Source organism: Quyinboa ferrireducens (assembly GCF_042436675.1).
Taxonomy (GTDB): domain Bacteria; phylum Bacteroidota; class Bacteroidia; order Bacteroidales; family UBA5342; genus JBHJHP01.
Window position 1 is genome coordinate 1 of record NZ_JBHMVA010000004.1, and the last position, 57,671, is coordinate 57,671.

Consider the following 57,671-nt stretch of genomic DNA (forward strand, 5'->3'; position numbering starts at 1 on the left):
CATTCCGAACAGAGAAGTTAAGCCCAATAGCGCCGATGATACTGCGTATTGTGGGAAAGTAGGTCGCCGCCATTTTAAAGAAAAGCCTTTCAGAGTAATCTGGGAGGCTTTTTTTATATGTTAAAGTCAGATCTAACGGGGGAACAGAACCCTGTCAAAGTAAATAGAAAACTAATAAATCCACCTCTTCCTATTCCGATGCGTCAGCTGACGGATAAGCCCAATAGCGCCGATGATACTGTCCCGACCCTGTTAGTGTCGGGATGGGAAAGTAGTTCCGATAGCTATCGGAAGCCGCCATTTTATAGAAAAGAGCAATTGAGAAATCAGTTTTTTTGTTGGTATAGGTTGGATATTTAGGATTACTGCAAACACAAACAAAGATTCTGATCAATTTACAGACTTTAAACAGGGGAAATTGGCCTGAAATAGCGACTATTTCAAATCGGAAAGTATTAAGAATAGCATGGTAAGTGGGCTTTTATGAATGAAAAAATTTCATCTGAAAAATTAGGACTTAGCGTAATCAAAAAATCCCTCCTGCAAAAAGTTGCAAGGAGGGATTGGGTTATTCATGAGAAGTAGTTACTGTTTTAAACAGTACTAATATTTAAATTTACAAGCAGCCAGCGATACTTCATTTGCCGTTATATGTTTTGCAACATGTTTAGCAAAAGGAAACAAATGAAAATAGGTGGAATCCTTTTTTACAGTTTTTAAATTAATACTAAATTACTGTTTTTTTAATGTAAGACAGTTGGGTTGAAAAAACTACTTACCTGGATGTGATGTAAATAAAAAAAACCGTACACATTTGCATACGGTTTTTACTGGTTATAGAACAAAAATTATTATCTGTAATCTTTAAGCTGATTCATTAGTCTTTTTCTTGCAAAAAATATTCTGCTTTTAACGGTTCCAATAGGTAACTCCATATCATCTGCGATTTCTTTATATTTGAAACCTGCCACATGCATAGAAAATGGTTTTTTGTATTCCTCAGGGAAACTGTTTAAAACTTTATTGATTTCATTTAATGAATACGCACCATCAGGAGTCTGAAATCCGGAGTCTTGGGGTAAATTTAAATGGTATAAATCTTCCGTCTTGTCAATAAGTGTTTGACTGTTGATGAATTTTCTGTAATTATTAATAAAGATGTTTCTCATAATGGTAAACATCCATCCTTTAAAATTTACATTATCAACGAATTTATCTTTATTGCGGAGTGCTTTAAGTGTCGTTTCCTGTAGAAGATCCTGAGCATCTTCAACATTTGCTGTTAAACTTAAAGCAAATGTGTATAACTTGCTTTGAAGACCTAAAACTTTATCCTGAAATTGAAGTGTTGTCATGTCTTTAGAATTTTTTGGTTTAACAATACGTTATTTTGGTTTTGCTGTAACAAATATAATGCATTATTTAGATAAAGTCCAAATAAAGATATGTGGAAAAATTTCTTTAATGTAGAATATGTCTAAATAGACATAGATGTAAGTATTTGAATAAGTGAAGTATGAAGTTCGTGAAAATATAGTTGTCTAAATAAAAAATTGTCATATTTTTAAAAATTTTTAATTATGTTAAGATATCGGATCAACAAATAATATTGAGAGAGTACAATGCAATTGCTTATATTTGTATTAAACTTAATGCGTTTTATCTAACCATTTAGAAATGAAAAGATTAGTATTTGTTTTATGTTGTGTTTATATCTTTGTACTAGCTGCTTTTGCTCAGACAGATAGCTTAAAGAATACCGTGTATGTTATTGATATTAAGCAGGAAATAAACAGTACATCCTGGATACATGTTGCCGAAGGTTTTAAAGATGCAACTGACTTAAAGGCAAAGGCTGTTTATATTCATATGAATACTTATGGAGGTATGGTGGTATATGCAGATTCAATACGTACTAAAATATTAAACTCTAAAATTCCTGTGTATGTCTTCATTGATAATAATGCTGCTTCCGCAGGTGCATTGATTTCTATTGCATGTGACAGTGTTTATATGCGCCCGGGTGCCAATATTGGTGCCGCAACCGTAGTGAACCAGACAGGCGAAAAAATGCCTGATAAATACCAGAGTTATATGAGGGCAACTATTCGATCTACTGCTGAAGCACATGGAAAGGATACGGTAATTGTCGGTAATGACACAATAATAAAGTGGTTCAGGGATCCAAGGATTGCTGAAGCCATGGTAGATGAATCTATATATATACCTGGTATTATTGATACCGGTAAAGTTTTGACTTTTACTGCTCAGGAAGCGATGGAGCATGGATATTGTGAAGGAATTTTTGAAAATATAAAGCAGGTTATTAAAAGAACCGGCAATGAAGATTCTGAGGTTGTGACATTTAAACCGAGTTTTTACGATGGTCTAAAGGGACTGCTTACAAGTCCTGTGTTACATGGAATACTGGTAATACTTATAATCGGAGGTATTTATTTTGAACTTCAGTCGCCGGGAATTGGATTTCCGCTGGCGGTTGCAGTGCTTGCAGCTATACTTTATTTTGCTCCATTATATATTGATGGACTAGCGGCAAACTGGGAAATCCTGATTTTTATAATCGGCTTAATTCTTGTAGCTCTCGAAATATTTGTTATTCCGGGATTTGGGATTGCCGGTATTTCGGGAATATTACTTATTATAGTAGGATTGACCTTGAGTATGGTAGCAAACAGAAATTTCAACTTCGAAGGAGTGGATATTTCAGGACTGGTTCGTGCCTTACTTATTGTTGTGATGGGAATGTTTATAGGTTTGATTGGTTCTGTTTGGTTGACTAAGAAATTCTGGGGTAGAGGAAGGCTGGCTAAACTGGCATTACATAGTTCTGAAAACGCTGACCTCGGTTACGTTAGTTTTGATCCTGAATTAAAAAAACTGGTGGGAAAAACAGGTGTGGCGACAACAGTACTAAGACCTTCAGGCAGAGTAATTATTAATGATGAATATTACGATGCAAAATCTGAAGATGGATTTATTGAAAAAGGTTCAGCAGTAAGAGTAATTGCCCAGGAAAGTGGCCAGGTATACGTTGTAAAGGCTGATTGATTAAATCCGGTTCAGGTAAAAGGCTTTATATAGGCTAAAACTAATGTGCCCAGGAGAAGTAAGACTCCTGGAATCCATAAAGCAGCGTTAAATGTTATCATAATCCCTACGAGAGAAAGTACATATCCTAAAAAGAACATGATAAAATATGGCGCTGGATTTTTAAAAATACTTTTTGTTCGTAGTTTTATTATAAATCCATTAATTATTAATATAATACCTGTTGTTAGCTTTGCGATTGTATGAAAGGAATGTGCTCCGTTATTCAGCTCAATGAAACCTGTTATTAAGTAAGCAAAAGCTGTAATTGCAATAACGATAATCCAGGTATCTCTCACGTATTTGTTAGAATCCATCAGACTTTTTTGCAATAATAACCTTTTATTTGATAATGAGGTTGTCTTTTTGTCTGTTGGTTAACATTTGTCGATACATGCAAGGTGTTTGTCGAAAAAAATGGTCCTGCAAAGATTCAATTCATACATTTGGATATAAATCAGAAATTATGAAAACAAAAAGAATTAAGTTTAGTATTATTATCGCCATTTTAATATTGGTGTTAGTACCTGGTTGCGTTGTAATCTCTTTTTATCCCTTGTATGAAAAAGATGATCTTTTCGCAAACGATATCATGCTGGGTAAGTGGTTGGATAAGGATTCAACACTCTGGACTTTTAATTTCCCGCATAAGAAACAGGATGGAAAAACGGTCGATGACAGTTTGGGTTATATTTTACATCTTACCTCGGAGGATGGAACAACTGAAAAATCAAGCCTTCTGGTTCATCTGATAAAATTGGGAGATAACTATTTTCTTGATTTTTATATAGATGATTATGACCCTACAAATAAGGATCGCGGTGACTTTGTATTGTTTGATATGCACCTTATGTCGGTTCATACTTTTGCGAAATTAACAGCATGGAATGATAGTTTATATATTGAATGGTTTGATCCGGATTGGCTTGACAAGCAGATTAGTGAAAATAAGGTACGAATAAGGCATGAAAAAAATGAAGAGAATACGCTGTTAACTGCAAGGCCGCATGAACTGAAGGAATTTGTGAAAAAATATGGGCATATTCAGGATGCATATGGTATGGATGTAAAACTTTTTAAACTGGATTAATTTGAAATTTGATAAAGTTTTTTCGTATTGTTTAAGATTCAGAGTGTTGCAACATGTCCTTTTTTGGATGTTGTCTGTTACTGTTTTAACGTTTCTTTTAAAAGTATCTGCAACACCGGATAAAATAGATATCATATTTGCCATTATCTTTCATATTCCCATTTGGATTGGAGTTTATGTGAATCTTTATATTTTAATTTCAAAGATTTTAAAACAAAACAAATATACTGGCTATTTTGCGTCTGTTTTAGCTCTTATTTCTTTGCTGTCATGGTTTTATGAATTTTTATTTGGTTCATTGATAGATGTAATTTTGCCCGGATATTTCTTTATATCATATTTTGAATTTTGGGATTACTTTCTATTTCTCTCGGCGTATATAATCCTCACAACACTTATAAAGCTTGCTAAAGGATGGTTCAGATTAGCAGAAATAGAAAATGAAAAAAAGGATATGGAACTGCAGCTTATCAGGTCACAGCTTAATCCACATTTTTTATTTAATACACTGAATACTTTATACGGTGAAGCACTGAATAAGGAGAAAACTCTGCCTGATTCAATTTTGAATCTTTCGGATATGTTAAGATACAGCTTGTATGAGTCAAATAAGACAATGGTCAATGCAGCTAACGAGATTGATTTTATTCGTTCCTATTTTACACTCCAGCAAAAACGGTTTGGTCGTGAAGGACAAAATATTGAACTAAAAGTTCATGGTAAATTCTCAGACGTTGGTATTCCACCATTGATATTTTTACCTCTGGTTGAGAACTGCTTTAAACATGCGGCAGAAAATGAAAAAGGCGGGTTTTGTATTAAAATAAAGATCGTCCGGCAAAAAAAGTCTATTGTTTTCACGTCTGAGAATACATATAAAACGCAAAGCAAGTCAGAGGGTGGTTTGGGATTAACGAACACGCTAAGACGACTGGATTTATTATACAGTAAAAATAATTATACCTTTGAAGAGAATAAGGATGATTCTGTTTATGTTGTGAAATTAACACTTGGCACGCAATGACCATACCTGAAATAAAGTGTATGATAATTGAGGATGAACCTATGGCAAGGAAAATCCTTTCGAAGTATATCAGGCAGCTAAAGGGTTTTGTAATTGTCTGTGAAGCCCAGACTGCGGAAATGGGAAAGGAGTATTTAAATAGTAATACCATTGATCTGTTGTTTTTAGATATAAACCTCCCTGGTACAGATGGAGTCAGTTTTTACAGGTCCTTGGTTAATCCACCAAAGGTAATATTAACAACTGCTTACCAGGAGTTTGCAGTTGAAGGTTTTGAAATTAGTGCTGTTGATTTTCTGTTAAAACCATTTTCTTATGATCGCTTTATAAAGGCGGTAAATAAATTCCTAATACAGGAAAAACAGGTTGGTATTCATGAAAATACGGATGTTGTTTTTTTGAAATCAAATAAACGGGTTTATAGAATAAAGTACGATTCAATTCAGTTTATTGAAGGACTGGGCGATTATGTATGTGTTCAAACTGATAGCAGGAAAATTATTATACACGAAAAAATGAAAGACTTGGAGGAACGCTTGCGTGATTTTGGCTTTGATCGGATTCACAAATCATTTATTGTTAATAATTTACATGTTGAATATGTAGAGGGGAATCAAATGAATGTGAATGGTAAACTTTTGCCAATTGGAAAAGTATACAGACAAAATATTCTATCCCTTAATGATGAACACTAAGCATTTTAGTGGTTTAACCTGAACTGGTTAAAACTTATTTACCCGGAAGTTGTTTCTAATGAGTATGTAAGACTTGCACGGATCAGAAAATGATTTGTATTTTTGCAGTCTAAATATATTCGATGACAAAATTAAGTGTAAATATCAATAAAATTGCCACGCTTAGAAACGCCAGGGGTGGGAATGTTCCTGATGTTGTTCAGGTAGCCAGGGATTGTCAACGCTTTGGTGCGCATGGTATAACTATACATCCGAGGCCTGACGAGAGGCATATCAAAAGAATAGATGTTGTTAATCTTCGTCCCGTTGTTACGACAGAATTTAATATTGAAGGTTATCCCTCACAGGAATTTATTGATCTCGTTAAAAAGGTTCGTCCTGAACAGGTAACCCTGGTTCCTGATCCTCCTGATGCAATCACATCAAACAGTGGCTGGGATACCTTTGAAAATTTTGGTTTTCTGACTGAAGTAATTGAAGAATTTCGAACAGCAGGTATCCGGACATCTATATTTATTGATACTGATGTAGACAATATAAAAAATGCAGCAGAAACGGGAACGGATAGAATAGAGTTGTATACAGAGCCTTATGCTTCAACATATATTAAAGATAAATACGAAGCCGTGTTGCCTTTTGTTGAAGCGGCAAAGATGGCCAGAAAAGTTGGATTGGGAATTAATGCCGGGCACGATCTGAGCCTTGAAAATCTGAGTTTTTTGCTGGAGAAAATACCATATATAGAAGAAGTTTCAATTGGGCATGCATTGATTTGTGAAGCCCTTTACTATGGGTTGGAACACACTATAACCCAATATTTAGAAATTCTCAAAAAATAATTTTTGCTTTGAAGTTATTTTACAGAACAAAAGGTGCCGGTTCTCCTTTCGTTATTTTGCATGGTTTATATGGCATGTCCGATAACTGGATGTCCATTGTGCGAAAGATGGAAGGGGAATACAAATTTATATTGCCTGATTTGCGCAATCACGGAAGAAGTGAGTTTAGCGATGATCATACGTATGAGGCAATGGTTGGCGATCTTCTTGACTTGCTGGATGAACTTAAACTTGAAAAAGTAGTTTTGCTGGGGCATTCAATGGGAGGGAAGGTGGCCATGCGGTTTGCCCTCAAATATCCTGAAAGGATCAGTAAATTAATTGTTGTTGATATTGCTCCGAAAAATTATTCCAACTCCACTAATTTTGGAACGGAAACGGCCAATCATGCCAATATTATCAAAATATTGATGAGTCATAGTCTTACAGATATTTCTAACAGAGACGATATTGATGCCCTATTTGCCAAAGATTTGCCTGATCCGGTTTTAAGGTCGTTTCTGCTGAAGAATATCGAACGTAATAAAGATGGAAGTTTTACATGGCAGATTAACCTGCCGGTTTTACATAAATCCTTAACCGGAATTCTGGATGGATTTACAGATGTTGAAGGTGAGAGTTTTGCAGATGTTTTATTTGTACGTGGAGATTTATCACCTTATATTCATCCCGATGATCTGTTTTACATCAAAAAATATTTTCCAAATGCTGAACTGGTGACCATAAAAAATGCCGGACACTGGGTTCATGTACAGCAACCTTCAATTCTGATTAATACAATTCGGTTTTTCTTATCCTGAGAACTGTATAAAAATAAAGGAAGCTTCGGTGGCCCGAAACTTCCTTCTTGGGAGAACAAAACTACATGGCAAAAACCACGTTGGGAAATTCGTTCTAGTTATATACGCTTTGACCGTGCTCGTGTATGTCGAGACCTTCACGTTCTTCATTAGATGGTACGCGAAGTCCCATAGTTTTCTTAAGAATTCCAAACAGGATGAAAGCAGTAACAATTGTCCATGCACCCACAGCTACAACACCAATTGCCTGTACACCTAACTGATGTAATCCACCACCGTAAAGTAAACCACCGTCTGTTGCGAATACACCTACAAGTAAGGTGCCTAAAGCACCAGAGGCTCCGTGAACGGAAATAGCTCCAACTGGGTCGTCAACTTTAAGTTTTTTATCGAATAATTCTACAAAGAACACTACACCAATACCTGTTATTATACCTATAGCAACAGCTCCTTCAGGTGATACGGCGGCACAACCTGCGGTGATACCAACCAGGCCGGCCAGAGCACCGTTGAGTGTCATTGAAACATCAGGTTTACCAAACTGAATCCAGGTAGTAACCATTGCAGCTAATGCACCTGCAGCAGCAGCAAGGTTAGTAGTGATTACGATCATAGCAACAGCATTTGCGTTATCGCCGCTGATTGCCAGCTGAGAACCAGGGTTAAATCCAAACCATCCTAACCAGAGGATGAATACACCCAAACCACCTAAGATTAGGTTGTGACCAGGAATAGCGTTAACTTTTCCGTTTTCATATTTACCTAAGCGAGGACCTACAAGGATTGCACCTACAAGACCAGCCCATCCACCTACAGAGTGTACTGCTGTTGATCCGGCAAAGTCAATAAATCCAAGCTGGCTTAACCATCCACCACCCCAAATCCAGTGACCTGAAATAGGATAGATGATAACAGTTATTATTGCACTTATAACTAAATAAGTTGTGAATTTTGTACGTTCAGCTACAGCTCCTGATACAATTGTTGCTGCTGTTGCTGCAAATACAGTCTGGAAAAACAAACTGTGCATATCTTCAGGATTGTTATAAAAGAAACTCAGTTTGCCGGCAAACCAACCTTCTCCGCCGTACATAATACTGTAACCTACAATCCAAAAAAGTAATGAACCAAAAACGTAGTCCATAAAGTTCTTCATCAAAATGTTACCGGCGTTCTTAGCACGTGTAAAACCAGTTTCAACCAGTGCGAATCCTGCCTGCATAAACATTACAAGTATTCCGGTTATTAGAACCCACATTAAATCTAAAGCATATGTATCCATGATAATAATTTTTATACCTTTACGTGTTTTTAATCTTGTTCAAAAAGGGTTGGACTGTTTGCGGCAGCCACCCCTTTTAAAATTTATTATTTCTCGTATAATGTTTCAGGACCACGTTCTCCGGTTCTGATTCTTACAGTATCTTCTACATCTGAAACAAAAATCCTTCCATCGCCTACTTCGCCTGAACGAGCTGCATTTGTAATTGCATTTAGTGTTTTGTCAAGATTGATGTCCCTAACGATGATTGAAATGTACCTGCGCTCAATAATACTGGTATCATATTTAGTCCCTCTGTAAAGATGACCTTCCTTTGCAATACCAACACCTCTCGCGTCCCAGTAAGAGAAGAATGTGATGTCTTCGGCTTCAAGTGCCTGTTTTACTTCTTCGAATTTTGTTAATCGAATGATTGCTTCAATCTTTTTCATGATAATAATGTTTTGTCGTTAAATTCCTCTTTATTTATTATAGGGAGATTCCAACTGTGATAAAGAAACCACCGGTAGCAGGGTTTAATATTACTGCTCCTGATATGGGTAGTGAAAAACTATCTGTAATTTTAACTTCCTTTGATGTGCCTACGGAAATATTACAGATGTTAAATTTCCCATCTTCATCTTCTTCTGTTCTGGTATATTGACCGTTACCTGCACCTAATGCAATGTCAAATGTTTCAAACGAATAACCTGCTTCAAAATACAGGTCCATAGTTTCACCAAATCCAGATGCAACAACAGCTGGAGATGCTTCCACTGCTGGAGTTATTACACCTGTTTCAAGATTGACCATTGCTGGTGCCTCAGCAACAGCATCTGCTGCATCAACTTTGGCTAATAGCATCGCAGCAGCAGTGAAGGAAAAGTCGCCTAGTGCTAATCCTAAACTTGGTTCTAATGAATGTGTTGCTGTATAATCAGTCCAGCTTCCACCAAAATAATAATCGGTTAATGCAATTGATACCGGTCCAAATGAATAACTTGCATACAAGTCCATTTCCAACGCTTCGTCTGTACTTGCGCTTACAGATCCCCATGCTCCCAGTGCAAAATCACCGGCGCTGAATTCAACATATGGTTGAAAAGCAGGTCCCGATCCGAATTTAGCGCCACGCCATATGTAACTTGAATAAATATCAAGTCCGGTGGAAAACTCCTGTGCTGTAAGGCCAGGCAATACAATAAGACTTAAAACCAATACACTCAAGATTCTTTTTACCTTTTTCATGATGTTAAAAATTAGTGTTATACAATCGTTTTGTTTGTTCTCTTAATTATGATTTCCAAATTTTATTCTCAATTCATTAAAATGACTAATTGTTAATCACGATGCAAATATAATGTCAAAAAGATATATTATCCAAATATTATTTGAGAAAAATGTAAAAAACATAAAAAAAATAGATATAACCCTATAGAATTAGGTGTTGTAAGTTAAAAAATGCGAAATATATATATTATAGGTATCAAAAAACAGGGGGTTGTATTCAATTTATTTGTTTTTCAATGTCTAAAATATTGCTTTACAACATAAAAAATGGTGTTTGATGAAGTTTTTATGATGTTTTTGTGTGTCAAAAAGAAGTTTTATTGTATCAATATATTTCAAAATGATATTTGTGTATTAAAAATACAGGACAATATTTTGTTGGTGTATAACGTTTTTATAATACATTAAATAATTACCGGTATATTTTATGGAGTTTGAATAAAAAATTACTCTTAATATAAAAAAGGATATATGGATTGATTTTACGCTTTTACTAACCGATTAATCTTTTAAGTTATGAAACGTATTAAAGATCAACGTTCTTCAGTGAACCTGTTAATAGGAGTAGTAATTTCCCTGGGATTTATTTTTATCTCATTTGAATGGTCCTCTTCTGAAATCCATGTCAGAATTATTGATGATCAGCCGGCACAAGTATTTGTTCCTGAACAACAAATACCGGTTTACAGAGAAAAGGATAAAAAGGTTGATCTACCAATACCGAATGCTTCTTATGAAAAACTGAAATTGGTACAGGATATTTTTCTAGTCATAGATGAGCCTATTGATTTTAGTGAAGCTCCTGCAAAAGAAGTTATGAACACTCCATCCGTAAATATTCCTAAAGAGGTGGAATATGTTGATGAAATTTTGCCTTCTGTGGAAATCATGCCAAAATTTCCCGGAGGAGAGAATGCCTTGTATGAATTTCTTAAAAAGAACCTAATATATCCTGAAATAGCTAAAGAAATTGGTATCTCGGGCAGGGTATATGTGCAATTTGTCATAGAAAAAGACGGTTCTGTAAGCCATGCTACAATAGCAAGAGGAAAAGATCGTTCTTTAGATGAAGAAGCATTGCGGATTGTAAATATGATGCCAAAATGGAAACCTGGTATTCAGAATGGACAAAAGGTAAGAGTACGAATGATATTACCAGTAAAATTTGTGCTACGGTAAAATAAATTTTTTAAGATTTAGAAAATATATATATTTACCGGGCAATAAAAACAAATTGATTTTGTAATTTTGTGATATAATAAATAAGTTAAGATGGATATTAAGAAATCACCGAAAGCAAATCTTGAAAAATCAAAGATGATGTTTATCCAACTAGGATTGGTCATTGTTCTTGGTTTTATGTTTATCGCTTTTGAATGGTCACAGAGTGATGTAAGTGACGTAGATCAGTTTCAGATGCAGGAAGAAGTTCTGGAAGAAGAGGCTATTCCCGTTACCAGACAAGAGCAGGTTCAGCCACCACCACCACCACCACCACCAAAAATTTCAGAAGTTTTGAACATTGTGGATAATGATGTGGAACTGGAAGAAGAGCTCATTATTGAAGATACTGAGATTGATGAAGATACAGAAGTAGATTTTGTTGATATTAATACTGAAGATGAAGAAATTGACGAAAACGTTGTTTTCCAGATTGTTGAAAAAATGCCATCATTCCCAGGCGGTGAAGCTGCAATGATGAAATTCCTTAGTGACAATATTAAATATCCTACCATTGCTCAAGAAAATGGTATCCAAGGGCGTGTTTACGTTAATTTCGTCGTGAGTAAAACTGGTGAAATTTCAAACATTAAGGTGGTTCGTGGTGTAGACCCTGCACTTGACCAGGAAGCTATCAGGGTGGTTAAATCAATGCCTAAATGGGAACCGGGCGAACAGAGGGGGAAACCGGTAAACGTTTCATTTATGCTTCCTATAAATTTTGTATTGAACTAATATTGTTCTTAATAATATTGAGAACCCGGCTTATTGCCGGGTTTTTTTGTAAACACATTTTTTAGTTTTAAAGGCAAATATGATTGAATCCAGAATAGAAAGAGAAGAGGAGAAAGTAATACTTGTTGGTGTTATTAATCAGGATCAGACAGAAGAACAGGCAAATGAGTATTTGGGTGAACTCGCGTTTCTTGCTGAGACAGCAGGAGCAATTCCTGTAAGAAAATTTTTGCAAAAGCTTGAAAAACCCAATCCCAAAACCTTTGTGGGGCAAGGTAAATTACAGGAAATACTTGATTATTGTAAAACCGGTGATGTGGACCTGGTGATCTTTGATGATGAGTTGACTCCAACTCAACTCAGGAATATTGAACGATTTCTGGAGGTAAGAGTTTTGGATCGCACTAACCTTATACTGGATATTTTTGCAAAACGTGCGCAAACTGCACATGCCAAAACACAGGTTGAATTGGCACAATATAAATATCTGCTTCCCCGGTTGACCCGAATGTGGACACACCTTGAACGGCAACGGGGAGGAATAGGAATGCGTGGTCCTGGTGAAACTCAGATAGAAACAGACAGAAGGATTATTCTTGATAAAATAGCCCGATTAAAGGAACAGTTAAAAAAAATCGACAAGCAAAAAACCACACAACGAAAAAACAGGGGAAAGCTGGTTCGAGTTGCTCTGGTTGGCTATACCAATGTTGGAAAATCTACAATGATGAACCTCCTAAGTAAATCGGAGGTGTTTGCAGAAAATAAGCTTTTTGCAACCCTGGATACAACGGTCAGAAAGGTTGTGGTGGACAATCTTCCCTTTTTGCTTTCTGACACGGTTGGGTTCATCCGAAAGTTACCTCACGATCTGGTAGAATCATTCAAGTCTACCCTTGATGAAGTCCGTGAAGCTGATTATCTGATCCATGTGGTTGATATCTCTCACCCTTCTTTTGAAGAACAGATTGAGGTGGTTAACAATACCTTACTTGAAATTACTGAAGTTCCGAAACCAACTCTGGTGGTTTTTAATAAAATTGATGCCTATACATATATTAAGAAGGATGATGATGATTTGACTCCTAAAACCAAGCTAAACTATTCACTGGACGAATTGAAACGGTCGTGGATGGCAAGCCATAACGCACCCTGTATTTTTATTTCAGCAAAGGAAAAGCAGAATATTGATGCACTAAAAGCGGTGATTTATGAAAAGGTGAAGAATATTCATATTACCAGATTTCCATACAATGATTTTTTGTATGAGATTACTGATGAAGATGATTACGGAACATCAGAAAATCATCAATAATAGTTTTATGATCAAATGCAAGATCCGGTAATGTATTCATAGTGTACCAATCAGCATCACCGGCATCATCAGCAGCAACTGCATCTAATTTTTCATCAAGAATCATATAAAAGATTATCGAAATAGTTCTGCCGCGCGGATCGCGATTCACTGTGCCATAAGCTTTAAACTGATTTAATTCCTTTAAAATGATCCCGGTTTCTTCCTGAAGTTCGCGTTTTGCTGCATCTTTAAGATCCTCATCCATTTCTACAAATCCTCCAGGTAGCGCCCATCTGCTTTTGTATGGTTCATTTTTGCGCTGAATAAGTAATATGCTTTCAGGCTCAGATTTTGATATGAGGATAATGTCTACGGTGACCATTGGACGGGGATATTCGTAAGTGTAAGGCATATTATAAATATACTTAAAAAGAATCCAAAATTAGAAATAATTAATTTTAAAGTCTAATTTTGCACTAAACTACATTATTCAGCATGTTTGATCACTCAGATTTTGATGCCATCAGACCATACAGGGACGATGAAGTACAACACATTTTTCATGAACTTTCGAACGAACCTGATTTTTTAAGGTTGATTGGATTTTTATACCCGGAACTATCGGTAAAAGGTTTTTTGAAATTACTATTCAGTTTAAATTCTATTGCAGAATTTCAGGAACAGGTTATCGCACCTTATGTTCAAAATATAGCCAGGCTTACTGCTGATTCATTGACAATAGACGGTCTGGAGAAACTTGATAAGAGTAAAACGTATTTTTATATTTCCAATCACCGGGACATAATTCTTGATCCGGCTTTTTTGAATATATTGCTTATTTCCAACAGTTTTGATACCACAGAAATTGCAATTGGTGATAATTTACTTATTTATCCCTGGATCAGGCATTTGGTTCGTTTGAATAAAAGTTTTATCGTAAACCGGAATGTATCGGTACGCCAAATGTTTGAGGTTTCGCAGCGATTATCAGATTACATTAAACATACAATGAACGATAACGGGCATTCTATCTGGATGGCCCAAAGGGAAGGGCGTTCAAAAGATGCAAATGACAGAACCCATTTGGCCGTTCTTAAAATGCTGAATATGAGTGGGGACAGTAATTTTATAGATAATATGAAAGAACTGAATTTTCTTCCTGTATCTATTTCGTACGAATATGATCCCTGTGATTTTCTTAAGGCCAGAGAGTTTCTGTTAAAGCGAGATAACCCGGAATATAAAAAGACGCAGGAGGATGATCTTGAGAGTATGTTTACCGGTCTTAAAGGTTACAAGGGGAGGGTTCATTTTCATATTTGTGAACCAATTACCGATGAACTGGCAGATCTGAGAGATGTTGGTGACCGAAATCAACAGGTTGCAGGCTTGGCACAATTAATAGATAAACACATTCATTTAAATTACCGGTTCTATCCAGGAAACTTTATAGCTTACGATATGCTGACAGGAAGCGATAAGTTTAAAGATAAATATACTGAAGCGGATAAGAATAAATTTCATAATTATCTGGAAAATCAAGTCAGTAAGGTGCCCGAAAAGAATAAGGAATACGATTTTCTTTTGAATTCATTGATTGAGATGTATTCCAATCCTCTAATTAATCATTACGAGGCAAAAGGTGAACCGATAGTATAGTATAGTATAGTATAGTTTAGTTTTTGTTCAGTTCCTTCCAGATTAGGTCCTTAAGCTTTAAGATATTAAAATTGCTTGCTGAGGAAATGAAAATGTAAGGTATGTCAGGCAGATCATTTTCAATTTCATGCATCAATTCTTCATCCAGTAAATCGCTTTTAGAGATTGCAAGAATTCTGTCTTTGTCCAGTAATTCAGGATTATATTGCTTTAGTTCATTTAAAAGGATCTGATATTCCTTGTGAATGTCATCACTGTCTGCCGGAACCAAAAAAAGTAATATAGAATTTCGCTCAATATGCCTTAGAAATCTTAATCCAAGTCCTTTCCCCTGGTGAGCTCCCTCAATAATACCCGGAATATCAGCCATCACAAATGATTGGTTTTCCCTGTATGAGACAATACCAAGATTCGGAACTAACGTTGTAAACGGGTAATCTGCAATTTCCGGCTTAGCGGCAGAAACAACGGAAAGCAAAGTCGATTTACCGGCACTTGGGAAGCCTACCAGACCAACATCTGCAAGAATTTTAAGTTCCAGAATAACAGCTCGTTCAACACGAGGCTCGCCGGGTTGTGCATATCTTGGCGTTTGATTTGTTGCGCTTTTAAAATGCCAGTTTCCCAATCCGCCACGTCCACCTTCCACCAGGATTTTTTCTTCACCATCTTCGGTAATTTCAAAAATGACTTCTCCCGTTTCGTCATCTTTGGCAACTGTGCCTAACGGTACTTCAATAATCTGATCTTTACCACTGGCACCCGTACTGCGGCTTTGACTACCACTTTCACCGTCGTCGGCAAAAATATGGCGTTGATATTTAAGGTGCAGTAAGGTCCACAGTTGTTTATTTCCTTTGAGGATGACATGACCTCCGCGACCACCATCGCCTCCATCCGGACCTCCTTTCGGAACAAATTTCTCTCGTCTAAGATGCGCCGAACCGCCACCACCTTTTCCTGAGCGACAGAATATTTTTACGTAATCAACAAAATTTGTTCCTGACATTGTAAGTTATGCGTTTTTAATAATAGCTGCTATTCGCGAGAAAATATCTTCAACAGAACCAACACCGTGCACCGGATTGTGCGTTCCTTCATTGATATAAAAATCAATAACAGGTGCAGTCTGTTCGTGATAAACGTTTATTCTTTTTTCAATGGTTTCAAGGTTGTCATCAGATCTTCCGGAAGCCTTACCACGCTTAAGTAAGCGGTCAATCAGCTCTTGCTTATTTACCTCCAGACTTATCATAGCTGAGACATCCGTATTTCGCTCATTCAGCATTTTTTTTAAAGCAACAGCCTGGGCCGTTGTTCTTGGAAAACCATCAAATATGACTCCTTTTGCGTTCTTTAATTCATCAAGCTTAGATGCCAGCATTCCAATGATAACATCATCAGGAACCAATTGTCCATCATCAATGTATTGTTTGGCAAGTTTTCCAAGCTCACTTTTGTTGGCAATTTCTGTCCGTAATACATCTCCTGTGGAAATGTGTGCTAATCCAAATTCATCAATAATTTTATCACTCTGTGTCCCTTTCCCTGAACCCGGAGGGCCAAAAATTATAATATTCTTCATTCCTCAGTCACTTATATTTTTATAAATATCTCTCAGGTTTCTACCGTGTCCGTTATAATCCAACCCATAACCAACAATAAAGTCATTCGGAATACTTAAGCCTACATAATCAAGCGGAATATCTTTTTTATAGGCTTCGGGTTTTAAAAGAAGAGTGGCAATCTTAACTTCAGCTACACCTAACTCATTCAGTTTTTCAACGATCAACCCCATGGTGTTGCCGGAATCCACAATGTCTTCTACAATTACTATTGTACGTCCCTTAAGTGTTTCATTAAAGCCAATAAGTTCTTTTACTATTCCTGAAGACTTTGTTCCTTGATATGAAGCCATTTTTACAAAACTTACTTCACATGGAAGTGAAATTTCTTTTAGTAAATCGGCTGCAAACATGAACGATCCATTGAGAATGCAAACAAAAATCGGCGTTTTACCTTTTAGGTCTTCATTGATCTTCATGGCCAGCCTCCGTATTGAAGCTCTTATTTCTTCGTGAAGGATCGAAATTTCGAATGTTTTGTTGTGAATTTGTATTTGTTGCATGTTCTTATAGCGTATGTGTTCTAAGCCGACAAATTTAAACTAAAAAGTTTGTTACCCAAAGCAAAATTTAGGAACATCGTCTGAAGAACTCATGCTAAAATGCTACTCTAAGGTAAAGTTTTTCTGTTCAATGGAATAAAATGATATATTTGGTTGTCTTAAATAAGAAATGGAATCAGTTTTGCAAAGCAATATTTCTGATATAGATTTACTCCAAAGGGTAAAAAACGGCGATCAGTATGCGTATACATTGATCGTTGAACGCTATAGAAGACAGGTTGCGAAAACAGTCTTTGGTATGCTGGGGGATACAGCCGAGGTCGATGACGTAGGACAGGATGTATTTATAAGGTTCTATCATTCCATTGATGGATTCCGGGGTGAGAGTAGTCTGGGAACTTATTTGACACGAATTGCTATTAATTTGTCTTTGAATGAGTTAAAAAAAAGAAAACGAAAGGCTTTTTTCTTTTTTCAGAAAAGTGATGGTTCACACATGGAAATTGATGTGGAAGATGAAACCAGAATGGATGAGGAACATGATAACAACGAACTCGTTGAGAAAGCACTTTCGGAACTTGAGCCCAAATTCAGATCTGTGGTGGTTTTGAGGTTAATACAAGGCTATTCAACCAAAGAAACTGCTGAAATGTTAGATTTACCTCAGGGTACTGTGCTAAGCCGTTTGGCCAGGGCACAGGATAAATTAAAAGAAGTTATAAAAGACTTAATGATAGTGTGATGAAAAAGAACAGTGAAAATTTAGATGTCCTTTTTAAAAATTACGATCGTGATTTTAAGCCGTTTTTTGAAACCAGGCTGAAAGCCAGATTTGAAAAGGACAACAAAGAAGCGCGCTATGAAATGGTTTACAACCGTTTTTTTAAACGTACTGTGTATTCCGGTTTTATTGCGATTGCAGCCATTCTGCTTGCCTTGTTTGTAATGAATGGAAGTCTGGGCGTGGATTCATTAATTGGAGTTAAAGATCTTTCAGTTGAGAACTCTCTTGTATTGTCTTTAGCTGATTTATAAAATATTGATATGAAACTGAAAGTTGTTATTCAATTAGTTATAGTTCTTGTCCTTGGCTTTTTTATCGGTTTTTTAACAAACAGCAGTATTGTTTCGAAAAAGATAAAGAACTATTCATGGCGAAGGGGGGAAGTAGTTTTCTGGACCCGGACCCTGGATGAGATTCATGCGACACAGGAACAGAAGGATGATATAATGCCCATTGTTTTCAAATATTCCGATAAAGGGCATCAGGTTATGCGGGATGCGATGAAGGAAATCGAACCGTTATGGGAAGAAATGGAGGAAGAGATTGCTCCAATTCTGACTCAGGATCAGTTGAAAGTTGTTGAGGCAATTAAAAAACGAAGAATTGAAAGATTCCGTGACCGGACTAAAAATCAGGGACGCAACGACAGGTGGAGGAATGCTAAACGTGACAGTACAAATATGCGTAACAGACAACAGGGGCCGCCACCACCGCCTCCTTCACCGGAAGAATAATCAGTATCCATCCGGATTATTGTAGAAGTCACGAATACCTATTGAAGGTTTGTGATCTAACATTTTATGATCAGGAATAATTAATTGTGTAACCGATTTCCCTTTTAGTTTATTTTCAGTTACAAAAGTTTCATTTAAATTAATTGAGCTGAGGTGATATTTGTCTCCCTGATTATGATACATAATAGTGGCAACGTAGCGGATGTCCTCGCCAAATAAATCATTGTTCCCTTTCACATAGTAGGATTTTCCTAATACTGATTTTTTTGTACTGCTACCCTTAATCACACATTTGATCAGTACACCTGCATTTTTCAATATGTACAATTCTCCTTCATAATACTTAATGTAAGCATCCTGGGTGGTAATTAAATCCGGCTCCAGGTTCTTAAATGCTATGTGTAGCAATGTATCTCCATCATAGGGCTCAGAATCCATTAGTTCCAACCGGTATTGATATAGATTTGCGTCAGAAAATATACTGGTATGGCTCCTTACAATATCGTATTTAAGCAGTTCGTCCATATTAGTCATACCTGTTTTGTAAGGTTTTACGCGGTAGTTTCTGGTGGTATTGCTAAAGGTATAAGTTCTGCTTTTGAATAGCTTAGGTGGTGTCTGCTGGATGTATCCGGAATCATCAGTTATTATTCCCTGAGATTCGGTAACTCTGTTTAGATTGCCTGCGATATATGTGTTTTTATAATTAAAATTATACTCAAAGGGACCTGTGATAAAATTTTCGCCCACATTTTTAATGGTTTTCCTGACATAACCATAGAGTACTTTTGATTCAGCTTCAATATTAATACTGATGATTTCGTAGTTGATGGGTTTCAGCTGAATAATAACATTCTCAACTTTTTCAAGTTCAGACAGTTTAAATCTTTTGGAAGAAAACCCGATTACAGAAATAAAAATGTTATTGTTTTCCAAATCTACAGGGTATTTCAGTGAGAAGTTTCCATCGTCATCTGTAGAAGTTCCGGTGAGTGTATTTTCAATTACAATGTTGGCAAATGGTATTCCTTCGCCATTATATTCATTAACGATCTTTCCTTTTATTTCTTTTTCCTCTGTTTTTTCAAAATTAAAATCCGTTGTTTCAGTTTCCTGAGCAAGGGTTAAAGAGTTTGTAAATAAGGTTGTTATTATGAATATTGTGAGAGTTTTAAGTATAAGATCTGCCCTTCTGAATCTGCTTTTCATGAAGTTGTTTTTTTATCTATATTTGGGGTAAAATTAGAAAAAAAAACTACATGAAAAATATACTGGGGGTAAGCTTCTTGATCTTTATAGTTTTGTTGGCTGGTAGCTGTGTCTCAAAGAAAAAATATCTTGCAATGGAAACATTAAAGAACCAGTATGTGAAGCAGGCAACCAATCTACAAAAGGAGAATGATGAGTTGAAGGATAATCTTACAAGTGCAGAAAAGGAATTTGACGAATTTAATCAGAATCTCAGATACAGTAATTCGGTTAAGGATGGGGATATTGCAGAAGTTACCCAACAGTTAAAGGATATGGAAGAAAACTTTAACAGAGCCCAGTCAGAGCTGTCCAGAACCCAGGATTTATATAAGGATCAGCGTTTTTATAATACACAGGCAAGCAATGAAATTACGCGTCTTGAGTTTGCCATTGAACAACTGAAACGTGATACTGTAAGTTTAAATTACTCCCTTAAGCTGGCCAAACAGAAAAATGATCAGGTGCAGAAGCGGTTGATGGAACGCGTGGATCAATTAAATGAAAAGAACAGCGATATTGCAAAATTGCAGAATGAGATGGCTGCAAAAGATGAAGCTATTAAGGAGGTTGAAAATCAGCTTACGGAGCAAAAAGCTAAGATTGATGCCATTAATACAGCCTTTATTGAACTAAGGAAAGATATGCTAAGAGCAAAAGCCAGCAATACGATTATTGATCCGGGTACCGATCCGAATGTCGCAAAAATAAGTAAGGCACTTGGGCACTATTAATTAAATTTTTTCATCAGCCAGTCTTGCATATCAGCTGAATTTTCAAATACCTTATCAGCACCGGCACTGGATAATACTTCATTTTTAAGTTTACCGGTATTAATCGCCAGGGTGTAAATTCCTGCTGCTTTTGATGATTTTACTCCCAACGGCGCATTCTCAATTACAATTGCTTCGTCAGCATTGCAACCGGTTAATTGCAGTGCTTTAAGATATGGTTCCGGATCCGGTTTCCCCCTTTTTACATCCTCACCTGTAACAAAGGAATCATTAAACCTGTCGTTGTAGTTGTGGTTAATATATTCGATTAATGATTTCTGTGAAGAACCGGTTACCACGCATAACTGAAAATTCTTTTGATGCAGGTATTCCACAATTTCAGGCATGCCTTCCATTAATTTGGCTGTGCCCATGGTATTCATGATTTCAGTTTTTTTGCTATACAGTTCTTCGATAGTGTTTCTGTCAGGGGTTTTATTAAGTATGTCACTGAAGACCTCCACGATTGTTTCTCTGCCAGGTCTGCCTTCATTCATATAAATCATTTCTGTAGGATAATCCACTCCTATTGATTTAAATGTCTCTTTCCAGGACATTTCGTGCAAAGGCATTGAATCATAGAGAACGCCATCCATATCGAACAGAAAAGCCTTTATTTTTTTTGCGATCATAGTAAAACCTGATTAAATACAAAGTAATGTTTAAAAGGAGTAATTAAACGAATTGTTTACGGTGTAATAGAGATTGTCAACTCCGCTCGGCGTAATAGAGTCATAATCAATTTTAAAAAACAGGTTGAATGAGAAATTTTTTCTGATATCTATTTTTAGACGTGATTCACTCCAGATGCGGTAATCTTCCGGATCGGAATAATCCGGTTCATAATAAGTGCTGTGTTGTAGTCTGGTATTTTCTGTCATTTGCCAGCTAAAACTAAGGAGTGAACTGAATTTAACCAGACTTTTCCTGTTTTGAATATTTGAACTTTCGTACAACTCATTCAAATAGATAGTGTAGGCTACAAGGCTTAGTGAGAATTTTTGCGATGAGGCAATCTTAAACCTGGGGCCTCCTCCCAGAATATTTCTGTATTTTAAGCGTTGAACACCATTGTAATCATACTGATAAATGGCTTCTGCAGAAATAAATTTTTCAGGAACCATAAAATTATAAATTACGCCGAAGTGTCCCTTGTTTATGTTTTTTTCCTTATCTACCTGATCCAAAACAATATCACCAAACACCATGTAAGTATTTAAACTATCATTAAACTGCAGTTTCATTCTGGATCCATTCTGAACAATGTTTTTATTGTTATGCGTAAAATTTAACGAATAGCTTAATTCTCCCTGAAAGCCTCTGACCGGATTCTTTGACCGACGCTCATCCAGACTAATGATTTGGGAAAATGAGTTTATTGTGATGAAAAAGATGATAACTGATATTAAAAATCGCATAATACAAGCATAATTACAGGGGACAAAAATAAAAAAAGAAATGAAAGCGTCTAAAATTGCAATTATTCGTTTGCATGATTATCTTTGCTCGCTATTAAAAAACTGATAAAAATCAGGGTTAGAACGTTTTTATGCCAATAATTTCAGACAGAGGAATACGTATGCCGAAGTCCCCGATTCGTAAATTGGGGCCTCTTTCAGATCAGGCAAAATCGGAGGGTGTAAAGGTTTATCACCTTAATATCGGACAGCCTGATTTACCTTCGCCACCGGAAGCATTAGAAGCTATTCGGAATATCCAGCGTACTGTGCTGGAATATTCACCCAGTGAAGGATATTTGAGCTATCGTAAAAAGCTGGCGGAATATTACCATACTTTTAATATTGATGTTACAGCCGAAGATATTATCGTAACAACTGGTGGAAGTGAGGCAGTTACATTTGCATTCATGTCGTGTCTTGATCCGGGAGATGAAATTATTGTTCCGGAACCATCATATGCCAATTATACTGCGTTTGCCATTGCTGCCGGTGCTATCATAAAAACCATTCCATCGCACATAGAGGATGGATTTGCCTTGCCACCGGTTGAAAAGTTTGAAGAGTTGATAACCGACAGGACCAAAGGAATTATGATTTGTAATCCGAATAATCCAACAGGTTACCTTTATACGCAAAAGGAGCTGGACAGCATCAGGGATCTGGTAAAGAAATATGATTTATTCCTGTTTTCAGATGAGGTTTACCGTGAGTTCTGTTATACAGGTGCTCCTTATATATCAGCTTTTCATCTTGAAGGAATTGAAGATAATGTGATTCTGTTCGATTCTGTTTCCAAACGTTACAGTGAATGTGGGATCCGGATTGGTGCTTTGGTATCAAAAAATAAGGCTGTTAAGGATAATGTAATTAAATTTTGCCAGGCCAGGCTAAGTCCTCCATTGATTGGTCAAATAGCCGGAGAGGCTTCCCTTGGAACATCTCAGGAGTACATGCTGAATGTTTATAATCAGTATGTGGAGCGACGAAAATTTCTGGTTGACCGTCTGAACCGGATTAATGGCGTGTATTGTCCGATTCCAATGGGTGCATTTTATTGTGTGGCACGTTTACCGATTGACGATGCTGATCGCTTTTGCGCATGGCTGTTAAGTGATTACAGGCTAAACAATGAAACCATTTTTATGGCACCAATGTCCGGCTTTTACACCACACCGGATCTTGGCAGAGATGAGGTGAGGATAGCTTATGTGCTGAATAAGGAAGATTTACGCAAAAGTGTAATTATACTTGAGGAAGCTTTAAAAGTTTATCCGGGAAGAACAATTTAGAAAACACTTAACATTTTATATGAGGCGCTGCATTTTAAACAGCGTCTTTTTTTTCTACATTTGTGAAAATTCATTCAGCGTTGAATCTCGAGTATTTTATAGCAAAACACATATATAAAGGTAATTCGGAAAGCACCAGATTTTCGGGGCCTGCAGTAAAAGTAGCTATTGCAGGAATTGCGCTTGGCCTTGCTGTAATGATTATTGCAGTAGCGATTGTTACCGGTTTTAAAAAAGAAATCCGCGAAAAGGTCATTGGATTCGGTTCACACATTCGTATTTCAAACTTCGATAATAATAACAGTTTTGAAACTGTTCCCATCCGCGTGGATTCTTCATTTGTCAAGTCCCTGTATGGTATTAAGGGAATTAAAAAGGTACAATCATATGCCACTAAACCCGGAATAATAAAGCATGGTGATGCTGTTCAGGGCGTTATTCTGAAAGGATTTGATAAGGACTTTGATCATACGTTTATAGATCAGAACCTGATCAGTGGAAAACCGGTTCAGTTTGGAAGTGGTGTGCGGAATGACAGTGTGATGATCTCAGAGCGCCTGGCTAAGATGATGCATCTGAAACTGGGGGACAAATTCAATACGTTCTTTTTTCAGGACAAGATAAGAGCCCGTAGTTTTTATGTGAAAGGTATATTCAGAACCAATTTCCCTGAGTTCGACAAATTATTTGTTCTGGTTGATATCCGGCATATAAAGAAATTAAATAACTGGGATGATGATCAGGTGAGCGGTTTTGAGATTATAATCGACGATTTCGACCATTTGGATCAGATTGGAAGAGAAGTTTTTCTGAAAACGGCTAATAAATTCGATGACAAAGGTTCTTCATTGCTTTCACGCACCATTAAAGAGTTGCATCCCGATATTTTTGGATGGCTCGATTTACTGGATATGAATGTTTGGATCATTCTTGCTTTAATGCTTACTGTTGCATCCTTTAATATGATTTCGGGAGTGCTGATTCTGATCCTGGAACGCACCAGCACTATTGGATTGCTTAAATCTCTTGGTGCCAGAAACTGGTCCATACGAAAGATCTTTTTATACAATGCTGCTTTCCTTATTATAAAGGGTTTATTGTGGGGCAACGTGATTGGAGTTTTACTTTGTTTAGCACAATACTATTTCCAGTTTATCCCGCTCGATCCACAAAGTTATTATGTTGACACGGTTCCGATTAATTTAAAACTGTGGCATGTTCTGGCTTTAAATGCCGGTTCAATGCTTATGATTGTTCTGATGATGGTACTACCTTCCTATATTATAACGCGTATTAATCCCTCAAAATCCATGAAATTTGAGTGATATGATGGCATTTCCGGACTGGTTACATGAACGTTTAAAAGAAGAACTTCCAGGACAAGAGGCTCAACTGAAAATGGTTCCTCCATCAGGCAGATCAAACCGGTTCCAGCCGATGGACTATCCTGTTATGAGCGGAGTGTTATTGTTGCTGTTTAAAAAAAACGGGAACTGGAACACTGTATTTATTAAGCGCACTGATTATGACGGGGTTCATAGTGGTCAGATAAGTCTTCCGGGTGGGAAGAAGGAAAAAGAGGATGCCGATTTGTCGGTGACCGCCTTACGCGAAACATTTGAAGAGGTTGGCGTGAATCCTACAGATGTAAGGATTTTAGGAAAGCTGACTACTGTTCAGATTCCGGTAAGCGGTTTTGTGGTTGAACCTTATGTAGGTTTTATTGGTTATGAACCAGTATTTATTCCCGATCCGGGTGAGGTTAAAGAAGTGATAACAGCTGATCTTGGTTTATTTACTGATCCCGGTAAAAAAGATGTTTTTACATTCGTAAAAGGAACCTTTTCTATTGAAGCACCTTTTTATGATTTACACGGTGAAAAACTGTGGGGTGCGACAGCAATGATGATAAGCGAGTTTGAGGAAATTTGGAGAGAGTATTGTGAAAAGGGGACAACGAAGTAAAAAAATGATATTTTTGTAAGTCAAAATGAAAAACAAATAACAACAAAATCATGAATAAGAATAAGGATATTGCATTTTTTGGCCATCCATTAGGATTATCATCACTTTTTGCCACTGAAATGTGGGAGCGTTTCAGTTATTATGGCATGCGGGCTCTTCTTGTCTATTTTTTGACAGATACTTTTATTGGTGGAGGATTTAATATTGCTGAATTAGATGCATTTACAATTTATGGAATATTTACGGGGCTAGTTTATGTTACTCCACTCCTGGGAGGTATATTGGCTGATAAAGTATTAGGTCAAAGAAAGACTATTTATATAGGTGGAATAACAATGGCGATCGGTCAGTTTATGTTATCTGCAAGTGCAATGTCATCGGGTAATATAGATAGTTTTAGAGGTACTCTGTTTTTTGTTGGTTTAGGTGTTTTAATTTTGGGTAACGGATTCTTTAAACCTAATATCTCAACAATGGTTGGAGAGCTGTATGACAATTCTGATCCTAGAAAAGATGCCGGTTTTACCATCTTCTACATGGGGATCAATATTGGAGCATTTCTCTCTCCCCTTGTTGCAGGAAAGCTTGGAGAGCAGGTAGCCTGGCATTATGGTTTTATGTCTGCAGGTATAGGTATGTTAATTGGTACAACTTGGTTTTTGGTAAGAAGCCATACTCTTGGATCAATTGGTATGCCTCCAAAGGTAAAATCAGAACGTAACAGATTAATTTTGAAAGATTGGCTAAGTGTTGTTTCTTACGTCATTGCCATCGTTGGCACTATCTTTGGTTTTATTTATTTGTGGGGAGCTCTTAATGTTGAGGTAAAGGATTGGTTAATCTGGATCTTTGGTGGGGGTGCACTGGTATATTTATTGACCAGTATTGTTAGAAATACTAGTGGAAAAACAGAGTGGAGTAGAGTAGCTGTAATTGTTGTATTAGCAGTGTTTAATGTTTTCTTTTGGGCCGGTTTTGAGCAGGCAGGTACGACATTTAGTATTTTTGCAAGAGACAATTTAGACCGGATGATATGGAATTTTGAAATTCCTGCGACGTGGTTTCAGAGTGTAAATGCACTTTTCATTGTCTTATTTGCACCACTATTTAGCATTTTATGGCTTAAATTGGATAAGGTAAAATTAAATCCTAATACTCCAATGAAGTTTGTGTGGGGTATGGTGTTGCTGAGTCTTGGTTTTGTTATCATGGCATTTGCTTATGATAGATCAGTTGGTGGTGATTCGATATTGAAGGTTAGTCCATTATGGTTAGTTATGGTGTTTTTGTTACATACGTTTGGTGAGTTGTGTTTGTCTCCAATTGGATTGTCAATGGTTACAAAATTATCACCTCCTAAAATTGTATCCACAATGATGGGAATCTGGATGGGATCTTTTGCGGCAGGAAACTTTGTTGCTTCACAAATGAAGGCAATCTCTATAAAACTTGAAGATACTCTAGGAAGAGAGGTGCAGGTTTTTTGGTTTATTGCTATTGAGTCAGCTATTGTGGCAGTAATTTTATTAACACTGACACCCTGGTTGAAGAAAATGATGAAAGGTATTAAATAGTGTGACAAACTGATGAAATAACAAAAAGCCCCGGTTATTCCGGGGCTTTTTGTTATTTGGCAATATGACTTTTATCACGTTGTGAATCTTAAAAGAATTATTTAATTACATTTGTTTTTATAGGTATTTCATTTAACATCTAAACACATTACAATGAGCAAAGAACGACATCATCCAAGAGGTCTAATGATCCTGTTTTTTACCGAGATGTGGGAACGGTTTGGTTACTATTTAATGCTTGGTATTTTTACCCTGTATATGACGGGTTCGAAAGGTGCAACATTTCCCGGCCTGGGAATGAGTAAGTTTGAAGCTGCTGATATTTATGGCACCTACCTTGCACTGGTTTACCTGACTCCTTTTTTCGGTGGTTTGTTAGCCGACCGGGTATTTGGATACAGGCTTTCCATATACATTGGAGGTACATTAATGGCTCTGGGTTATATCGGATTATCCATTCCTGATAACATGATGTTTTTCTATTTGTCGTTACTATTAATTATACTGGGTAACGGTTTGTTTAAACCAAATATTTCTGTTTTACTGGGAAAACTCTATGAGAAACCTCAATTTGAAGCCAGAAAGGATTCCGGTTTTAATATTTTTTATATGGGTATAAATATAGGTGCCTTTGTCTGCAACTTTGTGGCTGCCTACCTGCGTTTGACCTATGGTTGGGGCTGGGCATTTGCAGCTGCCGGTATCGGAATGTTTGTCGGATTGATATGGTTCACATACGGAAACTTTTCCACGCCGGAACTTAAAGAAGCGGATCAGATTGCACCAAAACGTGAAAATGACATGAGTTTACTTAGGATCTTCTCAACCATGTTTTTACCGGCATTTGGTGCTGCTGCTTTAGGTTGGCTGATCCCGAATAACATATTCGGAAGTGATTCCACAGATGCTTTTATTTTCTTCTGCTTACCGGTTCTTTACTACTTCTATAATGTTTGGCGTACGGCAGATAAAAATGAAAAAGAACCTATTGCAGCTCTTTTGGCAATTTTTGGTGTGGTGATCATTTTTTGGGCTGTATTTCATCAGAATGGATCAGCGCTTACTTACTGGACGCAATACAATACAAAACGTGATGTCGGACCAACTACAGAAATGGTATTAAGTAAAATTAAAATTGTAGAGGAGGCATCTACTGTTCCCCGTGATAAAGCGATTGTAGGTTTGCATGGCGAACCTAAGGGAGTTGAAACAGGTCCAAGCTATTATTTTGACAATTATACAGGTGATTTGCCGTCGGGGAATCTGGAAGGAAAACCAGCAGATGTATCAAAGGAAGCATGGGAAAAAGTACCACAGGAAGTACGGTCAAAATACGGTAAATTAAATCTATGGCCTACGGAACTGCAGGCTTCTATAAATCCCGGTTTTGTTGTGTTGTTGACGCCCTTGGTTGTGGCATTTTTTGGTTTTCTACGGAGACGAAAAAAAGAACCAACTACACCCGGTAAGATCGCCTGGGGAATGCTTATTTCAGCCTTTTCATGGTTGATTATGGTTGCTGCGGCAATCTTTTCAAAAAATGGTATGGATAAAGCTTCCATTTTCTGGCTCTTTGGTGTATACGGAGTAATTACCATTGGTGAATTGTGTTTGAGTCCAATGGGATTATCTCTGGTATCAAAAATGGCCCCAAAGCGAATTGCCGCCCTGATGATGGGAGGTTGGTTTCTGTCAACAGCTATTGGTAATAAACTGTCGGGTGTACTTTCCGGGATGTGGGATCTTTTTGAGAAAAAGTCCAACTTCTTCCTGACCAATGCTGTGCTAACATTTGGCGCATTTCTGGTAATTTTCTTTATTATGAAATGGTTAAGACGGGTTTACACCGAACATGTAATTAATAAACAATAGCACAATAAAAGCAAAAGAGCGTTGCAGGGATGCAACGCTCTTTTTTAAATGATTGATTTGAATTAACGGATATCTTCTGTTAAAAACAATGGTTTTTGTTTGAGTAAGATATCAACGTATTGTGCACGCGTATACTGCGTTTTATCTTTAATATTTATATGGGCCAGTTTACCTCTGAAGTCATCCAGTGATTTGTAACCTTTTGAGTTCATCCAGCCATCCAGTCTGTCCAGTATTGTTGGAATATGTTTCCATCCCCATTTATAAATTACGCTTACAATTTGAACCGAATTGGCACCGGCTAAAATCATGCTCACCACATCATTCCATGTGTAAATACCGGTATTGCTGACAATGTCAGCATCAATTTTACCGTACATGAGTCCTGCAAACCTCAAAGCATATAATCTTTCCTCAGGCTCAGTATAATCCCAGCTTAACGCAAATTCTTCCTTGTGTGTGTCAATTGTTGGCAGGAATAAACGATTAAACAGTACGAATGAATCTGCACCGGCTTTGTCAAGTCTTTCAATAAGATTCAACGGATTTGTATAATAGCGGCTTAATTTAATCTGGATCGGAAGATTTGTAGCCTTTTTTACAGCTTCAACAATTCTTACCTGATAATCTTCTATCTCCTGTGCAGTACGTTCAATTTTTTTCGGTGTGTCGTAGAAATTTAATTCCAGACCAGCAATACCTGTGTCGGCAAGCGCTTGAGCATATTCCACCCATGTTTGTTCATACACACAGTTTATACTTGCAAAAACAGGAATACTAACCGCATCAACAGCAGCTTTTAATTTTAACATATGTTCACCCGGGCCACTATGCTCAACAACCGGAAATAAATTAGTCATTTCAGCATTTCGATCATCATACTGATGAAGTTGTTCTTCCAGTTCATAGGCTTCACGCATGATCTGCTCCTCGAATAAACTTTTAAAAACGATGGCTGAAATACCGGCTTCTTCTAATTCTTTTAATTTTTCGGGATGATTTGAAAGGCTGCAAGCCCCTAGCACGAGTGGGTTTTTAAGTTCTACACCCATTAATTTTGTAGTGAGATTATTCATGGCATTTTTGTTTTAAGAACATTTAGATTCTCCTAAAAGTTTAATGAATTTGTTACTTTTAAAAAAGTATAAAGCAATTTATATAGTGGATCTAAAGTCCTAGGCGTTAAAAGTCAAATAGTTAACACTTTTGGATTAAAATCCACGTATTGAAAAAAAGATGTAAGATTTAATTAATGCCTGTGCTCAAAGGTCCAGATAATGTTCCTCGAAATAACCAAATGTGTATGTCTTATTGGTTCCGTTCTCAGAAACATGAATCTCTTTGGTTTTTGTATCAATTTTTAAATCATCAAAGGTGTGTTTGCTGAAATTTTTAAAAACTTTTACTTCAGGCATTAATTGTTTCTGAATAAAAAATACAGCATACCTATGATCTTCGTTTTTAGCTTTAAAAACCATTTCGTAAGCATAATAATCAGGATAAAACAGTTTTTGTGGTTGTTGCTGAGAAACCTTAGATTTAAACAATTCATCAAAAAACGCCAGATCAGGTTTTTCAGCATATCTGCAAGGAATCAGTTCTTCGTAGTCAATATCCAGAATTCCCCATAAATTATTCTTTTGAGCATAATAGAAAAAAAGAATATCCTTAGTTCCAAATTCTTCAATATTATCGTACAAATAATTCTCCATCCATGAATGTTAACCGGCAGATTTTAAATTTTCGTAATATCAGAGAAGGAATAGTTAAAATTTAATTTTCATTCCTTGTAAACATGAGAAAATCAAAATCACATCTAAAAATATAAAATTATTATAACATTAATGTAAAATCAACACGTATTTGTAAATAGTTTGTTAAGAATTTATAATTTGCTTTTTTGATTAATAAAAGGATGCCTTAAATTCGTATAAGTTTTGTAAGTAAGGTGCAATGCTGGTTGTTTAAATTAAATTAGTACATGATGGTACATGGGAAAAACAGAATTGGTAAAAATTTAAGTAGTACAGGTTCTATCACATACATCACAACGGATCCCACAAAAAATGAAGCGCTGGAAGGGACATTTTTTTGTGCAACCGTGGATGAGGTAAACCTGGCTATGCAAAAAGCAAAGGACGCTTTTATCGCATACAGAAAAGTCCCTGCATTTAAAAGAGCTGCCTTTCTGGAGGCTATTGCTGAAGAAATAATGGCTTTGGGAGATGCTTTAGTGAGGCGTGCATCTGTTGAGACAGCCTTATCGCCGGAAAGAATTGAAAGTGAACGAACCAGAACCATGTTACAGCTTAGATTGTACGCCGACCATATTAAAGAAGGTTCGTGGGTAAATGCCAGTATCGATTTGGGTGATCCGGACAGAAAGCCTAATCCGAAACCTGATTTGCGCAGGATGTATTTACCCATTGGGCCTGTTGTTGTATTTACGGCCAGCAATTTTCCGCTGGCTTATTCCACGGCTGGAGGTGACACCGCTTCAGCACTGGCTGCCGGGAACCCTGTAATAGTAAAATCTCATCCCTCACATGCCGGAACAAATGAAATGGTGGCGGATGCTATTGCAAAAGCTGCAGAGCGAACAGGAATGCCTGATGGCGTTTTTTCTTCTTTGAATGATAATTCATTCAGTGTAGGAGAACAACTCGTGAAGCATCCTGATACAAAAGCCGTAGGATTTACCGGATCCTACAATGGAGGTATGGCTTTGTGGAGACTGGCAAATGAGAGGGAGGTGCCTATACCGGTCTTTTCTGAAATGGGTAGTACTAATCCTGTTTATTTACTTGAAGATGCTTTGCATCAAAACGATGCACAATTGGCCAAAACAATGGCTGCCTCTATTACTCTTGGGGCTGGACAGTTTTGTACAAATCCCGGGTTAATGGTTGGAATTGAAAGTAATGCATTAAAGAGTTTTGCAGCTGTTTTGGAAGAAGAGTTTCAAAAGGTTATTCCGTCTGTTATGTTAAGTGCTGGTATCGCCGGCAATTATTTCTCGAAACTTGAAATGGCATTGCAGCAAAAGGGAGTCACTTTACTGACACAACGATCTGTACGTTCGGATAGGACAGAAAACTCTGGTATGCCCGGAGTTGCAACGGTTCCGTTTAAGATCTTTAAAACAAATCCGTTACTGCACGAAGAAATATTCGGGCCTTTTTCTCTGCTGGTTATATGTGAAAACATAGATGAGATGAAAGAATTTGCAGCATTACAGAAAGGTCAGCTTACCACCTCGGTATTTGGTTCAGAGAAAGATTTTAGCAGAACAGGTGATCTTATTAATAAGTTATTGGATAAAGCCGGACGATTAATTTTTAACGGAGTTCCTACAGGAGTAGAAGTGACCACCTCTATTCAGCATGGCGGACCTTACCCGGCAACCACAGACAGTCGTTTTACATCTGTTGGCCCGGATGCCATTCTTAGGTTTGTGCGGCCGGTTGCGTTTCAGAATGCACCCGAATCAATTCTCCCGGATGAGCTGAAAGATGGGAATCCACTGGGAATATGGCGTAAGTTTAACGGGAAGCTGGGCAAGGATTAATCAACTAATGTATCAAGTATGTGCTTGTTTTGATCCGATAAACGGTTATTTCTGGATTTGATAGTTGCTTCTATAGTACTTATTTTATCTTTTAAATGACTGTGCATTGACTTAAACATTTTGCCGGTATACACTTTATAGGTGGTAAAGAGTACTATTTTCTTTGATTTTAGTGGAGGCAAGTGTTTCGCAAATTGTTTCCATTCCTTGTCTGGGTGCTGAAACATCAGGAACATGCCCTGGGTCCAGCAACCTAAAAATACAATATCAGCCTTTTGAACCAGTTTATCACTGTAATCATCAATTGACTTTACAGTTACATCATTCCCTTTCTGTTTTAAATAATATCCAATTTCTCTTGCAAAGGCATTAGTGGTCCCTTTTTTACTTCGGAATAGAATAGTAATGTTTTTCATGCTAAGGATGATTACGTTATAAACTTTTATAAATTCAGATTTGTTTTGTAAAAATAACAATATTAATGCCTATGCCCAATAACGAAAATTTAAAACGACCCATTTTTATCGTATCCGGTGGTAGAGGAGTGGCAGGACATACCATGGTACAATCGCTTATTATACAATATCCTGACAATAAAATTCCTGTAAATATAATACCGAATGTTCAGAGCAGGGAGAAAATAGAAGAGGTAGTTAAAAAGGTGAAGAATAACAACGGACTTTTGTGTCACACAATGGTTAACGGAAACCTGAGAAAGATTCTTGTGACGGCCTGTGAAAATAACAAGGTAGATCACATTGATTTTATGGGGCCGCTGGCTGACTTTCTGGAAAATGAGTTGGGACTGAAGTCCGTGAATGTGCCAGGATTATACCGTAGAATTAATGCCCAATATTTTGATCGGATTGAAGCGATTGAGTTTGCCATGAATCATGATGACGGTTTAAATCATAACCGATTGCTGAAGTCGGAAATTGTTCTTATCGGACTATCGCGAAGCGGAAAAACGCCGTTGAGTGTTTATATGTCTATGTACGGTTGGAAGGTTGCTAATGTGCCAATCGTAATGGGAATTGAGCCACCTGAAGAGTTGTTTCAGATTGATCCCCAGCGGGTATTTGCATTAAAAATTTCGCCACAGAGTCTTATCGCACAGCGATATAAGCGATTGGCTCAAATGAATAATCTGAGTAACTCAAAATATATTGATTCCATAGCAGTGAACCAGGAAATCAGAAATTTTAATCTGATTGTTGAACGGGGAGGCTTTACAACAATTAATGTAACCAATAAGCCAATTGAAACATCGGCCAATGAAATAATAGGTATTGTGTCGGAACGGTTTGGTAGTAATTTGTCACATGATGCCCCCGTTAGTTAACTTTCTTAACGATTAAGGAACACCTGTAATCTTCTATGGAAGTTTGATTAGGAAATTCAGGATAAGGCTCAACCAATAAGAGGTTAAAAAGGAGATTGCCCACAATGACAGTATCGGGAAACAGTTTATCGCCGTAGGTGTTCAGCACAAAAGTAGTATCCATGTTATTTCCGGCATAGGAAAACTCTACCGCTGCATTTCCTTCCCACACACACTCCACATTTAACGGACATCTGGAATCGGTTATTACGCTATCAAAGGTAATTGTAAATCCTTCAGAGGTGTTGATTCTTGTTTGCTGATAGGCAAATAGAGTTGTATCGTTCAGATAAATATAATCATCTGAATAATTTACCGGATCGTGATCACAGCACGATAGTAAAGTAAGTAATGGTATGATTAATAACAATGTGCGCATGAGTCAAAATTTACATTAAAGATTGTAATATAAAATGGATGGTTGCATGACTATCTGTCTTAAAATGTCTTAATTGATAATTCCGTTGAAGTATCAATTCGTTTAAAATATGTACTTTTAACGCGCTAATTTAACAATTGAATTAATGGGAAGATTTAGCTGGATAGGAGGAGGTCTTGGTTTTATTCTTGGTGGCGGACCCATAGGTGCCGTTATTGGTGCTGCATTGGGATATGTGGTCGACGAGATGAAAACAGGAGCAAAAGCTCAGGGGTATCAGTCATATCGGGGATCAAGGCAACAAACTTATCAGCCTAATGCTACCAGAGGAGATTTTAATATTTCCTTTTTGGTATTGATAGCAGCTGTTATGAAAGCTGATGGTAAGGTTTTGCGATCAGAACTCGATTATGTTAAGGATAATTTTGTACGCATGTTTGGGCCTGAGGCAGCCAGGGAAGCTGTAAGGATGTTGGGCGATCTTATCAAACAAAATATTCCCGTTCGCGATGTGTGTCTTCAGATCACGCATAATATTGATCATCCATCCCGGTTACAGTTATTACATTTGTTATTTGGCGTTTCTGCTGCCGATGGTCATGTTGATCCGAAAGAGCTGGAGCTCCTCCAAAGAATTGCAGGGTATTTTAACATAACGGACAGCGATTTTAATTCAATTAAATCAATGTTTGTAACGGATGTTTACTGGCCGTATAAAGTTCTTGAAATAGAAAGAGATGCCACAAATGATGAAGTGAAAAAGGCATATCGTAAAATGGCGGTTAAGTTTCATCCCGATAAAGTAAATCATTTAAGTGAGGAAGTAGTTCTTCAGGCAAAAGAAAAGTTTCAGAAAGTTAACGAGGCATATGAAAAGATTAAAAAGGAGCGTGGAATGAATTAATTTTTGCCCAGGTAATAGTGTTTCACGGGCAACGTTTAATGAATTATCATTTCATTGTTTTTAATTTTATTTCTAAATGTTATTTTTGCCGAGTTTAAAAAAACAAACACATGTTAAAAGGAATATTATCAATATCAGGAAAACCCGGACTTTACAAAATGATTACGCAGGGTAAAAACAGCATTATTGTTGAATCGTTGTTGGACGGGAAACGCATTCCGGCTCATTCATTCGCCAAAGTAATATCGTTGGAAGATATTGCGATTTTTACGGAAACTGAAGAAGTTTCATTGGCGGAGGTCTTTAAGGCTATTATCGAAAAAGAGGGTGAAGGTAATCCGGCACCTGATGCAAAGAAAATCTCGGGAGATGAATTAAAGGAATACTTTGAAGAGATTTTACCAGAGTATGATCGTGACCGTGTTTATGTTTCAGATATGAAAAAAGTACTGGTATGGTTTAATCTTCTTTTAGAGAATGATCTGTTAAAAATGGACGAAGAAGAAGATAAGGAAGAGGAAACTGATAGCGAATCAGCAGAAGAGGATAAAAAATAGACTTTAAATAAAGTTCAGAAAAGGCCGGATCAGGATTGATCCGGCCTTTGTGTTATCGCATCACGCGATAAGCAATCACCACTCTGGACTAAGCCAAACAAAACTCAACATTTAAACAATCCGATAACCCCAGGGAGTCCATTCGAATAAAATATTATGGTATCTGAAATAAAAGTTTCCGTTTATTCTTACTTTAACAACACCAGCGGGTAATACTTTGATGTGTGTCGGACGCTCAACCAAAATAAATCCTCTGTTCGGAATATGTCTGTAATAACGACCTTCATTTACATAATACCTGCATCCATCAATATGAACTGCTAAAAAGTTTCTTGGGAGTTTTGCTACCAGGTGAGGAGGCCTCTGAACCGGTAAGCGTCTGTGATAAACTCTTTCGCTTCTAAACTTTACAGGTCTGTTATTAAAAACAACAGGTCCGTTTTTTTTATGATGGTTGTTGGTGTAATTATAGTCTTTATATGTATAGGTAGAGTGATGCTTTTTTTGCTCAGCTCTGTTATTCCTGTTCTCTTTCTTGTTTTCATGAGATCTGGCTCTGTTTCTTTCCTGAGCTCTTACGCCTGATAATGTAAATGCTACCATTAACATTATCGCGAGTACTCTGTAATTTGTTTTTGTTTTCATGACTACTGATTTTAAGTTAAACTTATCAGCGCGCTTGAAAACATTAAAGCAAATGGTGTGCCAAAATTAGAAATAAGGAAATTTCAATACACAAACTTATTGATATAATGGAAGTTATCAGATTTGACTTCAATAATGTAAATTCCTCTTGGCAAGTTAGGATTCTTTAAATAAAACATACCGTATTTTGTCTCATCATAGATGGTCTGATCTGTTATGGACCTGTCAATATGTTTATTGAATACAACCCTGCCATTCAGGTCGTAGATATTTAAATCTGCTCCTGTTTCAGTCATTCCTTTTAAATCAAATATCAACGTATCCAAAATGATTGACGGGTAAACATTCACAGGATAATCATCGAAGGTTGGTAGTTCGGTTTTAACCTGAATATAGGCTTCACCAGTTTCTCCACCGGCAGAGCCATCCATTTGAATCCAGTAAGTTTTACCCGGAGTCAGGTTTGACACTGTAAATATTTCAGCTGAATAATCTGAACTATGGGCATCATCATTGGCAGCCAGTAACGTATAGTCGGTCTTATTGCCACTCATAATATCCTCCCATGTTCCTGTAGAAACGGCATCATAAAGTGCAAGCTGATTGTCAAAACCAGTTGATATTATACTAGCTTTGCCTGTCATTGGGGCTTTGAACTTCAACCATATGCTGTTCTGGAGACCACCTTCTGAACACCAGTCTATCTGGTTGTTGCAATCACCTTCTTCAGGTGCCGGTTCATTTGCCTGAACGGTTGCATAGGCGTTGCTAAAGGGACCCTCCAATACATTGATAGTTAACTCATAAGCATCTGCAATATCGTCATAAGGAACTACAACACTCTGAATTTCAATACTATCCCATGTTTCGCAATTCCCCAGCATACCCTTGACTTTAATCCATAAATCAGGTGATTGGATATCAAAGGTCAATATAGCACCTGCTGTTTCAGGATAGTCTGATGTCGCAGGCCAGATATAATCATCTGCCCCGTGAGCAATGATAGTAACTGGTTTCCCGCGTGCTACAATATCGCTGCCAGTACCATTTATCATAAATATTTCCGGTTCAGACACAACTTCCAGTACCTGATATTTGGTAATTGTATCATTTCCCAACAAACTGTATGCTATCAGTTTTGCGTCGATGAATCCAACATCATTTATATGGTAGGTTAAGTCTTCATCCGTTGTATAGCTCATTAATGTATCGAATGCCACATTTTCGTTATACAAAATCCACTTGAATGAATCCACATTTCCAACGCTGGTATTTATCAGTGTAATATCATTATTAATACAGTAGTTCGGCCTTTCGGCAACAATACCAGCCACAGGTGCAGACATATTTTTAGCATAAGCTCTTACGCAAAGATCAAAATCATTGTCGGTGGTGATCCCAACATCTTCCCAGCTAATACCGTCACTACTTATCCATTCATAACCAACCGGTTCAATCCGTGGATTTGAGAAACCTGATTCAACTGTTTCAATTGGAATAGGCCAGTTATATCCCGGCGTTTCATACCTTATTTGTACATAAAAGTCTCCGGAGTCAATTTCTGATGCCATTTCAAATGAATGGTAACCAGGGAAACGGCAAATTTTGGTCGGTAGTACCTCAATGGTATCCAGTAATTCTGCACCATCCCAGTTTTTGGCAATTACTGCATCCATAATTGTTCCTCCGGTATTTACATATGAACCGATACGATTGATAACCTGTGTTTTGGGAGCATGGAATTTTACAAGTGCATAACCTATTTCACGGTTTTCTGCATCTTTTAAACCCCATGAAGTAATTGCTCCAAGCCTGTCATAAAGGTAGAGCGTATCAACTTCTTCAGTTTCTATTCTACCCGGATAAAGTGAAATTTCCTTTCCAACATATTTATCGTAGTATGACACATAAAAATAACCATTAAGTCCCCAATCTGCACCCCAGGAATTTTTAATGATCCATGCACCTTTTCCCGGAGGATTGCCTGTAGAAATATTATTGACAATCATATTGTCATCCCATCCAATTATAGTAACTCCGTGATCAATTGGCTGGACATCGTTGTAATAATATGTATGCGATGTTGAATTATAATGCGTATAGAAATTGTTGGTGCTCATGCTCGTAGCTACAGCGCCGTATTTCATAATCAGCTGTTTGATGTTTTCAATACCGGTAGCGGTGTACATTTGAGTCACATAAGCCGGATAGTCTGATTTATTTGTAATCGATTTGCACCCTTCCACATTCATATTGGAATACGGATCAGCTGATTCATAAACCGGACCGGATAAACGTGTCAGATAGGCCGAGGCTATAAAGGCATTCCCTCCGTCAAACGGAGACCATTCAAAACCGTGACAATTGGCAAAATTTCGAACAGATAGTGCTACTTCAGGTAAACCGAGTTTTAACCAATAGGATTCCAGAGAGGCTGACGCTGCAAATGCCCAGCAGGTACCATAAATTCCCTGATCTTTGACAGAGGATATATAATTAGTGCCATTAACATCTCTAAGATCAAATGCTTCAGGTAACATCTCAGCACTTTTCAGTTCTAGATCTGAATAGTGAACATTGAAAGGAGAGGGGCGATATGCCTTGTACAGTTCAGGATGTTCCAGATAATTCTGGTAGTCACTACTAATAGGTGCCTTACTGTCATTCTGCGCCTGAACAGAAAATAAAATCAACCAAAGAAGCACTGCAACACTAATCCTTCCCATCCGTCTCTGTTTTAAATAAAATCCTTAATGTTAATTTTTTCAGGCAGAAACATAGATGCATCTCCGCCATGTCTTAAAATATCCCTGACTATAGTTGAATTTACAGGTGTTTGCTCTGGTGTTGTTAGTAAAAAAACAGATTCAATACCGGTCATTTTTTTGTTGACCTGTGCTATGGCACGTTCGTATTCAAAATCTGCGGAGGTTCTTATTCCTCTCAGAATAAACTGAGCACCGGCATCCCGTGCGAACTCTACTGTAAGTCCGTCGTAACCACGAACTGTAATTGTGGGCTCATCTTCGAAAACCTTTTCTATCATAGCCATACGGGTACTTAACGAAAAGTAGGTACTTTTATTGGAATTGTAACCAACGGCTACAATGATTTCATCGAAAAGTACAAGACCTCTTCTTACTATGGCTTCGTGTCCAACGGTTATCGGATCAAAGCTTCCCGGAAATATAGCTACTTTTTTATCACTCATTATTTTATAATCTTATGACTGACAAACAAAGATAAAAAAAACCATTAATTAATACACATTTAATATATAATAACATCTTTGTAACACTGAATGTAATTCGCAAAATAAGGAACAAAATCAACTAAACTACCCGATTCTTTCAAATAAACATAACGTTTTTATGAATAAATCAAGAGGTTATCATTATTTTTGATTTATGTTCCTGTATGCAGAACACATAACCAGCCGACATAGTTTTGTTGCACGATTATTTAGCGACAGATTAGGTATTCCGTTCAAATGGGTGGATGATCCTGAATATCTCAATTCTGAAGCGTCAGTAATTGCATATGTCTCGAAACCAATAAAAAACAAACCTGTTATTTTTAATTCTGGCTTTCTGGAGGAGGATATCCTAAGGGATGAATTGCCTGAATTTAAGGATGGTATGTTTTCTGCCAGGGGTGAATTCATGCTTGAATCAGATGTATTCAGTGCAGTGTTTTACGTTGTTTCAAGGTATGAGGAATATTACAATACGGATCCTGATACGCATGGTCGTTTTAAACCTGAAAATAGTATCCTGTATAAACTGGGACTCATTGACAGGCCGGTTGTGGATGAGTGGATTTTTTCCTTTGGGAGAATACTCTCTGAAAAATTTGGTTTGGAAATAAATCCTCCATCATACCGGTTTCAGCCTACATTTGATGTGGATGTGGCATTTGCATACCTTGGAAGACCCTTCTGGCTAACTCTGGCAGGTTACGCGAGAGATTTAACTAAGCGAAATTTCAATTCGTTCAGAGAACGTTTCCGGGTTAATACCGGTTTAGAAAAGGATCCTTATGATACATATGCAGAAATTAAAAAGGTAAGTAATGATGCTGCCGTGAAACCGGTTTTTTTCTTTCAGCTTGGAGTAAGGAATACCTATGATAAAAACCTGTATCCTCTTCTGCCACTAATGAAGAATCTTATATCCGATACAGATGAATGGGCTGAGGTTGGGTTGCATCCCTCGTATCATTCAAATTCAGATCCGGAAAGTCTCACATATGAATTTGAGCTGTTCGAAAAGATTCTAAAACGAAAACCTGTTGCTACACGTCAACATTATCTGAAGTTGACTTTTCCGGATACTTTTCAAAAACTTGCTGAAAAAGGAATTGAACAGGAGTATTCCATTGGTTACGCTCATGCTACTGGATTCAGGGCAGGAACCTGTCATCCTTTCCCGTTTTTTGATCTGACTTCGAATACTGAAACCGGACTGATCTTAAAGCCATTCATGGTGATGGACGGTACATTAAAGGATCATATGAAACTTGATGTGGAAGCTGCAAAGTTGCATGTGAATAATCTTGTTGAAGTTGTCAAAAAAAATCATGGGGAGTTTATTTTTATCTGGCATAATTCTTCGCTTGAAGGCCCCGGAGACTGGCACAACTGGAAAGAGGTTCTTAAACACATATTTAAAGTAGCTGCCTTATGATCCGTTTTTTGTCAGGAAAAGAAATAGACATAAAGAAATGGGATAATGCCATTTCCGGGTCATGGCATGAAACCGCTTATGGATATTGCTGGTATCTGGATATTGTTACACCTGGATGGTGTGGCTTGGTACTTGATGATTATAAGGCGGTTATGCCACTTGTTACATCAAAAAAGGCAGGTTTGAGCTATGTGCTGAATGTACCATTCATGCAATATACCACCATTTATGGTTTGAAGCCTGATAATGTTTTGTTTCGTGAATTTATGAAAGCCATTCCTGCAAAGTTCAGGTATCTTGATTTTAAAATTTATTTGCCTTTTGAACCTGTATTGAAAAACGCAGAAATTTATTCTCATACAAATGTGATTCTTGATCTGTCGCAAAGTAAAGCGGGACTGTTTTCCTGTTTTAATACAAACACCAAACGAAATATTAAAAAAGCAGAAAAGCAGAATGTCAGAGTTGAGACGTCAGATAACCCTGAACCTATAATAGATACTTACACCCGGTTTAAGCAAAGAAAATACAATTCCCGCTTTGATGATAATATTGCAGTGAACATTAGAAACGTAATTCAATCCGGCATTCGTACCGGATCGGGGGAGCTTCTTTATGCGTATGATTCCGGGAATAATTGTTTGGGTGGAACATATTTTCAGAAATCGGCGTCACGTATAATATACTTGTTTTCAGCAGCTGAAGACGAAGCCAAATCCACCGGTGCAATGGCATATATCGTGAAGAAGCAAATTGATAACTATGCAGGAACTAAAATGATTTTGGATTTTGAAGGTTCTGATATCCCTGGAATAGCACGTTTTTATAAAGGCTTTGGCTCAACAGATGAAAAATATTTTCATATAAAAATTAACAGGCTGCCTAAACTGATTAAATGGATAAAACGCTAACGTCAGCTTAAAAATTAAATGTGATTATAAAAAACGCCACAGTAAGTTCACCGCGGCGTTTTTCTTATATGATTTTGCAATACTACATATTTGCATATTTAAGAAGCGTTTCTTTTGTTGTTGGATCCGAAGGTCTGGTAGCATTGATGTCAATAATGTTCCCATTTTTATCAATCATTATAAACCTTGGAATTCCCCTGATTAGATAATTCTTAACAATATCTGATTCCCATGCTTTATCAGCAAAGATTTGATATCCCTGCAGGTTTTCATCTTTTACCATTTTTTCCCATGCGTCTTTATCATCATCTATCGAAATACTCACAAATGCAATATCTTTATTATGAAGTTCTGATTCCAGAGTTTTTAGGAAGGGAATCTCATATTTACACGGACCACACCATGTTGCCCATACATCCACAAATACTACTTTCCCTTTAAGCTGATCCAAGGATAGCGTATTTCCATCTATGTCGGGATAAGCAAAACCGGGTGCGGGTTTACCAGCTTTTAAAGCACTCATTTTCTCTATTTGCTTTCTGAACTGGTCAATGTCTTTATCATTAGATAGTACATCTAAATACCGTTTTTCAGCTATGGCTTTCTGACTGTCAGTCATTCTTGCATACATGCTGAAAACATTTTTGGCCAGATCATTTTTAATTTCAGGAGCAGCATCCAGAGCAGCTATAGCATCGATTGTTTTGTTAAGATATTCATCTGATTCTTCGTCAGCTTTGTAATCGCCTAAAGCATTGTCAATTTTCATTTGGTATTCATTTAAAACAAAGCCTTTGTAATTTGGAAGGTATTTATAATATGTCATATTATTCAGTGGGATGTCTTCTCCAACCAATGCAAAAGATTCCGGAACCGCAGCTGTATCCTCAGGTGCAAAACGCGTATGATAAACGGGGAAATATTTGTATTTCTGAACCACGTTAATATTCGCATACATTTTTAACATATCTGTAAAATCCTGCGGAAGCTTATATGCAGTTTTAAAGCTGTCAATCAATGCGAAGTTCTTATTGAGCTGATTTTGAAGATAATTGTCAAATTTTTTAGCAGGATATGCCAATAATTGCTGTATTGAAACCTGGTCTGAATTATCAATTACCTTTAGAGTCAACTCTGTTTCAGGACTACCTTGAACAGTAACCAGATCAAATTTTCTTGCTTTCAGATCGTTTAAATCGAAATTAATTGTAATCTTATCACCGGGTTTTGCATAGACCAAAATTCCATAACGGTCAACGATTAGGTTGAGAAACTGTCCATTGTCTATTTTTACAACATCGCTGAAATTTCCATTTGATAATTGCAGCGTATCAATATCGCCGGTCACATTACTTCTGATATATACAGTGGCATCGCCTGCATTTGAAATATTACCCATAATTTCAGCTGTATCAGAAGGTTTACATCCAGTAACCAAAGCTGTTAATGCCAGAATGAAAAAAATCTGTTTCATAATCATAATCAATATTATATTTATTTAAATTTTACACAATTATATACTTGTTAATAGTCTTTTGAAGTGTGATTTTTGCTGTTCGGAGTAAAAATCTGACTGCAATAAGTCGTCCAGAAATGCCTGACGGCTGCGGTTCAACTCGTTTGTATCACCTTTTGCTTTTAAAATTCTTAAGCAGAACCATTTATAAATGTAGTTGTTTGGGTAATATGCGACAAGTTCCCTAGCATTTTTTAACGCTTGGTCGAAATTCTTTTCTCCTTCAAAATAAATGCGGACCAAAAAATACAAAGCTTCAGTTCTTACAAAAACGGATGGTGAATTTTTTAGATTCTCGAGCATTATAATACCCGACCTTTTATTTGATTCAGGCCAGTCGTTCAGGATATACCTTGCTGCAAAAGCATTTTCTCTGGCATATGTAATGTAGTAGTTAAATAAGCCCCAGTAAAGCATGTTGAAATCATCAGTTGGTTCCGGATCATACTGGTTAAAAAACTGCCTGATATCATCAAAAAGCAAAAGGGGGGCAATATAATTTGATTTTGAAATATTTACTCTTAGTTTCAACAGGTTTACCGAAACTTCATACACACGTTTCAAAGAGTCATCATTTCCAGGTGTGGGTTTGTAACGAAGGTAATTGGTACAGGTCTTAATATTGAATTCTTCTTCGTTTCCACTCAGGTACTCCCAGTAATATGAATAGGCATAGGGCAGAACCTTGTATTCATCATCCGTATGTATGGTATACGTAAGTTCACGGGCTTCTTTGAATCTGAAGTTGTAAATGAGGCTGACTATGGAGTCCAGTTGGTCAAGTTTAAATTGCCCAGCCTGCATTTCTGATACGAACAGTTGTGATGTTATTATTATGACCAGAAAGAGGTATTTATTGATGCGCTTTACCAATTTCAAGAATATGATTAAATACGTCGTTTTTTACTTCCATCAGTTTATGTTCTGCCATATGTTTGGCTTTTTCGGCTCCTCCCATATAGTATCGCTGAAACCAGGGGCCGAACAAAAACAGTCCATCGAATCCTGAGTAAATGATTCCCACCTGTACCATTCCGTACATTAATGCACTTAACAATACAAATGAATTAATACCATCCTTTATATTACCGGTGTGAATCTGTCCTAATCCTGGTAATAAATAGCTCATGGTTTCAACTTTCCCCGGGCGATGTCTTTTTTGCATTTTTTTAAGGTATGCAAATTCTGCATCCAGTTGATTCATGTCTTCGGGTGTTAAGTTTTTTGCAAAACTGGCTTTGGCATTTTCAAAATCATCCATCCCATAATATACAACACCCAGGTAAAACCAAAATGTTTCTGTCTGAACATTATCATAAAGTGAATCTACATTCACCAGCTCATAATATGCATTAGAAAACCGTTTTCTTAAAATATTTGAATATGTTTTTCGTAAAAGAATCTCGGTCTTTATGCTGTCATTGTTTTGTGCAAAGTAAGCTTTGTCCAGAAATATGTCTGAAAGGCCGTATGAACCTGTTTTAAAATAACATTCACCAATACTTCTGTAACTTTCAGCAGTATAGGTTGTACCAAGAAAAATTGCACGGTTAAATTCCCTGGCTGCATCACTGAAATTTCCTTTTTCAAATTGCTGTCTGGCAAAACTGTATGCCTGATCACCTACCTGAGCATAGGTTGAAAAGGTAAGCAGACTAAAAATCAGATATATATAACTTCGTTTTATTAACAATTTCATCTTCTTTTGAAAGGTTGTACTTTCTTACTGTGTTATAGCCACCATATACATTTCCCGAATAATATCCTATGGCCATGGCTCCTAAAAACCAGGGGTAAGGATTTTTTATGCCGTATTTATCGTATGCCCTGTAGGCCAGAAATCCTGATATTGAGGTCATAAAAAAACCGACAAGCCCATCCTGCCATGCCCCGGCATACACTTTACCGGTTCCCGGTATGATAGCAGAAAATACCGCTCCCAGTGCCGGATGTTTGAGTTTCAGGTTTTTGCTTTCATCCACAAGATTTAATAGTGGAGAAATATTAGGTTCATTTCCATTCAATAATTCAGCTGCATCCCAGGCTTCCTGCCAGTCTTTTTCAACCAATCGGGTAGAAACGATATATTTTGATTTATAAGAAAGACAGCAGTTCTTTTCAATGAATGACATGCATTCATCATAATCCCCATCTTTAATTAATAAACTGGCATACAGGGTGCCGTAGTTGTCCGGCATCAGTTTGAGATCATAATCTTTTGAATAGTTCCTGTAGGCAATCAGAGCTTTGTCTTTTTGGTTCAGTATAGAATAAGTTTTAAACAACATAAAATTGCTGACCGAATCCTTAGGCTGAAAATATACGGCACGTTCAAATTCCTGTGCCGCCAGATTATATTGATTGGTATTGAATAGATACTGACCGAATTTGAGCGAATGCTCAAAGTCGTATGCTGTCTGGGACAATACATTTAGGGAAAAAAACAGCAAAAAAAGCAGGAGACTATTCTTTAACCGGATCATAAAACTGTCCTGATTCATGAATTTTATAATATTTAGGTGATGCAAACGGATGACATCGGGTAAGACGATCGTAAATTTTAAATACAGATTTAGGAAATGGTTCCTGACGCAGGCATTCAACGGCATAAACTGAACAACTGGGATAAAACACACAGGATTGCATATCCTGTGAAGAAAAGAATGTTTTGTACCCTACAAATAAAACAGCAGCTGTGAATTCCAGCTCATTGGAACTGTTTTTGATATAGCCATTGTAAGACGTATGTTCCGAAACCTCAAAAAGATCTTTTAAATCCTGTTTTTCATTGTTTTGAGCCGAAATGTCAATACAGATGCCTATGAAGCCTAATATGATAAAGTATTTAAGTTTCACAGATCAGGAATTTTAAAATTATACAGTGATTCGTTGCTACTCTCATTCAGTTTGATGTTTGCCAGGTTTGTTATCTGCATGTATTGGGATGAGTCGTTGTAATAGGTTACACTTAAAATTTCACTGGGAATTTCTGTCCCATCAATGCTTTCATACTTTTTAAATATCTGGCGACTTAATATTTTCATATCCTTATCGTAGATAACTACAGAATACAGGCGTTTGTCCTTATTGGCAACAAGAATTTTTCCTACGTATTTACCAATAATACCGCTAGGCAACCATGATGTAACAACAATACCTTTCTTTTTCTCAACGTTGTTTATCTGAAATCCGGCACTTTCTAATCCGTAATTAGCAAACGTACTACTCAGCAAATAACTGAACATTGTATGTTCGGGCGGGATGATGTTTTTTCTGGTTTCCGTTAACGTGTCACCATGATAAACGTACAAAAGCGTATCTTTAATAACATATGTTTCCCGTTTAGGAAATGTATTTTTGAATACAAGTGTCTTTATATTTTTATCAAAAAATACTTCTCCCTTAGTGACCCGGAATAAACTGTCCAGACCTTTCGATTTAAACAAAAAATCTGAATGAATACGGTAAGCTTCCTGAGAAAAGCCTGCAACTGAGAGAATAAGTGAACAAAAAAATACTAAAAAAAAACGTTTCATAAAGTATGTAAAAAAGCCCGGATTTGCACCGGGCTGTTCTGTATTTTAATAAGTGAAAAGTAATCCACCCCCGTAAAGCAATGTTGAGATTATACAACCCCACAGCGCTTTTCTGGTTTCATCTTTATCTCTGTCTGTCATGAAGTAGACTATTAACAAACCTACCCAGCTTAACAAACATCCCCACAGGAATGACGGAATACCAAGTGGAGGGCCTACTTCGCCATCAGCCGATAAAGGTAAAGACGAGGATGAACTGACAAGTTCAAGGTTTGCAACATCCTGAGAAGCAAGCTCTTCATATGTTACATCGCTTTGAGAAATCAGGCTGGTTACATCTTCAATCTCTGAAAAAGCAGCATAAATGGCATCTTCACTAAAGTTTAAAACTTCCTGAGCTTCGTTTGAAAGGTCAGAACTACTAAATGATAGTGCTCCTGCAAACGTCTGGGCATTAAACAATACGAGTGCCATCAGTACAGAAGCAACTTTTAGAAAAAACTTTTTCATAATAGCTAATTTAAGTGAGTTATATTGTCATAGAAGCGACATATACAAATATAGCTTTTACCTTTAATTATTCAAATTAATAGTATTGTAAATTGCTTGATGTTGAACCTGACGTTGCGGCTACTACAAATACTGCGTAAACTAATACGTATACTACTGTTGGCACAACATAGCCAACAACGCATCCGTTTAATGCCTTTTTTAATTCCACTTTGTTTTCGTCAGTAAAAATATAAACTACAATAATTCCTACTACGCCGAAAACGCAACCCCAAAGAAATGAGGGTATGCCTAAAGGAGGCTCGGTTGCGTCTACATCATCTTCAGGCAACGGAAGAGAGGCCTCCATAGAAATATTTTTAAGAAGTAAAGAATTATGAGCAGTTTCAGCGAGTGCGCCCTGAGAATTTATTTGGTTTGCTAAATCGTTGATTTCATCAAACTGACTGTAAATCAGATCTTCATCAAAATTGATTATCTCATCAAAATTATCTGTTGAGCCGGACGAGATACTGATCATATTACTTCCCAGAACCTGAATATTTATTAACAGGAAAGCTAAAATTATCGAAATGAATTTAAACAGAATTTTCTGCATAACAGGTAACAAATAATTATATTATACAAATGTAATTTTTGAACGAGTATATTACAAGTAATGGACATAAAAAAAGCCAGTCAATGACTGGCTTTTAAAGGATATGAAATTTTTTAATATGTTGATGCTGAAGCAGCAGCTCCAACGCCCCAAACTATAACATAGAATAAAGTATATGCTACAGCACCTGCAACACAACCCCATACTGCTTTTTTGGTTTCATCTTTGTTTTCTTCGGTCATGAAGTAAACAATCAAAATACCTACCCAACTCAATATACAACCCCAAAGGAATGAAGGTATACCAAGAGGAGGCCCTGTTGTTCCGTCTTCATCAGCACTTAAAGGGAGGGACGCATTCATACTTACGTTTTCCAGCATAGAATTATCTGTAATCTCGTCTGCAGAGACATCGTTTGATAAAAGCATGTCTGATAACGCATCAATTTCCTGAAATTCACTGTAAATAGCATCTTCGTTAAAGTTTACCAATTCCTGGGCTTCATCACTAAAATCTGATCCAGTAAAAGGAGATGCGAAAGTCTGCAGATTTAGCAAGATTAGTGCTAAAAATACAGCTAAGAATTTTTGAAAAAATTTAGCCATGGTTATAATATTTGGGTTAATAATACGAATAGCAAATATAACAGAACAATTCTATATAGTCAAGAAAAAAGCCATCCAGATTTAATCTGAATGGCTTTCTTTTTTAAAAATATCTATTACTGATTGACTGCGCCAACAATATAAATGGCATACATGGCACCAGCTAATGCATAGGTTACAACGCAACCTGTAAATGCTTTTCTAGCTTCGCCGTTATCTTCTGTAATCACTTTAACCAGAATGATTCCGGTCACTCCGCCAATGCACCCCCATAAAAAAGATGGTATTCCAAATGCATCGTCAGGGGTATAATTTTCACTTTTGTTTGGAACCGGCAGGATAGCAGCTAAATCATTAAGGTTGTTGTCGTTGGATGATGTTTCAAAATTTTCAAATTCTGCATAAATTTCATTTTCATTAAAATCAAAAAAATCACTGATTTCGGAATCTGTTTGGTAAGAACTGAATAAGTTCGCAGCCTGAATTTGGGCATCTAACAAAACAAGGGCAACAGCCAGTGCGGTAATTTTTAAAAGGTTTTTTTTCATAACTAATAAATATTAAAAGTAGTTTATATTGTTTTCGGTTGAAATAAAGATAAATACAAGAGCAACTGTATTGAAAAAGCAACCTGCAAACGCATTATTTGTTTGTTTTACATCACGATTGGTCGCAGCATAAATAAACATCACACCAGGTACACCGAAAGCACAACCCCAGATAATAGAAGGGAGTCCCAGAGATGTTTTATAATTAATATCTGTTTGCTGTTGGTTTAATGATACTTGTACCTGATCTGATAATATACTGGCAGGGATTTCGTATGAGTTAATACTGCGATTGCTCAACTGTGAAACGAACAAATCTATATCTGAAAACTCATTATAAACGGTTTTTTCATCAAAGTTGATAATGTCATTTAATTCTGACGACGCATTATCTGTTTTGCAAATTTCCGAAGAAAGGGCAAAATTTGAAATGAAGATAAAGCATATTAGAATCCAAACAGGTATATTCAAACTTTTCATTCAACAAGTAATTTAAATCAAAAATAACAAAATATATTAAAGAACAACTAAAACTCAGATTCCAATATTAACACCAAAAACTATTTCTTTAATAGGTGCTGCATAATTAGAATCAAAACCGTAATTATACCAGTCCACATTCAGGTTGATGTCAGGATCAGCTCCTTTGTAATTGGTCCACGTAATCAGGTTTTTACCTGTAACATAAAATGACAGGCTTTTCAGATGCAGTTTTCCACAGATATGTTCAGGAGCACTATATTTAAGTGTTAAAGCTTTTAAACGTAAAAAAGAACCATCTTCTACAAAACGGGTAGATTCCAACCAATTATATTTTTTAAAATACAACGCTCTTGGAACGTTGGTGATATCGTCAGATTTTCTCCACATGTTTAAGATTTCCTGAGATTGATTGGTATAATCATACATTCCGGTCAACTCCCTTCGTGTGAGATTTACAATATCATTTCCATATCGAAAGTTAAAAAAAGTACCAAGCCAAAGTCCTTTATAGGTCAATGCAGTACCAAAAGTTCCTGAAACAAGCGGTCTGCTGTCTCCAATAACCGTTATGTCTTTATCATCAATAATACCATCAAAGTTTTGATCCTGATAGCGTGCATCACCAGGTTCAAAAACCTGATTAAAATAATAAGAGTAAAACATGGGTATTATATTTCCTTCAATGTCATAAATTGGATCTCCATTCTCATCCAAAGCCGGTTGAACAAATTTTTCCAGTTGAGTTGAATAGATTCCTTCAGAGGCTACTCCTAAATAGTTGTATCCATAAATTATTCCATAAGGATCATTAATATGAAATTCTTTTTCGTAAGAACCTGTTCTGTTTAAAGCATTTGGATAGTTAATATCCGTAATGATTTTTTCAGAATTAAATAAAGACACATTCACATCGAATTTAAGATTGGCGGTATTTACAAGGTTTAATGATGAATTTACCTCCCATCCTTTAACAGCAGAGTTTTGTGTAACCAAATAAGGTAAATCCATGTCGTAAATTTTTATCCCGTCCGCAATTATTTCATTAACTAATGCATAATAAAAGTAATCGGCATTAATTTTTAATCGATTGTTTAAAACTGAAAGATAAAGATCGAAATTGAATGTGTTTAGTTGCTCATTCTCTGAATATATGCTACGAACAAGATGCTTGTGTACTATTTGAGAGTTGATTGTTTTAAAAGGATCTTCAATATACTTGTTGTAATCTGACACAGGTGTATTGGTATTCGCATAATAAACTGAAAGATTTAAAGCATTAAAAAATTTAAGATTTGAAAGTATATTTTCTTCGTTAATATTCCATGCTGCCCGAAAAGCATAGTTAATTGACCAATCCAGGTATTCATTTTCAAATGAGTTATTTATAAGGTTGACGTTTGTTTGAAATTCATATTTATTGAAGGCAGTGTATTTTGCATGTAATGAATTATTTAAGGTTGAATTCTCCCAGTTTTGGGACGTAAATCTGCGGATGTTTGAAATATCGTTTTCTCTTAATAAACTAACGGTATAATCTCTTTTAAAATTTGAATAATCGACTCCTGCAACTACCTGTAAACTGTGATTTTGAGATAAGATTGGATGATATTTTAATTTGTTTAAGGAAGTTAAATAAATATCATTATAGTTGGAATCATACTTTGTTGAACCATTAATTCCTTCAAAAGTGTTCAGATCGGATAAAAATTGATACCCTTTTTTTACATGATTTGAGAGTGCTGCTCTAGAGTTGAAAAACAGCTTGTCTGAAATATTTAATTGAAGATTAATGAATGTATTTAAGTAACTCTTATTAAGATTGTTTTTTGCGAGTGTGGCTATAGCTACAGGATTAATAAATTGAGAACCTTGCAGTGGTATAGGTGGCAAAAAGAAATTTTCTGTCATTTCTCCCTCTTCAGTATATTCATAAATGGACATGTTAGGCAGCATCTTTAAAGCTAGTTCTCTAATATCCATTACATTATCCGATTTATAGTAGTCATTATTTGAACGGTTTATGTAATCAACTCCTCCGGAAATAAATAGAAGGTTTCTTACCTTATAATCTAAAAATAACCTGAAATTGTAATCTGTATTTCCTGTATTGATGATGGTTCCTGTTCCCTTGTTAAACATAGTGCTAAGACGGTATCCTAATCCATTCAGCCTGCCGTTAATTGCCAATGTATGTTCCTGCTGAAATCCGGTTTGAGTAATTTCATTAAACCAGTTAGTATTACTTAAATAGTTTGGATTAATCATTAAATTCTCCATGAAATAGTCGAAGTAATGATCCGGGACTCCGCTGATTAATTCATCTTTGATAAATGTATTCCAGTGGGCTTCATTTAAATAATTTATATATTGATTATTATCTAACATCTCGTATCCTGGCTTTTCCCAACTCATATGTGTTTTTAAACTGTAGTTGATTTTGAATTTTGTGTCAGTTGCTGTTTTTGTTGTGATATAAATCGCACCGTTTTTTGCAGCTGAACCGTAGCTCATTAATTCGGTAGGATCAGTTAATATTGTAACAGATTCAATTTCTTCTTCTGAAATTCCAAGAATATTGGCTATGTCACTGAGATCTGCGGTGGCATAATTTATAATATCCGAACTAAAGGTATAATATGGCATTCCATCCAGAATGATTAGCGGTTGCCCAAACAGGTTCAGTTTGGTGGTTCCGGTGACCTTTGATGATAGTCCCATACCATATTGCCCAGCCTTCAGTACATTATTCCCTAGGATAGAATCAGGAGAAGCACCTGTAACAGGAAAGAGGTTCAATACAGTAATGAATATGGTCAGAATCAAACAGAATTTTATAGTTTCTTTTTTCATAGTTATACGATACTATAATCCAACATTAATGCCAAAAATCAATTCGCGAATTGGTGCTGCATAATTAGAATCGAAACCGTAATTATACCAGTCCGTATTCAGATTGATGTCAGGATCAGCTCCTTTGTATTTTGTCCACGTAATCAGGTTTTTACCTGTAGCATAAAATGACAGGCTTTTCAGATGCAGTTTCCCACAGATATGTTCAGGCAAAGCATATTTAAGCGTTAAAGCTTTTAAACGTAGAAAAGAACCGTCTTCAACAAATCGTGTAGATCTCAGCCAGTTGTAGCTAAAATGAGATACTGCTCTTGGAACATCAGTAACTTCGCCTGGTTTTTTCCATCGGTCAAGTGTTGTAATGGTCTGGTTGGATGAGGTATACATGTTTTCAAGATTCATTCTGGCCAGATTAACAATATCATTGCCATAACTGAAATTAAAAAAGGTTCCCAGCCAAAATCTTTTAAATGTTATATCCGGACCGAATGTACCTGAAAGTAATGGTCTGGCATCACCAATAACGACAACATCATTCTCATCAATGGTCCCGTCAAAGTTTTGATCCTGGTATTTAGCATCTCCACCCTGAAAGATATAGTTTACATCATTTGCTTTGTAAGTAATGTAAATTGGATTGCCGTTTATATCTCTGATTACATTTCCACTTTTATCTCTTGCAACCGGCGCATCATCCTGAGATCCGGCAATGAAAGAACCGTATTGATATACTCCCATATATTTAAGTCCGGCGATTTCTCCAAAAGGTTTGTTTAATTCAAAATTATCATTAGGATAGATCCCGTTATAAATTGAATAAGAAAAATAATAACTTGGAAAATTCAGATATGAGATTGATTTTTTAGTATTCTTAAAATCAATTCCAAAATTGATTTTAAAATCATTTTTATTAACAAGTTGAGAATTAAAAAGTATTTCCCAGCCGTGAACATCTGAATTCTGAAAAACAATATTGGGTTCTGCTGCTCCGGGAGCCACAGGTAGATATGTTGAAATAAGATTTTCGTTAGCATAAGATCTTTTAAAGTAGCTAATTTTTAATAATATCTTATTGTTTAAAAAAGAAGTATTCAGATCAAAGTCAGTAGATTCATATACTTCAACTGTGTCCAGTCTGTCAATATAAATTCGAGTTGGCTCGTAACGTGTCGTAGTTATGGTGTAAGGATTGTATGTAATCCCTTTGGAGACTTTAAATCTCATGGAATTGATATAAGGCCTAAACGTAAAAAAACTTTCATTAGAAATTAACCATTGTAAGCTTCCGCTATAATTGAGTGTTCTGTCATAATTCGTTTTATCTAATTTCATCTTTTCGGTTGAACCTATTAATTCTATATTGTATTTACTAAATGCGGTGTAAATTAATCCGACAAGTGCATCATTTATTTTATTTTTAGATTCAATATAATTTATAGTTGTGGTAGAGTAAGGACTTACATTAGACTCTTTGCCACCGTATTTAGAGATTCTAAAATTATATTCACCATACAGATTAAGTGTGTGCTTTATACCAAGATTAGGCTTAAAAATAATACGGTTACGTATATTCAGGTTTTCGTTATATGAGTTTCTATTATATTTTATTCCTTGAAAATTGGTAGAAGGATAATGGTCATATAAATCAGGATAAAATTTTTTATTTTCATAGCTGAGATTGTTATAATTAAGACTTAAATTATAGGAAAGAGATTCAAATGGTTCTACATCTATAACTAATTGTGGATTGACGACGAACTGTTTCGTGTTGTTTTTTAACTGCAAAGCTGCAGCCACCGGGTTAATGAATTGAGAACCTTGAAATGGGGAATAGGGCAGAAATAATTTATCAGTTCTTTCGCCTTCTTCTGTATATTCATAGACGGACATGTTGGGCATCATTTTTAATGCCAGTTCTCTAATGTCAGAAAAGGTTTCAGGGATATTGCAATTATCAGAAGTGAGGTTTTTATAATCAAGTCCGGCAGAGACATATCCGATATTTTTGATTTTGTAATCCAGAAATAATCTGAAATTGTAATCTCTATTTCCTGTATTGATAATGGTTCCGGTTCCTTTATTGAACATCGTCGAGAATCTGTATCCAATACCTTTAATTCTTCCATTAACGGATAAGTTATGCTCTTGCTGAAATCCGGTTTGAGTGATTTCATTAAACCAGTTTGTATTCTGACCAAAATTATAGTAGTAGTATGGTTCTGTAGGCTGATAGAGTAATTCTTTGTGAAGTCTCGTGTCCAATGGATAACCGTATGTATTCATGTGGGCCTCTTTAATGAGTATTGCATACTGATCGCCATTTAACATCTTATATCCCTGTTTTTCCCAACTCATATGTGTTTTTAAACTGTAGTTGATATTGAATTTTGTGTCAGCTGCTTTTTTTGTTGTAATATAAATGGCACCGTTTTTTGCTGCAGAACCATAGCTCATTAAATCGGTAGGATTAGTTAATATTGTAACAGATTCAATTTCTTCTTCTGAAATTCCAAGCATATTGGCTATGTCACTGAGATCTGCGGTGGCATAATTTATTATATCCGAACTAAAGGTGTAGTATGGCATTCCATCCAGTATAATCAGTGGTTGCCCGAACAGGTTTAGTTTGCTGGTTCCGGTGACCTGTGATGATAGTCCCATCCCATATTGCACGGTTTTGAGAACGTTCTGAAGTAATACAGAATCATTCTGAGCATATAAGAATTCAGTTGCCGGTAGGAGTAGAAATATAAATACAATTACGGGATTAAACCGTCTGGAAAACAATAGCAACAACAGGTTTTTCATCAGTTAATTTAATTAGACGTTAATGATTTGTGGTAAACAGATTAAAAGTAATGTTTTATTTGATCGGAACAAAATATGCAATAAAAAAGAGCCACCCATTGGCAGCTCTTAATTATCTTATAAATGCGATTATTCAGTTGAAATCTTTCGATTCCGATGGTCATCGGAACCACCTCCTTTTATCACGAGAACAAATTTATCTTAAGTCTTAAATCCTGGTTCTTGTGTCTAAAGTCACATATTCATTCCACCGCAAACATGCAGTACTTGTCCGGTTACATATTGCGAGAGATCTGATGCAAGGAAGATACAGGCATTTGCTACATCTTCAGGAGTTCCACCTCTTTTAAGAGGAATTGTTTTAGCCCATTCCTGTTTAACTTCATCAGACAATTTATTGGTCATTTCAGTGATAATGAAACCAGGTGCGATTGCGTTACTTCTGATACCGCGTGATCCCAGCTCTTTGGCTACAGATTTTGTAAAACCAATCATTCCGGCTTTGGAAGCAGAATAGTTAGCCTGACCAGCGTTTCCACTTACACCAACCACAGAACTCATGTTGATAATGGATCCGGATCTTTGTTTCAGCATGATAGGTTGAACTGCTTTTGTAAAGTTGAAAACAGATTTCAGGTTAACGTTTATAACAGCGTCCCACTGTTGTTCGGTCATACGCATTAAAAGTGTATCCATTGTAATTCCGGCATTATTAACCAGAACATCAATTTGTCCGAAATCGTTTTTAATGGCTTCCACAACCTGTTGAGTTTCCTCAAATTTGCTGGCATCTGAAGCATAACCTTTTGCTTTTACACCCAAAGCTTCTATTTCTTTTTCTGTAGCCTGAGCATTTTCGTCAATTCTAAGATCTGTAAATGCAATATTGGCACCTGCTTTGGCAAATTCAATGGCAATTGCTTTACCAATACCACGGGCTGCACCGGTAATTAAAGCTGTTTTCCCTTCAAGTAGTTTCATTTTATAAATTTTTTATTAAACCGCGACAAATATACAAACTTAAGCGAACCATTTTATAGGAATGTTTAAAATATACTGGCCTGATATTTATATTCAGTTTGATAATCAGGTTTTTATGATCCAAAAGGTAGGTGGTGTTTTATCTGCTGCCGATAATGTTTCCATATATTTTTATTTATTTATTTCAAATTGAAGCGGCATAAAATCTACGTTGGGCTTATTGCTGAAAATTGGAATGCATTATCTTTGTCGTTTATTGATGATAAAAAAAGGATTTAATATCAGTATAAAGCAAAAGTGCAGTACCAGTTTATCATAACCATTACCGAGCATCGCTATCTGGGATGGATAGTTGTTCCGACGCTTGTGAAAAGAACGAATGAATCGTTTATTACTTTTCATGAGCAGGCTTCAACATTCCATTTTGGAAAGGAAGGGTATGAGTTTGAGGAGCATGAAAAAACCATTATCCGGTATTTTGAAAAATATTCAGAACATAATCTCGTAGCGCTTTTCAGCAAAACTAAAACAGTTAACGAGTTTTTCGGACAATTAACCCTTGATCGCTTCGAAGAGCGCATAAGGCCTTTTATTGAAGAGTGGGCTGATAAAATTTTGAACATCATTGTTGAGTACGAGATACCTGTGTTTATACGAAAACCGAATTATAATAACCTTTATGATGCGGACCAGTTAAAGATGGCAGGTTCTGACTCAAAGACCATCTTTAATTTCAACGATGAAAAGACAGCTATTCACTACAGTCTTTCCATACGTCACAGGGGCGATGATATAAAGCTGATGAATAAAAATCTGATTATCCTCAGTAATTCACCTGCATGGGTAGTAATCGGTCATTCTCTATTCAACTTTAATGATGTGGATGCCAAAAAACTTCAACCGTTTACTAAAAAGCGACACATTGAAATACCCGGATCAGCACGAAATAAGTATATGGAAACATTTGTGTTGAATGCTATTAAGAATAATACCGTTCTGGCCGAAGGTTTTTCTATCATTGATCAGGAACCGGAACATTCTGCACATCTTTTTCTTGAAGAAGATCTGGATGGACAACCTGTGTTGAGCCTTAAATTTAAATATGGTAACCGGTATTTTATCAGAAGTGGAAGGAAGGCAGTGGATGTCAGTTTTTTTAAAGAAAATGAAGCTTATATTTTTCAGCGGTTCAACCGGAAATGGATTTGGGAAGAGGAACTGGAGCAAAAGCTGACAGAGACCGGTGTAAAAAAACAACAGAATTCATTTTTCAGGCCTGAAGGATTTACAGATAATGTTTCAGCTAACCTTTATATGCTGGTCAACTGGATCAATAAAAACACCAAAAAGTTGAATGATA

The 57,671-nt window shown here is 36.5% G+C and carries 59 protein-coding genes and 1 rRNA gene (1 of these 60 running past the window's edge); 27 read left to right on the top strand and 33 right to left on the bottom strand.

Annotation, left to right across the window (positions count from 1 at the left end; translation table 11 throughout):
- Positions 1-75 (top strand): 5S ribosomal RNA (rrf, locus tag ACE01N_RS20685); the annotation flags it as partial.
- Positions 76-851: 776 nt separating this feature from the next.
- On the opposite strand, the gene ACE01N_RS07940 is transcribed toward rrf, so the two are convergent.
- The gene (locus tag ACE01N_RS07940) at positions 852-1,355 is read right to left on the bottom strand and encodes a sigma-70 family RNA polymerase sigma factor (RefSeq protein ID WP_375718539.1); all 504 of its coding nucleotides are present in this window, start codon (positions 1,353-1,355) and stop codon (positions 852-854) included.
- A 322-nt stretch (positions 1,356-1,677) separates the two neighbouring features.
- Here ACE01N_RS07940 and ACE01N_RS07945 point away from each other — a divergent pair, with 322 nt between their 5' ends.
- A complete protein-coding gene (locus tag ACE01N_RS07945) occupies positions 1,678-3,069 on the top strand; it encodes an NfeD family protein (RefSeq protein WP_380586797.1) in 1,392 nt (463 codons plus the stop codon).
- Between the two features lie 11 nt (positions 3,070-3,080).
- Here ACE01N_RS07945 and ACE01N_RS07950 read toward each other — a convergent pair whose 3' ends face one another.
- Positions 3,081-3,425, bottom strand: a complete 345-nt coding sequence (locus tag ACE01N_RS07950; protein WP_380586800.1) for a hypothetical protein — start codon at positions 3,423-3,425, stop codon at positions 3,081-3,083.
- Positions 3,426-3,574: 149 nt separating this feature from the next.
- Between ACE01N_RS07950 and ACE01N_RS07955 the strand changes: the two genes are divergently transcribed.
- The 5 genes from ACE01N_RS07955 to ACE01N_RS07975 all read left to right on the top strand — a co-directional run bounded on the left by ACE01N_RS07955 (position 3,575) and on the right by ACE01N_RS07975 (position 7,556).
- A complete protein-coding gene (locus ACE01N_RS07955; RefSeq protein WP_380586804.1) occupies positions 3,575-4,198 on the top strand; it encodes a hypothetical protein in 624 nt (207 codons plus the stop codon).
- Position 4,199: 1 nt separating this feature from the next.
- Complete coding sequence (locus ACE01N_RS07960) at positions 4,200-5,222, top strand: sensor histidine kinase (RefSeq protein WP_380586807.1); 1,023 nt, start codon at positions 4,200-4,202, stop codon at positions 5,220-5,222.
- A 20-nt stretch (positions 5,223-5,242) separates the two neighbouring features.
- The gene (locus tag ACE01N_RS07965; protein WP_380586811.1) at positions 5,243-5,917 is read left to right on the top strand and encodes a LytR/AlgR family response regulator transcription factor; all 675 of its coding nucleotides are present in this window, start codon (positions 5,243-5,245) and stop codon (positions 5,915-5,917) included.
- Between the two features lie 122 nt (positions 5,918-6,039).
- Positions 6,040-6,756, top strand: a complete 717-nt coding sequence (locus ACE01N_RS07970; RefSeq protein WP_380586814.1) for a pyridoxine 5'-phosphate synthase — start codon at positions 6,040-6,042, stop codon at positions 6,754-6,756.
- An 8-nt stretch (positions 6,757-6,764) separates the two neighbouring features.
- Positions 6,765-7,556, top strand: coding sequence for an alpha/beta fold hydrolase (locus tag ACE01N_RS07975; protein WP_380586817.1), 792 nt, complete (start codon positions 6,765-6,767; stop codon positions 7,554-7,556).
- Between the two features lie 94 nt (positions 7,557-7,650).
- Here ACE01N_RS07975 and ACE01N_RS07980 read toward each other — a convergent pair whose 3' ends face one another.
- From ACE01N_RS07980 to ACE01N_RS07990, 3 genes are all read right to left on the bottom strand, one after another.
- Positions 7,651-8,838, bottom strand: coding sequence for an ammonium transporter (locus ACE01N_RS07980; RefSeq protein ID WP_380586820.1), 1,188 nt, complete (start codon positions 8,836-8,838; stop codon positions 7,651-7,653).
- An 86-nt stretch (positions 8,839-8,924) separates the two neighbouring features.
- Entirely contained in the window at positions 8,925-9,269 is a 345-nt protein-coding gene (locus tag ACE01N_RS07985) for a P-II family nitrogen regulator (protein ID WP_375728898.1), read from the bottom strand.
- Positions 9,270-9,306: 37 nt separating this feature from the next.
- On the bottom strand, positions 9,307-10,065 hold the full coding sequence (locus ACE01N_RS07990; protein WP_380586825.1) for a hypothetical protein: 759 nt from the start codon (positions 10,063-10,065) through the stop codon (positions 9,307-9,309).
- Positions 10,066-10,623: 558 nt separating this feature from the next.
- Between ACE01N_RS07990 and ACE01N_RS07995 the strand changes: the two genes are divergently transcribed.
- The 3 genes from ACE01N_RS07995 to hflX all read left to right on the top strand — a co-directional run bounded on the left by ACE01N_RS07995 (position 10,624) and on the right by hflX (position 13,378).
- Positions 10,624-11,286 (top strand): energy transducer TonB, encoded by a 663-nt coding sequence (locus tag ACE01N_RS07995; protein WP_380586828.1) that lies wholly within the window; start codon positions 10,624-10,626, stop codon positions 11,284-11,286.
- Between the two features lie 93 nt (positions 11,287-11,379).
- Complete coding sequence (locus ACE01N_RS08000; protein WP_380586831.1) at positions 11,380-12,063, top strand: energy transducer TonB; 684 nt, start codon at positions 11,380-11,382, stop codon at positions 12,061-12,063.
- Positions 12,064-12,142: 79 nt separating this feature from the next.
- On the top strand, positions 12,143-13,378 hold the full coding sequence (hflX, locus tag ACE01N_RS08005; RefSeq protein ID WP_380586834.1) for a GTPase HflX: 1,236 nt from the start codon (positions 12,143-12,145) through the stop codon (positions 13,376-13,378).
- Here hflX and ACE01N_RS08010 read toward each other — a convergent pair.
- Positions 13,335-13,772 carry an NUDIX domain-containing protein gene (locus ACE01N_RS08010; RefSeq protein ID WP_380586837.1) on the bottom strand — a complete coding sequence of 146 codons (438 nt, stop codon included), beginning with the start codon at positions 13,770-13,772 and terminating at the stop codon, positions 13,335-13,337. The two genes, hflX and ACE01N_RS08010, sit on opposite strands and share 44 nt — an antisense overlap.
- A gap of 83 nt (positions 13,773-13,855) precedes the next feature.
- Here ACE01N_RS08010 and ACE01N_RS08015 point away from each other — a divergent pair, with 83 nt between their 5' ends.
- Positions 13,856-15,019, top strand: coding sequence for a 1-acyl-sn-glycerol-3-phosphate acyltransferase (locus tag ACE01N_RS08015; RefSeq protein ID WP_380586840.1), 1,164 nt, complete (start codon positions 13,856-13,858; stop codon positions 15,017-15,019).
- Positions 15,020-15,035: 16 nt separating this feature from the next.
- On the opposite strand, the gene obgE is transcribed toward ACE01N_RS08015, so the two are convergent.
- Genes obgE through hpt form a run of 3 tightly spaced genes read right to left on the bottom strand, consistent with a single transcriptional unit; the run spans position 15,036 to position 17,147 of the window.
- Positions 15,036-16,028: a GTPase ObgE gene (gene obgE, locus ACE01N_RS08020; RefSeq protein ID WP_380586843.1), complete on the bottom strand. Its 993-nt coding sequence runs from the start codon at positions 16,026-16,028 to the stop codon at positions 15,036-15,038.
- 6 nt (positions 16,029-16,034) lie between these two features.
- A complete protein-coding gene (locus ACE01N_RS08025; RefSeq protein ID WP_380586846.1) occupies positions 16,035-16,604 on the bottom strand; it encodes an adenylate kinase in 570 nt (189 codons plus the stop codon).
- 3 nt (positions 16,605-16,607) lie between these two features.
- Entirely contained in the window at positions 16,608-17,147 is a 540-nt protein-coding gene (gene hpt, locus ACE01N_RS08030; protein WP_380586849.1) for a hypoxanthine phosphoribosyltransferase, read from the bottom strand.
- Between the two features lie 169 nt (positions 17,148-17,316).
- Between hpt and ACE01N_RS08035 the strand changes: the two genes are divergently transcribed.
- Genes ACE01N_RS08035 through ACE01N_RS08045 form a run of 3 tightly spaced genes read left to right on the top strand, consistent with a single transcriptional unit; the run spans position 17,317 to position 18,665 of the window.
- Positions 17,317-17,889: an RNA polymerase sigma factor gene (locus ACE01N_RS08035; protein ID WP_380586853.1), complete on the top strand. Its 573-nt coding sequence runs from the start codon at positions 17,317-17,319 to the stop codon at positions 17,887-17,889.
- Positions 17,889-18,182: a hypothetical protein gene (locus ACE01N_RS08040; protein WP_380586856.1), complete on the top strand. Its 294-nt coding sequence runs from the start codon at positions 17,889-17,891 to the stop codon at positions 18,180-18,182. The genes ACE01N_RS08035 and ACE01N_RS08040 overlap by 1 nt, the downstream gene beginning before the upstream one ends.
- A gap of 9 nt (positions 18,183-18,191) precedes the next feature.
- Entirely contained in the window at positions 18,192-18,665 is a 474-nt protein-coding gene (locus ACE01N_RS08045) for a hypothetical protein (RefSeq protein WP_380586859.1), read from the top strand.
- Here ACE01N_RS08045 and ACE01N_RS08050 read toward each other — a convergent pair whose 3' ends face one another.
- On the bottom strand, positions 18,666-19,874 hold the full coding sequence (locus ACE01N_RS08050) for a carboxypeptidase-like regulatory domain-containing protein (protein ID WP_380586862.1): 1,209 nt from the start codon (positions 19,872-19,874) through the stop codon (positions 18,666-18,668).
- Between the two features lie 50 nt (positions 19,875-19,924).
- Here ACE01N_RS08050 and ACE01N_RS08055 point away from each other — a divergent pair, with 50 nt between their 5' ends.
- Positions 19,925-20,647 carry a hypothetical protein gene (locus ACE01N_RS08055; protein WP_380586865.1) on the top strand — a complete coding sequence of 241 codons (723 nt, stop codon included), beginning with the start codon at positions 19,925-19,927 and terminating at the stop codon, positions 20,645-20,647.
- Here ACE01N_RS08055 and ACE01N_RS08060 read toward each other — a convergent pair.
- Entirely contained in the window at positions 20,644-21,318 is a 675-nt protein-coding gene (locus tag ACE01N_RS08060) for an HAD family hydrolase (RefSeq protein ID WP_380586868.1), read from the bottom strand. The two genes, ACE01N_RS08055 and ACE01N_RS08060, sit on opposite strands and share 4 nt — an antisense overlap.
- Before the next feature lie 30 nt (positions 21,319-21,348).
- A complete protein-coding gene (locus ACE01N_RS08065) occupies positions 21,349-22,104 on the bottom strand; it encodes a DUF481 domain-containing protein (RefSeq protein ID WP_380586870.1) in 756 nt (251 codons plus the stop codon).
- A gap of 131 nt (positions 22,105-22,235) precedes the next feature.
- Between ACE01N_RS08065 and ACE01N_RS08070 the strand changes: the two genes are divergently transcribed.
- The 5 genes from ACE01N_RS08070 (at position 22,236) to ACE01N_RS08090 (ending at position 28,846) form a co-directional block, all read left to right on the top strand.
- On the top strand, positions 22,236-23,435 hold the full coding sequence (locus ACE01N_RS08070) for a pyridoxal phosphate-dependent aminotransferase (RefSeq protein WP_375728915.1): 1,200 nt from the start codon (positions 22,236-22,238) through the stop codon (positions 23,433-23,435).
- 80 nt (positions 23,436-23,515) lie between these two features.
- A complete protein-coding gene (locus ACE01N_RS08075) occupies positions 23,516-24,760 on the top strand; it encodes an ABC transporter permease (protein ID WP_380586874.1) in 1,245 nt (414 codons plus the stop codon).
- A gap of 1 nt (position 24,761) precedes the next feature.
- The gene (locus ACE01N_RS08080) at positions 24,762-25,400 is read left to right on the top strand and encodes an NUDIX hydrolase (RefSeq protein ID WP_380586877.1); all 639 of its coding nucleotides are present in this window, start codon (positions 24,762-24,764) and stop codon (positions 25,398-25,400) included.
- Positions 25,401-25,450: 50 nt separating this feature from the next.
- Positions 25,451-26,974, top strand: a complete 1,524-nt coding sequence (locus tag ACE01N_RS08085) for a peptide MFS transporter (RefSeq protein WP_380586880.1) — start codon at positions 25,451-25,453, stop codon at positions 26,972-26,974.
- 153 nt (positions 26,975-27,127) lie between these two features.
- Positions 27,128-28,846 (top strand): peptide MFS transporter, encoded by a 1,719-nt coding sequence (locus ACE01N_RS08090; RefSeq protein ID WP_380586882.1) that lies wholly within the window; start codon positions 27,128-27,130, stop codon positions 28,844-28,846.
- A 62-nt stretch (positions 28,847-28,908) separates the two neighbouring features.
- Here the strand turns inward: ACE01N_RS08090 and ACE01N_RS08095 are convergent, their stop codons facing one another.
- Positions 28,909-29,922, bottom strand: coding sequence for a dihydroorotate dehydrogenase-like protein (locus ACE01N_RS08095; protein WP_380586884.1), 1,014 nt, complete (start codon positions 29,920-29,922; stop codon positions 28,909-28,911).
- Positions 29,923-30,108: 186 nt separating this feature from the next.
- Positions 30,109-30,558 carry a hypothetical protein gene (locus tag ACE01N_RS08100; RefSeq protein WP_380586887.1) on the bottom strand — a complete coding sequence of 150 codons (450 nt, stop codon included), beginning with the start codon at positions 30,556-30,558 and terminating at the stop codon, positions 30,109-30,111.
- A 269-nt stretch (positions 30,559-30,827) separates the two neighbouring features.
- On the opposite strand from ACE01N_RS08100, the gene ACE01N_RS08105 reads away from it, so the two are divergent.
- Positions 30,828-32,414 carry an aldehyde dehydrogenase (NADP(+)) gene (locus ACE01N_RS08105; RefSeq protein WP_380586890.1) on the top strand — a complete coding sequence of 529 codons (1,587 nt, stop codon included), beginning with the start codon at positions 30,828-30,830 and terminating at the stop codon, positions 32,412-32,414.
- On the opposite strand, the gene ACE01N_RS08110 is transcribed toward ACE01N_RS08105, so the two are convergent.
- Positions 32,411-32,830, bottom strand: a complete 420-nt coding sequence (locus ACE01N_RS08110; RefSeq protein WP_380586893.1) for a flavodoxin family protein — start codon at positions 32,828-32,830, stop codon at positions 32,411-32,413. The genes ACE01N_RS08105 and ACE01N_RS08110 overlap by 4 nt on opposite strands.
- Before the next feature lie 71 nt (positions 32,831-32,901).
- On the opposite strand from ACE01N_RS08110, the gene ACE01N_RS08115 reads away from it, so the two are divergent.
- On the top strand, positions 32,902-33,756 hold the full coding sequence (locus ACE01N_RS08115) for a pyruvate, water dikinase regulatory protein (RefSeq protein WP_380586896.1): 855 nt from the start codon (positions 32,902-32,904) through the stop codon (positions 33,754-33,756).
- Here the strand turns inward: ACE01N_RS08115 and ACE01N_RS08120 are convergent.
- The gene (locus ACE01N_RS08120; protein ID WP_380586899.1) at positions 33,749-34,174 is read right to left on the bottom strand and encodes a hypothetical protein; all 426 of its coding nucleotides are present in this window, start codon (positions 34,172-34,174) and stop codon (positions 33,749-33,751) included. The two genes, ACE01N_RS08115 and ACE01N_RS08120, sit on opposite strands and share 8 nt — an antisense overlap.
- Before the next feature lie 145 nt (positions 34,175-34,319).
- Between ACE01N_RS08120 and ACE01N_RS08125 the strand changes: the two genes are divergently transcribed.
- Entirely contained in the window at positions 34,320-35,078 is a 759-nt protein-coding gene (locus ACE01N_RS08125; RefSeq protein WP_380586902.1) for a TerB family tellurite resistance protein, read from the top strand.
- Between the two features lie 110 nt (positions 35,079-35,188).
- Positions 35,189-35,635, top strand: coding sequence for a DUF5606 family protein (locus ACE01N_RS08130; protein WP_380586905.1), 447 nt, complete (start codon positions 35,189-35,191; stop codon positions 35,633-35,635).
- Between the two features lie 111 nt (positions 35,636-35,746).
- Here ACE01N_RS08130 and ACE01N_RS08135 read toward each other — a convergent pair whose 3' ends face one another.
- The 3 genes from ACE01N_RS08135 to coaD all read right to left on the bottom strand — a co-directional run bounded on the left by ACE01N_RS08135 (position 35,747) and on the right by coaD (position 39,491).
- Entirely contained in the window at positions 35,747-36,280 is a 534-nt protein-coding gene (locus ACE01N_RS08135) for a DUF6515 family protein (protein WP_380586908.1), read from the bottom strand.
- A gap of 83 nt (positions 36,281-36,363) precedes the next feature.
- Positions 36,364-39,006, bottom strand: a complete 2,643-nt coding sequence (locus ACE01N_RS08140) for a C1 family peptidase (RefSeq protein WP_380586911.1) — start codon at positions 39,004-39,006, stop codon at positions 36,364-36,366.
- Between the two features lie 11 nt (positions 39,007-39,017).
- Positions 39,018-39,491 (bottom strand): pantetheine-phosphate adenylyltransferase, encoded by a 474-nt coding sequence (gene coaD / locus ACE01N_RS08145; protein WP_380586915.1) that lies wholly within the window; start codon positions 39,489-39,491, stop codon positions 39,018-39,020.
- A 196-nt stretch (positions 39,492-39,687) separates the two neighbouring features.
- Here coaD and ACE01N_RS08150 point away from each other — a divergent pair, with 196 nt between their 5' ends.
- Both ACE01N_RS08150 and ACE01N_RS08155 read left to right on the top strand, forming a co-directional pair.
- Positions 39,688-40,965, top strand: a complete 1,278-nt coding sequence (locus ACE01N_RS08150; protein ID WP_380586918.1) for a polysaccharide deacetylase family protein — start codon at positions 39,688-39,690, stop codon at positions 40,963-40,965.
- Positions 40,962-41,876, top strand: coding sequence for a hypothetical protein (locus ACE01N_RS08155; RefSeq protein ID WP_380586921.1), 915 nt, complete (start codon positions 40,962-40,964; stop codon positions 41,874-41,876). Before ACE01N_RS08150 ends, ACE01N_RS08155 begins: the two co-directional genes overlap by 4 nt.
- 82 nt (positions 41,877-41,958) lie before the next feature.
- Here ACE01N_RS08155 and ACE01N_RS08160 read toward each other — a convergent pair whose 3' ends face one another.
- The 14 genes from ACE01N_RS08160 to fabG all read right to left on the bottom strand — a co-directional run bounded on the left by ACE01N_RS08160 (position 41,959) and on the right by fabG (position 56,311).
- Entirely contained in the window at positions 41,959-43,350 is a 1,392-nt protein-coding gene (locus ACE01N_RS08160; RefSeq protein WP_380586924.1) for a redoxin family protein, read from the bottom strand.
- A gap of 39 nt (positions 43,351-43,389) precedes the next feature.
- Positions 43,390-44,271 carry a hypothetical protein gene (locus ACE01N_RS08165; protein ID WP_380586927.1) on the bottom strand — a complete coding sequence of 294 codons (882 nt, stop codon included), beginning with the start codon at positions 44,269-44,271 and terminating at the stop codon, positions 43,390-43,392.
- Entirely contained in the window at positions 44,246-45,091 is an 846-nt protein-coding gene (locus ACE01N_RS08170) for a hypothetical protein (RefSeq protein ID WP_380586930.1), read from the bottom strand. The genes ACE01N_RS08165 and ACE01N_RS08170 overlap by 26 nt, the downstream gene beginning before the upstream one ends.
- On the bottom strand, positions 45,048-45,893 hold the full coding sequence (locus tag ACE01N_RS08175) for a tetratricopeptide repeat protein (protein WP_380586933.1): 846 nt from the start codon (positions 45,891-45,893) through the stop codon (positions 45,048-45,050). Before ACE01N_RS08175 ends, ACE01N_RS08170 begins: the two co-directional genes overlap by 44 nt.
- On the bottom strand, positions 45,856-46,248 hold the full coding sequence (gene yidD / locus ACE01N_RS08180) for a membrane protein insertion efficiency factor YidD (protein ID WP_380586936.1): 393 nt from the start codon (positions 46,246-46,248) through the stop codon (positions 45,856-45,858). Before yidD ends, ACE01N_RS08175 begins: the two co-directional genes overlap by 38 nt.
- Positions 46,245-46,928 carry a hypothetical protein gene (locus tag ACE01N_RS08185; RefSeq protein ID WP_380586939.1) on the bottom strand — a complete coding sequence of 228 codons (684 nt, stop codon included), beginning with the start codon at positions 46,926-46,928 and terminating at the stop codon, positions 46,245-46,247. The genes yidD and ACE01N_RS08185 overlap by 4 nt, the downstream gene beginning before the upstream one ends.
- A gap of 45 nt (positions 46,929-46,973) precedes the next feature.
- Positions 46,974-47,438: a hypothetical protein gene (locus ACE01N_RS08190; protein WP_380586942.1), complete on the bottom strand. Its 465-nt coding sequence runs from the start codon at positions 47,436-47,438 to the stop codon at positions 46,974-46,976.
- Positions 47,439-47,514: 76 nt separating this feature from the next.
- Complete coding sequence (locus ACE01N_RS08195) at positions 47,515-48,036, bottom strand: hypothetical protein (RefSeq protein WP_380586947.1); 522 nt, start codon at positions 48,034-48,036, stop codon at positions 47,515-47,517.
- Positions 48,037-48,149: 113 nt separating this feature from the next.
- Positions 48,150-48,641 carry a hypothetical protein gene (locus ACE01N_RS08200; protein ID WP_380586950.1) on the bottom strand — a complete coding sequence of 164 codons (492 nt, stop codon included), beginning with the start codon at positions 48,639-48,641 and terminating at the stop codon, positions 48,150-48,152.
- A 116-nt stretch (positions 48,642-48,757) separates the two neighbouring features.
- Complete coding sequence (locus ACE01N_RS08205; RefSeq protein WP_380586953.1) at positions 48,758-49,189, bottom strand: hypothetical protein; 432 nt, start codon at positions 49,187-49,189, stop codon at positions 48,758-48,760.
- Positions 49,190-49,201: 12 nt separating this feature from the next.
- Complete coding sequence (locus ACE01N_RS08210; RefSeq protein ID WP_380586956.1) at positions 49,202-49,669, bottom strand: hypothetical protein; 468 nt, start codon at positions 49,667-49,669, stop codon at positions 49,202-49,204.
- Positions 49,670-49,723: 54 nt separating this feature from the next.
- On the bottom strand, positions 49,724-52,522 hold the full coding sequence (locus ACE01N_RS08215) for a SusC/RagA family TonB-linked outer membrane protein (RefSeq protein WP_380586959.1): 2,799 nt from the start codon (positions 52,520-52,522) through the stop codon (positions 49,724-49,726).
- A gap of 12 nt (positions 52,523-52,534) precedes the next feature.
- Complete coding sequence (locus ACE01N_RS08220) at positions 52,535-55,330, bottom strand: SusC/RagA family TonB-linked outer membrane protein (RefSeq protein ID WP_380586962.1); 2,796 nt, start codon at positions 55,328-55,330, stop codon at positions 52,535-52,537.
- A gap of 234 nt (positions 55,331-55,564) precedes the next feature.
- On the bottom strand, positions 55,565-56,311 hold the full coding sequence (gene fabG / locus ACE01N_RS08225; RefSeq protein ID WP_375728945.1) for a 3-oxoacyl-[acyl-carrier-protein] reductase: 747 nt from the start codon (positions 56,309-56,311) through the stop codon (positions 55,565-55,567).
- Between the two features lie 297 nt (positions 56,312-56,608).
- Between fabG and ACE01N_RS08230 the strand changes: the two genes are divergently transcribed.
- A protein-coding gene (locus tag ACE01N_RS08230) for a DEAD/DEAH box helicase (RefSeq protein WP_380586965.1) crosses the window boundary here: on the top strand, positions 56,609-57,671 show its beginning. 1,916 nt of this gene lie beyond the right edge of the window; only the first 1,063 of its 2,979 coding nucleotides appear in the window; its start codon is at positions 56,609-56,611; the stop codon falls past the right edge of the window.

Excerpts from the sequence above, each read along its gene's own strand:
- ACE01N_RS07940 (WP_375718539.1), bottom strand. The coding sequence starts at position 1,355 with ATGACAACACTTCAATTTCAGGATAAAGTTTTAGGTCTTCAAAGCAAG.
- ACE01N_RS07945 (WP_380586797.1), top strand. The coding sequence starts at position 1,678 with ATGAAAAGATTAGTATTTGTTTTATGTTGTGTTTATATCTTTGTACTA.
- ACE01N_RS07950 (WP_380586800.1), bottom strand. The coding sequence starts at position 3,425 with ATGGATTCTAACAAATACGTGAGAGATACCTGGATTATCGTTATTGCA.
- ACE01N_RS07955 (WP_380586804.1), top strand. The coding sequence starts at position 3,575 with ATGAAAACAAAAAGAATTAAGTTTAGTATTATTATCGCCATTTTAATA.
- ACE01N_RS07965 (WP_380586811.1), top strand. The coding sequence starts at position 5,243 with ATGATAATTGAGGATGAACCTATGGCAAGGAAAATCCTTTCGAAGTAT.
- ACE01N_RS07970 (WP_380586814.1), top strand. The coding sequence starts at position 6,040 with ATGACAAAATTAAGTGTAAATATCAATAAAATTGCCACGCTTAGAAAC.
- ACE01N_RS07980 (WP_380586820.1), bottom strand. The coding sequence starts at position 8,838 with ATGGATACATATGCTTTAGATTTAATGTGGGTTCTAATAACCGGAATA.
- ACE01N_RS07985 (WP_375728898.1), bottom strand. The coding sequence starts at position 9,269 with ATGAAAAAGATTGAAGCAATCATTCGATTAACAAAATTCGAAGAAGTA.
- ACE01N_RS07990 (WP_380586825.1), bottom strand. The coding sequence starts at position 10,065 with ATGAAAAAGGTAAAAAGAATCTTGAGTGTATTGGTTTTAAGTCTTATT.
- ACE01N_RS07995 (WP_380586828.1), top strand. The coding sequence starts at position 10,624 with ATGAAACGTATTAAAGATCAACGTTCTTCAGTGAACCTGTTAATAGGA.
- ACE01N_RS08000 (WP_380586831.1), top strand. The coding sequence starts at position 11,380 with ATGGATATTAAGAAATCACCGAAAGCAAATCTTGAAAAATCAAAGATG.
- hflX (WP_380586834.1), top strand. The coding sequence starts at position 12,143 with ATGATTGAATCCAGAATAGAAAGAGAAGAGGAGAAAGTAATACTTGTT.
- ACE01N_RS08010 (WP_380586837.1), bottom strand. The coding sequence starts at position 13,772 with ATGCCTTACACTTACGAATATCCCCGTCCAATGGTCACCGTAGACATT.
- ACE01N_RS08015 (WP_380586840.1), top strand. The coding sequence starts at position 13,856 with ATGTTTGATCACTCAGATTTTGATGCCATCAGACCATACAGGGACGAT.
- obgE (WP_380586843.1), bottom strand. The coding sequence starts at position 16,028 with ATGTCAGGAACAAATTTTGTTGATTACGTAAAAATATTCTGTCGCTCA.
- ACE01N_RS08025 (WP_380586846.1), bottom strand. The coding sequence starts at position 16,604 with ATGAAGAATATTATAATTTTTGGCCCTCCGGGTTCAGGGAAAGGGACA.
- hpt (WP_380586849.1), bottom strand. The coding sequence starts at position 17,147 with ATGCAACAAATACAAATTCACAACAAAACATTCGAAATTTCGATCCTT.
- ACE01N_RS08035 (WP_380586853.1), top strand. The coding sequence starts at position 17,317 with ATGGAATCAGTTTTGCAAAGCAATATTTCTGATATAGATTTACTCCAA.
- ACE01N_RS08040 (WP_380586856.1), top strand. The coding sequence starts at position 17,889 with ATGAAAAAGAACAGTGAAAATTTAGATGTCCTTTTTAAAAATTACGAT.
- ACE01N_RS08045 (WP_380586859.1), top strand. The coding sequence starts at position 18,192 with ATGAAACTGAAAGTTGTTATTCAATTAGTTATAGTTCTTGTCCTTGGC.
- ACE01N_RS08050 (WP_380586862.1), bottom strand. The coding sequence starts at position 19,874 with ATGAAAAGCAGATTCAGAAGGGCAGATCTTATACTTAAAACTCTCACA.
- ACE01N_RS08055 (WP_380586865.1), top strand. The coding sequence starts at position 19,925 with ATGAAAAATATACTGGGGGTAAGCTTCTTGATCTTTATAGTTTTGTTG.
- ACE01N_RS08060 (WP_380586868.1), bottom strand. The coding sequence starts at position 21,318 with ATGATCGCAAAAAAAATAAAGGCTTTTCTGTTCGATATGGATGGCGTT.
- ACE01N_RS08065 (WP_380586870.1), bottom strand. The coding sequence starts at position 22,104 with ATGCGATTTTTAATATCAGTTATCATCTTTTTCATCACAATAAACTCA.
- ACE01N_RS08070 (WP_375728915.1), top strand. The coding sequence starts at position 22,236 with ATGCCAATAATTTCAGACAGAGGAATACGTATGCCGAAGTCCCCGATT.
- ACE01N_RS08080 (WP_380586877.1), top strand. The coding sequence starts at position 24,762 with ATGATGGCATTTCCGGACTGGTTACATGAACGTTTAAAAGAAGAACTT.
- ACE01N_RS08085 (WP_380586880.1), top strand. The coding sequence starts at position 25,451 with ATGAATAAGAATAAGGATATTGCATTTTTTGGCCATCCATTAGGATTA.
- ACE01N_RS08090 (WP_380586882.1), top strand. The coding sequence starts at position 27,128 with ATGAGCAAAGAACGACATCATCCAAGAGGTCTAATGATCCTGTTTTTT.
- ACE01N_RS08095 (WP_380586884.1), bottom strand. The coding sequence starts at position 29,922 with ATGAATAATCTCACTACAAAATTAATGGGTGTAGAACTTAAAAACCCA.
- ACE01N_RS08100 (WP_380586887.1), bottom strand. The coding sequence starts at position 30,558 with ATGGAGAATTATTTGTACGATAATATTGAAGAATTTGGAACTAAGGAT.
- ACE01N_RS08105 (WP_380586890.1), top strand. The coding sequence starts at position 30,828 with ATGATGGTACATGGGAAAAACAGAATTGGTAAAAATTTAAGTAGTACA.
- ACE01N_RS08110 (WP_380586893.1), bottom strand. The coding sequence starts at position 32,830 with ATGAAAAACATTACTATTCTATTCCGAAGTAAAAAAGGGACCACTAAT.
- ACE01N_RS08115 (WP_380586896.1), top strand. The coding sequence starts at position 32,902 with ATGCCCAATAACGAAAATTTAAAACGACCCATTTTTATCGTATCCGGT.
- ACE01N_RS08120 (WP_380586899.1), bottom strand. The coding sequence starts at position 34,174 with ATGCGCACATTGTTATTAATCATACCATTACTTACTTTACTATCGTGC.
- ACE01N_RS08125 (WP_380586902.1), top strand. The coding sequence starts at position 34,320 with ATGGGAAGATTTAGCTGGATAGGAGGAGGTCTTGGTTTTATTCTTGGT.
- ACE01N_RS08130 (WP_380586905.1), top strand. The coding sequence starts at position 35,189 with ATGTTAAAAGGAATATTATCAATATCAGGAAAACCCGGACTTTACAAA.
- ACE01N_RS08135 (WP_380586908.1), bottom strand. The coding sequence starts at position 36,280 with ATGAAAACAAAAACAAATTACAGAGTACTCGCGATAATGTTAATGGTA.
- ACE01N_RS08140 (WP_380586911.1), bottom strand. The coding sequence starts at position 39,006 with ATGGGAAGGATTAGTGTTGCAGTGCTTCTTTGGTTGATTTTATTTTCT.
- coaD (WP_380586915.1), bottom strand. The coding sequence starts at position 39,491 with ATGAGTGATAAAAAAGTAGCTATATTTCCGGGAAGCTTTGATCCGATA.
- ACE01N_RS08150 (WP_380586918.1), top strand. The coding sequence starts at position 39,688 with ATGTTCCTGTATGCAGAACACATAACCAGCCGACATAGTTTTGTTGCA.
- ACE01N_RS08155 (WP_380586921.1), top strand. The coding sequence starts at position 40,962 with ATGATCCGTTTTTTGTCAGGAAAAGAAATAGACATAAAGAAATGGGAT.
- ACE01N_RS08160 (WP_380586924.1), bottom strand. The coding sequence starts at position 43,350 with ATGAAACAGATTTTTTTCATTCTGGCATTAACAGCTTTGGTTACTGGA.
- ACE01N_RS08170 (WP_380586930.1), bottom strand. The coding sequence starts at position 45,091 with ATGAAATTGTTAATAAAACGAAGTTATATATATCTGATTTTTAGTCTG.
- ACE01N_RS08175 (WP_380586933.1), bottom strand. The coding sequence starts at position 45,893 with ATGAATCAGGACAGTTTTATGATCCGGTTAAAGAATAGTCTCCTGCTT.
- ACE01N_RS08185 (WP_380586939.1), bottom strand. The coding sequence starts at position 46,928 with ATGAAACGTTTTTTTTTAGTATTTTTTTGTTCACTTATTCTCTCAGTT.
- ACE01N_RS08190 (WP_380586942.1), bottom strand. The coding sequence starts at position 47,438 with ATGAAAAAGTTTTTTCTAAAAGTTGCTTCTGTACTGATGGCACTCGTA.
- ACE01N_RS08195 (WP_380586947.1), bottom strand. The coding sequence starts at position 48,036 with ATGCAGAAAATTCTGTTTAAATTCATTTCGATAATTTTAGCTTTCCTG.
- ACE01N_RS08200 (WP_380586950.1), bottom strand. The coding sequence starts at position 48,641 with ATGGCTAAATTTTTTCAAAAATTCTTAGCTGTATTTTTAGCACTAATC.
- ACE01N_RS08205 (WP_380586953.1), bottom strand. The coding sequence starts at position 49,189 with ATGAAAAAAAACCTTTTAAAAATTACCGCACTGGCTGTTGCCCTTGTT.
- ACE01N_RS08210 (WP_380586956.1), bottom strand. The coding sequence starts at position 49,669 with ATGAAAAGTTTGAATATACCTGTTTGGATTCTAATATGCTTTATCTTC.
- ACE01N_RS08215 (WP_380586959.1), bottom strand. The coding sequence starts at position 52,522 with ATGAAAAAAGAAACTATAAAATTCTGTTTGATTCTGACCATATTCATT.
- ACE01N_RS08220 (WP_380586962.1), bottom strand. The coding sequence starts at position 55,330 with ATGAAAAACCTGTTGTTGCTATTGTTTTCCAGACGGTTTAATCCCGTA.
- fabG (WP_375728945.1), bottom strand. The coding sequence starts at position 56,311 with ATGAAACTACTTGAAGGGAAAACAGCTTTAATTACCGGTGCAGCCCGT.